The following is a 57,671-nucleotide window of genomic DNA, read 5'->3' as shown; positions in this document are numbered from 1 at the left end:
CGCTGGTCGGCGGCCAGATCCACAAGTTCCAGCAACAACGCGAGGAAATCGCCGCCGCCCTGCCGGTTCCGACGGCCACCGAGCAGGAGGCCACCGAGCAGGAGGCCACCGAGCAGGAGGCCACCGCCGAAAATCCGGCCGCCACCAACAAGCCCTTCGACGAGAAGGTCGTCGATATCCTGATCGACACCCGCAACAAGAACGAGTGGTCGAAGCCCTTCATCGACCCCTTGCTCGGCCCGCCGGGCGATCCGGATTCCGACATCCCGAAAGCTAGCCTCACCGCCGCGCTCGACGAAGCCTATGCGGCCGACCCGAACCGGCCCCAACTCGACCCGCCCATCGTGCTCGCCAACACCGAGCTGTGGGCCACCGGCAAGAGCTACCTCGACGAGATCGGCGGCTGGATCAAGGGCGGTGCGGGGAAGATCCTCGGCTTCCTCGGCCTCGCCCTCGGCTTCCTGATGGTGCCGATCTACCTCTACTACTTCCTCAACGAGAGCGCCGCGATCAAGGAGCACTGGCATGAGTACGTCCCGCTCAAGGCCTCCCGCTTCAAAACCGAGCTGGTGGAAACGCTCACCGAGGTCAACGGCTACCTGATCTCCTTCTTCCGCGGCCAGGTGCTGGTGGCGTTCATCGATGGCATCCTGGTCGGCATCGCGCTCACGGCGTTCCGGTTGCCGCTCGGCCTGCTGATCGGCATCCTCATGGCCTTCCTGGGAATCATCCCCTACATCGGCAACATCATCACGCTGGTCCCGGCCTGCGTCCTCGCCTACTTCCACTTCAGCGTTCCGGAAAACCAGCACCTGCTCGGCACCAACCCGTGGTCGTACGTCGTCGGCGTGGTCGCAATCTTCGTGATCGTCCAGCAGATCAACTCGCTGCTCACCGCGCCGAAAATCGTCGGCGACTCGGTCGGACTGCACCCGATGACCGTCATTTTCTCGATGTTGTTCTGGTCGCTGATCCTCGGCGGCTTCGTCGGCGCCCTGCTCGCCGTCCCCCTCACCGCCGCGGTGAAGGTGCTCTTCCGCCGCTACATCTGGGACCGCCGGATGAAGGAAGGTGCCGGCCCCGAGGATGACGACGACGGCCCGGAGGAATGGCAGCCGTCCGAGCTGGAGGCGTGACACCGGGCTTGCCGAAGGCCCGCGGACATGGCGGCATGCATCGCGTGCCCCGATTTCCGGCCCTCCTGCTTGCCCTCGCCGCCCCGCTCGGCGCCCAGATCCACGCCGACTTCACCGTGTCGCACGGCGAGGATCCGCCCAAGGTCTTCCGGGTGTTGCTGGCGCATGAAAAGGCTCCGCGCACTTGCGCCAACTTCATCGGGCTCGCCACCGGGCGCCGGCCTTGGATCGATGTGACCCGTGGCCGGATCGTCGAGAACACCCCGTTCTACGACGGGCTGACCTTCCACCGCCTGATCCACGATTTCGTCGCCCAGGCCGGATCGCCGAACGGCCAGGGAACCGACGGGCCCGGCTACGTGATCCAGGACGAGTATCATCCCGACCTCCGCCATACGGGTCGCTACGTCCTTTCGATGGCCAAGTCGGGCCTGCCGAACACCGGGGGCTCGCAGTTCTTCATCACCCTGGCCGCGACGCCCCACCTCGACGACAAGCACTCCGTCTTCGGTGAAGTCATTTCGGGCAAGGATGTCATCGACGGCTTCGCCGACCCCATGGCCTATCCCACCGACCGCTCGGCAGCGGGAGCAGCGCCCGGCGCCCCCGGCTACTTCGACCGGCCGGTCACGCCGATCGTCATTGAAAGCGTGACACTCTCCGGCCCGGACCTCGAGGGATTCGAACCGGATGACCCGGCGCTGGAGCTCCCCCGCATTTCGGCTCCGCGGGTGACTCCTTCGCGCAACAGTTCCGCCAAAACCTTCACTCTCACCTTCGACCGTGCCTCCCAATGCGCGTACCTCACCAGATACTCCTTCGACCTGAGGAATTGGTATTCGCTCCAAAACAGTATCAGCCTCGACTCGGAACCAGCCACCGAGCTCACCATTACCGGCGTCAATTTCCCAAGGTTCTTCACCCGCCTCGTGGAGGTCGATTATTCACCTCTCACCAATGCCCCGGCCTCAATCGCGGCCGCCGGAACCCAGCTCAGGATCACCAACCGCTCGGGTCAGTGGGTTGAATTGGTTTTCGACGGCGGCAGCACGGGGACCTGGACCTCATCCGACGCCTCCTCCGGCACACTTGGCGGCGTGGTCTGGAAGGACGCGGCCGGAAGCACCGGCTTCAACTTCCTCAAGAGTAGCGTGGACATCCCGCTTGGATACCTTTCCGCCACCTTCGACGCGCCAGCCGGCGTGGACGGCTGGCTTTCGTTCACCGATATCCCCCTTTCCTTCCACACACCCACTTCAGGCTGGGTCGAAGGGAACGCCAAGACGAGCCTGCAACCGGCCCCGTACAACCTGATCCCCGTCAACCAGGCCTTCGAGATCAGCCCGTAAGCGGCTGACACGTCCGCGCCACTCCGCTCTTGGCTCCCGCGAAATCCACTCCTAGCGTCCCGCCCATGTCCCGCACCTACCGCATCGCAGTCCTCGCCGGCGACGGCATCGGCCCTGAAGTCATGACCGAATCGCTCCGCGTGCTCGACGCCGTGGAGGCGAAGTTCGGCTTCACCACCACCCGCGACACCTGCCTCGTCGGCGGCGCGGCCCTCGATGCCACGGACAATACCACGCCTCTTCCCGCGGAAACGATCGCCTCCTGCGAGCAGGCCGACGGCATCCTCTTCGGCTCGGTCGGCGGCCCGAAGTGGGAAAGCCTGCCGCCGGACATCCAGCCGGAGCGCGGCGCGCTGCTGCCGCTGCGCAAGCACTTCGGCCTCTTCGCCAACCTCCGCCCCGGCGTCTGCCTGCCATCGCTGACCCACGCCTCGCCGGTCAAGAACGAGCTCATCCCGAACGGCTTCGACGTGCTCTGCGTCCGCGAGCTCACCGGCGGCGTCTATTTCGGCCAGCCGAAAGGCCGCGAGGAGCGCGACGGCGAACCGGTCGCCTTCGACACCATGGTCTACAAGAAGAGCGAGATCGACCGCATCCTGCGCGTCGCCTTCACCGCCGCCATGGGCCGCGGCAAAAAGCTGGTCTCGGTCGACAAGGCCAACGTGCTCGCCTCCTCCGTCCTCTGGCGTGAAACCGCCGTCGAGGTCGCCAAGGACTTCCCGGAAGTCGAACTCAGCCACCTCTACGTCGACAACGCCGCGATGCAGCTCGTCCGCCGGCCGGACTCCTTCGACGTGCTGGTCACCGAAAACCTCTTCGGCGACATCCTTTCCGACGAGATGGCGATGATCTCCGGCTCCCTCGGCATGCTGCCCAGCGCCTCGCTCGGTTCGAAGAAGGAAGGCACCGACCTCTACTTCGGCATGTATGAACCCTCCGGCGGCTCCGCCCCGGACATCGCCGGCCAGGGCATTGCCAACCCGATCGCCCAGATCCTCTCCGCCGCCATGCTGCTGCGCTTCTCGCTCGGCGAAAGCGAGGCCGCCGCGGCGATCGAGGCCGCCGTGGCCAAGGCCATCGACGACGGCTTCCGCACCGGCGACATCGCCACCGGCGCCGCCGGCGAGACCAAGGTCGGCACCGCCGGCATGGCCGATGCGATCCTCGCCCGGCTCTGATCATCACGGCGCGGGGAGGCTTCTCACTTGCCACCCCCGCGCCCGCTTCCCAAAGTCCGCCTGCCCATGAGCGACGCCACTTCCTCGCAGCACCAGGTCTGCATCGCCGGCACCGGCAGCTACCTCCCCGAGAAAGTCCTGACCAACGCCGATCTCGAGAAGTTCGTCGAGACCTCCGACGAGTGGATCTTCACCCGCACCGGCATCCGCGAACGGCGGGTCGCGGCGGAGGGGGAATTCACCTCCCACATGGCGGCCAAGGCCGGGCAAAAGGCGCTCGAGCAGGCCGGACTTTCTCCCGACGAGGTCGAGCTGATCATCGTCGCCACCATCACGCCGGACACCCTGACCCCCGCCACCGCCTGCTACGTCCAGCAGCAGCTCGGCGCGATGGGGGCCGTGGCCTTCGACATCTCGGCCGCCTGCTCGGGATTCCTCTACGCGATGAAGATCGCCAAGCGGCTGATTTCCGACGGCGCCTTCACCAACGCCCTGATCATCGGCGCGGAAAAGCTTTCATCGTTCATCAACTGGAAGGACCGCACCACCTGCGTCCTTTTCGGCGACGGTGCCGGCGCCGCCGTCCTCCGCCGCGCCGCACCGGAGGAAGGCTCGATCCTCGCCACCGAGATGGGCACCGACGGGCGCCTCACCCATTTGCTCAACATCCCCGGCGGCGGCTCGGCCTGCCCGATCACCCCGGAAAATGCCGGCCAGCACCTCGCCAGCCTGGCGATGATGGGCAAGGAAGTCTTCAAGCACGCGGTCAACCGCATGAAGGAGTCCGCCGAGCTGGTGATCGAGCGTTCCGGCCTCCAGCCCGAGGACATCGCGCTGGTGGTCCCCCATCAGGCGAACCTGCGGATCATCGACGCCATCGCCGACCGCCTTGCCGTGCCGACCGAACGCGTGTTCGTGAACCTCCAGAAATACGGCAACACTTCCGCCGCAGCAGTGGCGATTGCCCTCGACGAGGCGCACCGCGCCGGCGCCATCAAGCGCGGCGACCACATCGTGATGGTCGTCTTCGGCGCCGGCCTCACCTGGGCCGCCGCCGCCGTGAGGTGGTAATCGCGGAGCTTGGCACGCCGCGTGTTGCCGGGTTTGCTCCCGTTAGACCACGGCAACTGATACCTCCATGTCCCACCGCACCGCTCCCGTCGATACCGAACGGATGCCACCCGGCATCCCCTACATCATCTCCAACGAGGCGGCGGAGCGGTTTTCGTTCTACGGCATGCGGACCATCCTGGTGGTCTTCATGGCGAAGTATCTCTGGCTGATGGACGGCAAGGGCGGCTCGGCCATGAGCAGCACCCAGGCCACCGAGCATTACCACGATTTCGTCGCCTGGGTTTATTTCACCCCCTTGCTCGGTGCCTTCCTCAGCGATGTCTTCCTTGGCAAGTACCGCACGATCATCCTGCTCTCGATCGTTTACTGCCTCGGCCACGCCGCGCTCGCCTGCATGGGCCTCTTCGGCGACTCGAGCCACTGGCTCTTCGCCGGCCTGCTGCTGATCTGTCTCGGCTCCGGCGGCATCAAACCCTGCGTCTCCGCCCATGTCGGCGACCAGTTCGGATCGAAGAACTCGCACCTCCTGACCCGGATCTACAACTGGTTCTACTTCTCGATCAACCTCGGCTCCTTCGTCTCGACCCTGCTCACCCCCTGGCTGCTGGAATGGTATGGCCCGCACTGGGCCTTCGGTGTGCCCGGCGTGCTGATGGCGATCGCCACCGTGCTCTTCTGGATGGGACGAAACAAATTCGTCCACGTCCCGGCCGGCGGCATGAAGTTCTTCAACGAACTGTTCTCCCGTGAAGGTCTCTTCGCCCTCGCCAAGCTGGTGCCTTTGTTCCTCTTCATCGCCGCCTTCTGGGCACTCTACGACCAGACCGGGTCGTCGTGGGTTTTCCAGGCCGACCAGATGAACCGCGATTTCCTCGGCATCACCTGGCTCCCCTCGCAGATCCAGGCGATCAACCCGATCCTGATCCTCACCTTCATCCCGCTGTTCACCTTCATCGCCTACCCGATGATGAACCGCATCTTCACCCTGAGCCCCCTGCGCAAGATCGGCATCGGCTTCTTCCTCATGGTGGCCACCTTCGCGCTTTCCGCGAAGATCCAGACATGGATCGACACCGGCAACACGCCCTCGATCGGCTGGCAGTTCATCGCCTACGGGCTGATCACCGCCTCGGAGGTGATGGTTTCCATCGTCGGCCTCGAGTTCGCCTACACCCAGGCTCCGAAGAACATGAAGTCGATGATCATGTCGCTCTACCTGCTCTCGGTGTTCGTCGGCAACATGTTCACCGCCCGCATCAACAACTACATCCAGATCCCCAGCGCCGCATCCGAACAGCTCGAGGCGGCGATCGCGACGACCCTCCCTCCGGATTGGCAGAAGGACCCGCGAACGGTTCTCCTGGGCGGCCACGACGGGATCACCGGCAACGACGACGACTTCAAGCAGAGCCTGGAGGACGGCGCGCCGACCACCCTCGAGATTCCCGGCCAGGCGCTCTACCGCAGCGCCGCCGCGGTCATCGAAAAGGAAGCCCGCGCGAACGACCACCGGCTGCCGCCCGAGGAAAGCGAAGGGCGGACGCTCGGCAACGACCCGTGGGGAAATCCGATCCGCTACGAGATCGTCGACGCCAGTTCCTTCAAGTTGATCAGCGACGGGCCCGACAAGACCGCCGGCACCAAGTGGGACCAGGGCCTCATCGTCGGCATTTCCAAACCCGGGGAAGCACCGGCACCGTCCTGGACCGACCGCTTTCATCCGCAGGAAACCTGGATCTCGCGCCGCAAGGCCGAACTGGGAATCCCCAACCCGGAGACCGTCGTCGAGACCACCTACACCGCGGAGGCTTTCTCCGGCGGGCAGACCAAACTCGAGGGTGCCTCGTACTTCCGCTTCTTCACCTGGCTGATGCTCGGCACCGCGGTCCTCTTCGTCCCGTTCGCCATCGCCTACCGGCCGAAAACCTACTTGCAGGACTAGCGCGACGCCGTTCCCTTGGTGGCAGTGCTCACCGATTCCCACTGCCACCTCGCCAGCCATCGATTCGAGACCGCGGAGATCCCCACATTGGTCGAACGCGCCCGGTCCGCCGGGGTGACCCGCATGGTCAGCCTGGTCACCGACCTCGACGACCTGCAGCCCAACCTCGACATCGCCGCGGCCCACCCCGAGGTCTCGGTGTGCATCGGCATCCACCCCTGCCACGTCCACGAGGCACCGGACGACGCGATCGACCGGCTGCGCACCCACGTCACCGACCCGCGGGTGTGCGGGATCGGCGAGACCGGACTCGACTACTATCATCCCGCGCCCGACGGCTGGGATGAGGAAAGCTTCCGTCAACGCCAGCGCGACTTCCTCGACGCCCACTTCCGGCTCGCGGCAGCCGCAGGCTTGAACGTGGTCATCCATACCCGCGACAAGTCGGGCGACGCATCGTTCCGGGACGCCCTCGAAATCTACCGGCGCCACGCCAACGGCACGCGTGCGGTCTTCCACTGCTTCATCGGCCCGGCGGAGAACGCGATGGAGGTGATTGGACTCGGCGGGCTGGTCTCCTTCGGCGGAGTCGCCACTTTCAAAAATGCCAGCGACGTGCTCGCGACCGCGGTGTCATTGCCGTCGGGCAGCTTCATGCTGGAAACCGATTCGCCCTACCTCGCGCCCGTGCCCCATCGCGGCAAGCGCAACGAGCCGGCCTTCGTCCGGCATGTCGCCGAGCATCTCGCCGCCGCCCGCGGTGAATCGATCGAAACCCTGGCCGCATCGACCCATGCCGCCTGCGACTTCTTCCGCTTCGCACCGTGAACGCCGGATCCGGATGAACAATCCCGATTCCCGGTGTCGTTGTTCATCCCATGCGTCGGCGCTTCCCAAGCCGCCCCGCGCTTGCTAATCCAAGTCACCACAAATCCATGAGCTACTTCCGTCACGTTGCCCTGGCCACCGCCGCCTTTTCCTTTACCGCCTGCTCCGCCTTCAAGAAGGGCGGCGAGGATTACGACACCATCGACGGGAACGCCTACGATACCTCGAACCCCTATGGTGTTCCGGGCGACGCGTCCGGGGACGCCGTGCCCTACCAGTCGATCAACCCGCCCGCCGACGATCCGACCTATTCGCAGGCAGCCTACGAGGAATCCCAGCCCGCGCCCTACGTGCCGTCGGCCCCGAGCGCACCGGCTGCATCCAGCACTTCCCACACCGTCGTCAAGGGCGACACCCTCAGCGGAATCTCGCGGCGCTACGGCGTCAGCGCTACGGCAATCAAACAGGCCAACGGCATGAACAGCGACACCGTCGTCCTCGGCAAGACCCTGGTCATCCCCGGAGCATCGGGTCCCGTCGCCTCGGCGAAGCCCGCCGCCGGCGGCAAGTCGCACACCGTGGTCCGCGGCGACACACTCGCCGGCATCAGCCGCAAGTATGGCGTCAGCATGGACGCCATCAAGAAGGCCAACGGCATGAAGTCCGACGTCGTGGTGCTCGGCACCAAACTCCGCATCCCCTGAACCACGATGTTCGCGACCGGCCCCGCATCGACCATCGCGGCCCTGCTCCTGGCGGCCGCGACCTGCTTCGCGCAGGATCCCAAGGCCGGCAACGACGACGACGATCCCTACGCCTCGCTGCCACCGAAGCGGGCCGCGCTCGAGCGGATGCTCTCCGAGCGCGGCACGCCCGCGGCCTTCGAGGAAACGGTCGCCAAGGCACGCGAACTCGGCGCCAGCGACCAGGCCATCCTCGAGGCGCGCTTCCTCTACCACGTCGACCGGCGAGAGGATGACAAGATCGCCGCGATGCTCCCCCGCTTCATGGAGCGCAAGGACCGCTTCAAGCTGGCCGAGTCGGAGATCTTCGCCGTCCGCGAGGACTGGCTGGCGGTCGTCGAGTACGTCCAGGCGATCGCCGCCCTGGAGAAGAACGACCGCGACGGCTTCAAGGAACACATCAAGGAAGCCTTCTGGCTGAGCCCACGCCAGGGCAGCGCGTTCGCCCCCCACATCGACCGCCTGCGCCTCGAGGAAGCGATGCGCAACGTGAAGATCGATCCGGAGACCGAACTCGTGTCGCTTCTATCCGGTGAACCGGTCCGCTTGTCCTCGCTGATGAAAGATCGCAAGGCGCTGCTGTTTCACTTCTGGTCGCCGTGGAGCCGCGAATGCGAGTCCAGTATGCCCGACTTCAAGGTGACCGCCGCCACCCTCGAAAAAAACGGGATCGCGGTCGCGTCGCTGTTAGCCGAGGCAACACCGGAAACCATCGCCGACGCGAAGGAGATGATCGGCGGAGCCGACGGGGCACTGCCCGGCACGTGGTTGATCGACCGGGAGAAGAACTCGATGCAACGGATGCTCCGGGTGCAGAACGTGCCGGTGATGGTGCTGGTGTCGCCGGACGGGAAGGTGATGTTCAACGGGCACCCATCCGAAGACCGGCTTTGGGAAGCGCTCTCGGGGATGGCCCCGGGCGTCAAGCGGCCCGCGCTCGAGGGCCACTGAGCGCCCCCACATCTACGATACTTACAGTAGTCGAAAAATGGGTTGGCCAAAGGCCCTGCAATTTATTTAAGTGATCCTAAAAATACGATAGTTTGAACTTGACGAAATTGTGAACTACTAGCTTCATGGTGCCACCACTCCGGTGATCCACTGATCATGGCAAAAGCAACTCATCCCTCCAACCTCGAGCTCCAGGCCCTTTCGGTGTTGTGGCACGAGGGCCCCTCAACGGTAAGCGTCGTACTTGAAGGCCTTCCCGACGGCAAGGACCGGGCATACACCACCGTGCTATCCGTGCTCCAGAGCCTCGAGCGCAAGAAGCTCGTCAAGCGGACCCGTGTGGGCAGGGCTCACGTTTACGATGCCGCGTTTCCCCAGGAAGTCATCGTCCGTCGTGCGTCGCACGACTTTCTCATCAACGCTTTCGGGGGCCGTCTCGGTGAGGCGATCCTCGCACTCCTCTCAGCTGGCACGTTAACGCCCGAAGAGAAAACCAACATCGAACGCGAACTCAAACGACACAAAGCCATGGCTGCAAAGAAAACAGCGAAAAAGGCCGCGAAGAAAGCCGCCAAGAAGGCACCTGCCAAGAAGGTCGCCAAGAAGGCCGCCAAGAAGGCTGCCAAGAAAGCGCCTGCCAAGAAGGCCGCTCCCAAGCCCGCCAAGAAGGCGGCTAAGAAAGTAGCGAAGAAAGTCGCCAAGAAAGCACCCGCCAAGAAGGTGGCGAAGAAGAAGGCCGCCAAGTCTGCCAAGAAGACAGCCAAGAAGGCCGCCAAGAAAACCGTGGCCAAGAAGGCTGCCAAAAAGGCACCCGCGAAAAAGGCCGCCAAGAAGGTAGCGAAGAAAGCCGCCAAGAAGGCGCCCGCGAAGAAAGTCGCCAAGAAGGCCGCCAAGAAGGCTCCTGCGAAGAAAGCAGCGAAGTCTGCCAAGAAAGCCGCCAAGCCGGCGAAGAAGGCTGCCAAGAAAGGCAAGAAGTAAGGCTGCCCTGCCATTCCGCAACAGCCCCCCGCCGCAGGCGATCCGGACTGTTCGCGTTGAGTCCATTGCCTCAGACGGCGGGGAGCTCCGGCTCCCCGCCCTTTTTGTCCACCGCCGGCCCGGGACCGTCCCGAAATTCGGCGGGACTTCCCGAAAAAAGGGATTGCATCCCCACGGGTCGAACCCCATCCTCCCGCCCCCGCCCGGGGGCAGACACAAGCGCGGTTAGCTCAGCGGTAGAGCACCTCCCTGACACGGAGGGGGTCACTGGTTCGATCCCAGTATCGCGCACCATCCGCCCCATTTGAACGTGATCCCCGAGCCCGACACTTCTCCGGAGCGACTTTCCGTTCTGTTGCGGCTGCTCGACGACGACTCCCCGCCTGTGCGGCAATCGGTGGAATCGGCCTTGTCCGCATTCGGCGGCGACGTGAGCGAGATACTGGGGGAAATCGGCGCGCACCCCGCCGAATCCGACCTTGAACTGCTTTCCACCCTGCTCCTGCCGTCCCGCCGCGACCGGCTGCGCCGCGAGTGGGTGGTACCGGCCGGCGGGGCCGAGGCGGTCCTCGACGACTGGGATCTCTTCGAAGCATTGCTCCGCTCGGTTTCCGACTATCTCCACGACGGGGTCACCTTGCGCCAGCCGCTCGGCGATGCGCTCGACCTGCTGGCCGAGGAACTCGAGGTCGTCGCCGCGGTAGAGGGTGCCGCCGGGATCAACCGGGCCCTCTTCGAAAGCGGCCGCTTCACCGCCAATCATCGCGAAGAAGATCATCCCGCCAACTACGACCTCGCCGCGGTGCTGGCGGGCGGACCGTCGAACGCCCTCGGGCTCGGCCTGATTTTCCTCTTGTTGGCGAGGCGGCTCGATCTCGACGTCGAGGGAATCAGCCTGCCGCAATCCTTCCTCTGTCGCTACCACGACGACGGTCACATGATCCTGACCGAACCTCACATGAAGGGTCGGCAGCTTTCCGCGGAAGACCTCGCCCACCGGATGCGCCGCTACCCGCGCGAAGTTCGGGTCGTCGCGACACGACCTGCCGCTCCGGGGGAGATGCTCGTCCGCGTGCTCGAAGAGCTCGCCACCGCGTGGTCGGTGCGTGGCGTCGTGGAGGACGCGGAATTGATGGAGGAGCTGCTTGCCACCCTCGTGAAGATGCCCTTCTAGCGTCCCGCGCGACGCGCCACGGACCTAGCGGCCGAGCTTGCGCCGGCCGCTTTCTTCCAGCCGTCGCGCTCTCTCTTCCTGTTGCTGACGCGCCCGCTCCTCCTGTTGCTGACGCGCCCGCTCCTCCTGTTGCTGACGCGCTCTCTCTTCCTGTTGCTGACGTGCTCTCTCCTCCTGCTGGCGTCGCGCCTCTTCCTGCCGTTGCGCCCGCTCGGCCTGCTCCCTCGCCTGCTGCTCCTGCTGGCGGGCGCGTTCTTCGGCCTGGCGTTGACGGCGCTCTTCCTGCTCGCGGGCACGCTGCTCCTGTTGCTCGCGCATCTGCTGTTGCAGGCGCGCCTTCGCCTCCTCCTGGCGACGCGCGATCTCCTGCTGCTGGCGGGCCATCTCGCGGGCCCGGCGCCCTTCCTCCTCCTGTTGCTGTCGCCGGGCGTTTTCTTCCCGCTGGAGCCTTGCGCTCTCTTCCTGCTGCCGGCGGGTTGCTTCCTCCCGGGCCGCCATGGCGGATCGGCGCGCTTCATCAGCCTGCTGCCGCTGGAGCCTGAGATTCTCGGCGTTCTGACGGGCGATCTCTTGTTGTCGACGGCCCGACTCTTCCGCCTGCCGATTCCGGACCACCGCCGGTTCCGGCGTGACCTCCGGACGAACGTCCCGAGGTTTGGCCCGCGTCGGTTCGGCCGGCATCGTGGTCCGGGTGTCGCGTTCACGCGGGACCGAAGCAACACGTCCCGGAGTGGCAGGGACTTGAGCCCTCCGTTCAGGCCGGCCCGCTTGAATGGAGCCGGCGTTGCGAGAACCGGGATGCGCGGCTGCGTTCGCACGCAACCCGGTGAACTCCTGAGACGATCTGCCACCCGCATCGGTCTCTTCCCGAGGAATCGCGGCGGCAGCCCCGGCCGTCGCCTCGCGGCGGGCAGGTAGATGTGGTTCTTCGTGTGCCGATGAAGACGTTGTCGCCCGCGGCAATGCCACCACCGGATCTGCCTGCGGCCGGCTCGCCCGGGGACTTGCCGCACCTTGCCGCCGGGTGGATCGCTCCTCGCGAATCCGCGCGAGCTCATGCCAACGGGCTTGCGAGTGCCGCTGGGCAACCGCGACGCGCTCGCGGTTCGATTCCAACTGCTTCCGGGCAACGTCGAGATCACCGACCTGCCGGCTCCACAGGACACCTTGCTCGTTGCGCTCGCGACGTTCCTCCTGGAAGCGCCCGGACCACTGCGTGCCTCTCTCCGGTTCACCCTGCCCGGCATCCAGGACGCCCTGCACCCGCGACGGCTTCAGGACGCCGTTCCAGCGGGCTGCGGGATTCGGGGCGAAGACCTCTAACAAAGCACCCTGAACGGTCGCATTGCGGAGAGTCGGGTGTCGCAGGGCGTGCACCCGGTCCATCTGGATCTGGTAGACCGGCCACGGCTTGCCCACCGCACGGCGCAGCGATTCGTAGCGCGGTCCTCCGGCGATCACCTGGTCCCTGAGAAAACGGAGCTTCGTCACGTTGCGGGTTCCGCGCAGGAGATCCCGGTTGCGCTCCACCGGCAGGCAATGACTTCCCAATGGGTCCGCCATCTTCCGCCGCTCCGCGAAATTGAACCACGACGGATCGATCCCCAGCTCTTCCTCGACGCGGTTACCCCAACCTTCCCGTCGATGGCACAAGGATTCCGGAGGCAAGGGTGCCCAGCCGACATGGTCCCCGCCTTCGCGCCAACAAACCCACGAGGGCGCCCACTGGTCCCCGGGCACCCACACCCAGCCGTGCCGGCCGAGCCGCGTCCAACGACCGTAGTGGAAGCATGCCCATCCGAAGGGCTCCTCCGAAACCCACGTCCACCCCAGATTCGAGCAAGCCCAACGACCATGCGTGTAGGGCCGCCACGAGTTGTCCTGCACCACCACGGTCGGCTGGTAGACGTAGCCGTAGTCGGGAGTGTCGAACCACGACCCGTAGGGCTGCAAGTCCTCGTAGAAAACCCCGTAGTCCGCCACCGGCTCCGCGAAATCCTCCACTGGGGCGGGCGTCCAGTCGTCGAGCGGCCCTGTGCCGGCCAAGGCCAGTTCCTGCTCGCTCAGGCCCTCGGACCACACCGCGAGATCGTCCTCGCGTGCATCCAGGGTCGCCTCGCGCTCTTCCAGTTCACGCTGACGCTCCTCCAGCGATTGGTCGCGGAAGCCGATCTCCTCCTCACGCGCCGCGAGCCTGGCTTCCCGCTCCGCCTCCAAGGCCAGCTTTTCCTCTTTGAGGGCAGCCCGCGCTTCGTCCAGCCGCCGGCGCTCCACCGCCATCCGCTCGTACTCGATCGCGGCACGCTCCGCCTCGAGATCTGCTGCCGGTGGCCGGACGGCCCCGCCCGGGGACGACGGCGGCTTGTTGCAGGCGGCGAGGGCCAGACAAAGGACGGGGAGAATGCGGAGCTTGCGGAAAAGGATCATCGGAGGTCGCGGGGTAGACGATCCTTTGACCCGGCCTCACCCCTGCCTATTCACCCGCATCCCGGCGAAACTCAGATTTCCGTCACCTCCCGCACGCCCAGCGTGGCCACCTCGTAGTCCACCCGCGCCGGCCCGCCACGCCCGCCGGGCACCTCCTTGCGGACGATCCGGGTCCCCAGCAACTCCTCCATCATCCTCAACTCCAGGGCGATCGCCCCGGGATAGACCGCGAACACGGGCTGCAGCGGATGATGGTACTCCTCGATCCGGAACCCGCGCTGCGCATCGTAGCGGCAGCGTCCGAAGCAGCCCTCCTTCTCGCGCAATCCCGACAACATGGTGGCGCGCTCCACCAGGGACTTGCCCTTGGCCAGCTTCGGCTGCCAGCGCTCCCGCAACTGGCCGAAGTACTGCAACAGCAGTCGCTCCGGGGCCGTATCGCCGAACAAGGATCGGGCGGCATCCAGCAACTCCAGGGTCAGGCCGACACCGGCATGGACGAAGAGCGCGTCCGCTTTCGGGGTCAGGCGGTACATGATCTCGGGCCGTCCCACTTCCGTCCTCGGCAGGCGCCATTTTTCGACGTAGCCCAGCTTCACCAGACGGTCGCATTGGTCCTTCATGCCCATGTAGCTCCCACCCAGACGACGGCACAGCTCTGGCACCGGCAGGCCGCCCGACACCTTCAGTTCGTCGATCACTTTCACCCAGCCCTCTTTGACCAGATCGCGGAATCCCGGTAGGAACATGGCCAAGGCTCCCCGCTCCCGACCCTGCCGATCAAATCAATTCGCCGATCAGCGATCGCACCCCACCCTAAGCCAGCCACCTGCATCACTTTTTTAATCCGAAAAAGATTTTTCATGCATTTTTCCGTGCATAATCGCGGAATCCGTAGGACCGTCGCCCCGGTCAGCTAAACTTCTCTCACCGTGAAAATCCTCATCACCGGCGGCTCCGGCTTCATTGGCTCTCACATTGTCGAACACTACCAGGGCAAGGCGGAGGAAATCCGCGTCCTCGACAACCTGCGCACCGGCTACCGCAAGAATCTCGACGGCCTGAAGCACGTCTTCATCGAGGGTTCCATCACCGACCGCGAGCTCGTTGCCAAGGCCGTCGAAGGCGTCGACTACATCTTCCACCTCGCCGCGATGGTCAGCGTGCCGGAGTCGATGTCGAAGCCCGGCGAGTGCGTCGACATCAACGTCCACGGCTTGCTCAACGTCCTCGAACTCGCGGCCGCCGCCGGGGTGAAGAAGCTCGTGTTCGCCTCTTCCGCGGCCATCTATGGCGACAATCCGTCGGTGCCCAAGGTCGAGGAGATGCTGCCCGAACCGAAGAGCCCCTACGCCATCACCAAGCTCGATGGCGAGTACTACCTCGACCTCTTCCACCGCGAACGCGGCCTCGAAACCACCGCCATCCGCTTCTTCAACGTCTTCGGTCCGCGCCAGGATCCCAAGGGGGCCTATGCCGCCGCGGTGCCGATCTTCATCGAAAAGGCGCTCCTCGGCGAAGACATCACGGTCCACGGAGACGGCGAGCAGACCCGCGACTTCATCTACGTGAAGGACATTGTCGGCGCCCTCGCGTTCGCCGCCGAAACCCCCGGGGTGACCGGTGTCTTCAACGCCGGCTACGGCGGCCAGATGACCATCAACGACCTCGCGGGCCGGATCCTCGACGCAGCCGGCTCAGGCTCGAAGGTCCTGCACGGTCCCGAACGCGCCGGTGATGTGAAGCATTCCCGCTCCAGCGCCGCCAAGTTGATGGCGGCCGGCTGGCAGCCCTGCCACCAGCTGGGCGAGGCACTCGCCGCGACGCTCGATTTCTTCAAAGGCGAGCTGGAAAGCCGGGCGGCGCGCTAACCGCCCCGGCAATCGGCGGAAGCGGCCGGGATGATCCGCAGCCGGGCGGCCTGTCATCACGGTTCCCCCCTCCCAGAAAGAACCGCGGCCAAGCCGCTCCTGCCACTGCGGATCATCGCGACCGCCTCGCACCGCGGGTCACCATCCGCCGCCCAAGGCCTTGTAGAGGTTCACCGAGTTCACCTCGCGCGCCAGCCGCAGCTGGATCAGCGCCTGCTGCGCGTTGTAGAGGTCCTGCTGGGCGGAAAGCACCTCGAAGTAGCTGTCCAGACCCTCCTTGTAGCGGGCGTCGGCGAGCTCGAAACGCGTCTGCTGGGCCTTCACCAATGCCGCGTTCGCCTCGATCCGCTCCGCCAGTCCCCGGCGCGCGGCAAGGCCGTCGGCCACCTCGCGGAAGCCGGTCTGGATCGCCTTCTCGTAGCGGGCGATCTCCATCCGCTTGCCGATTTCGGCCGACTCGAGGTTGGCCTTGTTCCGGCCACCGTCGAAGATCGGCACGCTCACCTGCGGGGCGAAGCTCCAGATGCCGGTGCCATCGGAGAACAACTTCGAAAGGCTGCCGCTCGCGACGCCGCCGCCGGCGGTCAGGGTGACGCGCGGGAAGAATGCCGCCCGGGCCGCCCCGATGTTCGCGTTCGCCGCCCGCAGCTGGTGCTCCGCTTCGCGGATGTCTGGACGACGCTGCAGGAGATCCGACGAGACCCCGGCCCGGACGTCGGCGACCAGCGCGCGGTCGAGCGACCTGCCGGCGGGCAGCCCCGATGGCAAGCTGCCTCCGGCGAGAAAGGCGAGCGCGTTGTTCACCTGGGCGACCTGCTGCCGGTAGCTGGCAAGGTTCGACTTCGCGGTCTGCACTTGGACTTCCACCGAGCGCAGGTCGAGTTCCGACACGTCGCCGGCGTCGTAGCGCCCCTTCATCAGCGTGTAGGTCTCGCTGAAGGTGTCGAGCGTCTGCCGGGAGAGTTCGATCTGCTCCTGCAGCGCCCGCTCGGTGAGGTACTGGTTGGCTACCTCCGCCACCAGCGAGATCTGGACCCCGGTGCGCGCGGCATCGGTCGCGAAATAACCCTCCAGGGCCGAGGTGTTCATGCTGCGGACCCGCCCGAACAGGTCGAGCTCGTAGGAGACCAGGCCCACCGAAACGTCGTAGGCGCGGGTTTCCAGCGCCTTGCCGCCGGTGGCGGACGAGCCTCCTGTCCGCTGGCGGACACCGCTGCCGCCCAGCTCGACCGCGGGGAAGAGCTGGCTACGGGAGATCCCGTACTGGGCCCTGGCCTGTTCGACGTTCAGCGCGGCGACGCGAAGGTCGCGGTTGTTCGCCAGCGCGGTGGCGACGATCTTTTCGAGCCGGGGATCGGTGAAAAACTTCTGCCAGGCGATGTCGGCGGGCACCTCGCCGCCGCTGTTGCCGGGGAAGTTGGCGGAAACGGGCGACGAAACCGTGCCGAGTTCCGGATCGAGGGAGCAGGAGCCGAGGACGAAGGCCACACCGGTCAGCGCGAAGCCGAGGGACAGCGGATGAAAGCCGGGGATGCGGGAAGATTTCATGGGATTGGTCGGATTCGGGTTTCAAGCGGGGTGGGTCTGCCCGTCGTCGAGGAAGGGAGCTTCCGGGGTTGCGGCGCGGCGACGGCCGAGGCGGTCGCTCAGGCGGCGGATGACGACATAGAAAACCGGCACCAGAAACACCGCGAGCACCGTGCCCGTGATCATTCCCCCGGCCACGCCGGTGCCGATCGCGTTCTGGCTGGCGGAGCCGGCGCCGGTGCTGATGACCAGCGGGACGACGCCGAGGACGAAGGCCATGGAGGTCATCAGGATCGGGCGGAGCCGGAGCTTCACCGCCTCCAGCACGGCGGCGACGAGGCCCCTGCCCTCCTTCTGCAGGTCGAGCGCGAACTCGATGATGAGGATGGCGTTCTTGGTCGAGAGGCCGACGGTGGTGAGCAGGCCGACCTTGAAATAGACGTCGTTCGGCAAGTCGCGGAAGGACACCGCGGCGAGCGCGCCGAGGATGCCGAGCGGCACCACCAGGATCACCGCCACGGGGATCGACCAGCTCTCGTAGAGCGCGGCGAGGCAGAGGAAGACGATGAGGATGGAGACGCCGTAGAGCATCGGCGCCTGGTTGCCGGAGATGCGTTCCTCCAGCGACTGGCCGCTCCACTCGAAGCCGAGGCCGGGCGGCAATTGCGCCGCCATCTTTTCCATCTCGTCCATCGCCTCGCCTGAGCTCATGCCCGGGGCGGCGCTGCCGACGATGTTCACCGCCGGGATGCCGTTGTAGCGCTGGAGCTGGGGCGAGCCGTAGGACCACTCGATGCGGGTGACCTCCGACAGCGGCACCATGCCGCCGTCGCGGTTGCGGACGTAGACCTTGCCGATGTCCTCGGGGCTCATGCGGAATGCCGCGTCGAGCTGCACGATCACCCGCTGGACCCGCGGGCCGTTGACGAAGTTGTTCACGTAGGCCGACCCGAAGGCGGTCTGCATGGTGGTGTTGATGTCGGCGAGCGAGACGCCGAGCGCGCTGGCCTTGTCCTGGTCGAGCTCGATCTTCATCTGCGCGGCATCGGCCAGGCCCTGCGGACGCACCTGCATCAGCTTCGGATTCTGCGCGGCCATGCCGAGCAGTTGGTTCTTCGCGGCCTCCAGCTTTTCATGGCCGACGCCGCCGACATCCTGCAGCCAGAAGTCGAAGCCGGACGAGGTGCCGAGTTCGGGAATGGCCGGCGGATTGAGCGGGAAGACGATGGCGTCCTTGATCCCGCCGAGGCCCATGAGCGCGCGCTGGATCACGGCCTGGACCTTGTGGGCCTTGCCCTCGCGTTCTTCCCAGGGCTTGAGGCGGATGAAGGCCAGCGCGGAGTTCTGCGCCTTCCCCGCGAAGCTGAAGCCGGCGACGGTGAAGTAGTGCTCGATCTCCGGCTGCTCCGCGAAATACGCCTCCGCCTTTTTCAGGACCTCGCCGGTGCGCTCGTCGGTCGCGCCTTCCGGCAGGGACATCAGCGTGAGGAAGTAGCCCTGGTCTTCCTCCGGCAGGAATGCGGACGGCATCCGCTGGTAGAGCGTGACCACGCCGCCGACGACAACCAGCAGGGCGAGCATGCCCACGGCGGTGCGCCGCAGCAGCACGCCGACCCAGCCCTGGTAGCGGTCGGTCATGCGGTCGAAGGTGCGGTTGAACCAGCCGAAGAAGCCGCGCTTGGCGTGGTGGTGCCCGGCGTCGACCTTTTTGAGCAAGGTCGCGCACAGGGCCGGCGTCAGCGTCAGCGCGAGGAAGATGGAGAACAGCATGCAGGACACCATCGACATGGTGAACTGGCGGTAGATGGTGCCGACCGAGCCGCCGAAGAAGGCCATCGGCAGGAACACCGCGGTGAGCACGACCGTGATGCCGATCAGCGCACCAGTGATCTGGCCCATCGCCTTGCGTGTGGCCTCCTTGGCGGGCAGGCCTTCCTCGCTCATGATGCGCTCGACGTTTTCAACCACCACGATGGCGTCGTCCACCAGGATGCCGATGGCCAGCACCATGCCGAACATGGTCAGCACGTTGATCGAGAAACCGAAGGCCAGCATCAGGCCGCAGGTCCCCAGCAGCGCGACGGGCACCACCAGCGTGGGGATCAGCGTGGCGCGGAAGTTCTGTAGGAAGAGATACATCACCAGGAAGACCAGCACGATCGCCTCCACCAGGGTCTTGAGCACCTCCTCCACCGAGATCTTCACGAAGGTCGAGGTGTCGAGCGGGTAGATCACCTTCACGCCCGGCGGGAAGTACTCCTGCAGGCGGTCGACTTCGGCGCGGACGCCCTCGGCGGTGTCGAGCGCGTTGGCGGTCGGCGAAAGCTTCACCGCGGCGGCGGCGGTCGGCTTGCCGTCGATGCGCGCCTTGATCGAGTAATCCTGGCCGCCCATTTCCACCCGCGCGACATCGCGCAGGTAGATGCGGGAGCCGTCTTGATTGACGCGCAGGACGATGTCCTTGAACTCGTCGACCTCGCGCAGCGTCGCGCGGCCCTGCAGGATGATATTGAGCTGCTGGCCTTCCACCGCGGGGAGCTGGCCGATCTGACCTACCGGCACCTGGGTGTTCTGGGCCCGGATCGCCTCGGAAATGTCGCCGGGTGTCAGCTTGAAGCTCACCAGCTTGTCGGGATCCAGCCAGATCCTCATCGCGTACTGGGTGCCGAACTGGATCACCTCTCCCACGCCTTCGACCCGGCGGATCGGGTCGAGCATGTTCGCGGCGAGGTAGTTGCCGAGGGCGATGTCGTCCATGCTGCCGTCATCGGTCGAGAGCGCGATGAACATCATGTAGTTCCGCGTGGCCTTCGCGACCACCACGCCCTGCTGCTGGACGGTCTGCGGCAGGCTCGGGGTGGCGAGCTGGACCTTGTTCTGGACCTGCACCTGCGCGGTGTCGGGGTTGGTGCCCGGCTTGAAATACAGCGTGATGATGGCGGTGCCGTTGGCGTCGCTGGCGGACGACATGTAGAGCAGGTTGTCGATGCCGTTGAGCTGCTGCTCGATCACCGAGGTCACGGTGTCGCTGAGCGTTTCCGCGGAAGCGCCGGCGTAGTTCGCGGTGATCGAAATCGATGGCGGCGCGACCGACGGGTACTGCGCGACCGGCAGCTTGGTGATCGAGATGATGCCGAGCAGGGCGATCAGGATGGAAACCACCCAGGCGAAGACCGGGCGGTCGATGAAGAAGCGGGCCATGGTGAATGGAGGTTAGGGAGAGGTGCAGACGGGACCACGGACGCGCCCGGAACGGGAGCGGCGGGCCACGGCAGGCGGGAGGCTTGGAAAGGGCTCAGCCTTTGTTCGAGAGCTGGGCGGTCTCTTTCCGGGCGGTGTCGGCGGGGGAGAATGGTTCCGGCACGACCGGAGCGCCGGGGCGGGCCTTGAGGTGACCTTCCATGATCACGCGGTCGCCGGCTTTCAGGCCGGAGGTCACGACCCAGCGGTCGCCGACGGCGTCGTCGGTCTCGATCATCCGCAGCTGGGCGTGGTCGGACTCGTCGACCACCATCACGCTGCCCTTGCCCCCCTGGACGCGGGTCACGGCGCGCTGGGGAACGGTGACCACGTTTTCCTTCACCGCCTGGATGACCCGCGCACGGGCGAACATGCCGGGCAGCAGCAAGCGGTCGGGATTGGGAAACTCGGCGCGCAGGCTGGTCATACCGGTCGACTCGTCGACGGTCGCTTCCGAAAAGAGGATCTTGCCCGGGAAGGAATACTCGGAGCCATCCTCCAGCAGCAGCGTCGCGGCGGCCTTGCCGGGTTCGATTTCCGAAAGTTCACCGCTTTTCATCGCCCGCTTCAGCGCGATCAAGTCGGTGCTGGACTGGGTGAAGTCGAAGTAGATCGGGTCGAGCTGCTGGATCACCGCGAGCCGGGTCGCCTCGTTCTGGCCGACCAGTGCGCCCTCGGTGACCTGGGCCTTGCCGACGCGACCGGAAATTGGCGCGGTGACCGTGGCGTAGCCGAGATTGAGTTCGGCGGTCTTGAGCGCGGCCGCGGCGGCCTTTTCCTCGGCCGCGGCGACTTTCACCGCCGACTCGGCATTGTCGTAGTCCTTCTTGCTGACCGCGTTGCTGTCGACCAGCGACTGGTAGCGCGAGAACAGGCTCTGCGCCTGCTGGTGGCTGGCTTCCGCCCGGGCCAGGGCGGGCGCCGCGTTTTCCCGGGCGGCTTGCAGCGGGGCCGGATCGATCTTGAACAGCAGGTCACCGGCGGCGACATCGCTGCCCTCGCGGTAGCTCTTCTCCAGGAGAATCCCGGAAACCCGCGCGCGGACCTCGGAAGTCCGGAACGCGTCGATCCGGCCCGGGAGCTCGCGGGTGATTTTCACCGTCTCGGCGACCGCCGGTTGGTAGGTCACCGCGGCCGGCGGCATCTGCGGGGCGGCGGCGACCTCCTCCTTGCTACACGAAGGAAGCAGCATGAGGGTCGTCAGGGGCAGGAAATGGATGGGTCGCATGGTGGAAGGGGTTGGAAACCGGATGAAACAGTTGTTTCGAATGAGTGTTAGTAAACACCAGATCCGGCCCGGCGGAATGACTTTGAAGTTTCCAAGCTGGTAACCTGAGGTTACCAGTCCCCGCGATGGAGCTGAGGCACCTGAGGTATTTCGTGGCGGTGGCGGAGGAGCTGAATTTCCGCAAGGCGGCCGAGCGGCTGAACGTCACCCGGCCCGCGCTCAGCAAGCAGATCAAGGACTTGGAAGAGGACACCGGGGTGAAGCTGCTGAACCGCGACACGGTGAGCGTGTCCTTGACCGATGCGGGATCGGTCTTCCTGCGGGGCGCGCGGCAAATCCTGGACCAGGTCCAGCAGACCATCCGACTCGCACGCGAGGCCCAGGACGGGCGCCAGGGGGAGTTGCGGATCGGCAGCGTCGGCCAGATTGCCGCCGGCTTCCTGCCCGAGGCCCTCAAGGCTTTCGGCGCGGAGTTCCCCGGCGTCGAGGTACTGTTCGTCGAGATGACCCCCGCCGAGCAGTTGAAAGCATTGGCCGAGGGCCGGATCCACCTCGGCTTCGCTTACGGCCGCGAGGTCGACCAGTCCCCCGGCCTCGCCAGCCTGCGCCTGGTCACGTCGATCTTCGGCGTTTCCGTTTCGAAGGAACACCCGTTCGCCTCCCGCTCCTCGCTGTCCCTGCGCGACCTCGGCAGCCAGTCGCTCCTGTGCCTCGGCGAGGAGAACTCATCCGCTCACCGGCGCAGCATCGAACGGATCTTCGAGGAAGAGGGCGTGAAGCAGGCCGCAATGCGCAAGATCAGCGGCTTCGAAGCCTTACTGACCATGATCGCCGCCGACCAAGGGGTCTCGCTGCTGCCCGAGGTGCTGGATCTCCGCAAAAGCCACGGCATCACCACGATCCCGCTGGACCTGGAGAAAGCGCAGCCGGACTTCACGATGTGGGCCGTCTGGAAGAACAACGACCCCTCGCCGCTGGTGCGGAACTTCGCCCGCATTCTCAGGACCAACCGCGGGCACCCGGGCTCCGCTCCGGACTAAGGGCTTACTTGGAAAGTGCCTTCAGCTCCGCATCACCGGGATGACGACCTTCCGGGCCGGGGATCTGGAGGGCATCGTAGGCCTTGGTCACCGCGCCCGGGGTGTCGTCCTCGACGAATCCTCCGTTCGCCAGATAGAAGCGCTTGCCGTGGACGCCGGCACTGCGGTCGAGACGCATCTCCTTGCCGTGGCCGTCGTGGGTGAAGCGGGCCCCGGTCAGCGGGAACCATTCCCCGCCCTTGCTGCGGATCCAGCCGTTGCTGAATTCGCAGACCCGGCGCTCGTCGCCGTTCTGGCCGCCGAAGTTCTCGTTGAAGGAGTACAGGCCGTGGAGGTACTTGCCATCCTTGGGCGCGCGGAACGAGGCCACCAGGTTCCAGTCCTTGGCCTTCGAGTCACGGAACCAGCCGGTGTAGGTTGTGATGTCACCTTCGGCCTCTGCCCGCATCAGGAAGTGCACGGTGTCGCCGAGTTTCCACGGATAGACGAGGTGGCTGTGGCCGCCCGTGCCCTCGTTGCCGAAGTCGCCGGCGTTCACCTTGTCGCCCTTGGCGAGAAGTTTCACCCGGTTGTCGTCGCCGACCTTGCCGCGGTCGACCGCCTCGTTGCCGGCGTCCCACACCGAAAAGATGATCCGCCTCTCGGTCGGGCTGTTGACCTGCATGCCGAAGTAGCCGCGGTGCCAGCCGGTCGCCATGTAGTAGCTCCACAACGGCTCGGTCTTCGGGGTGACTTCGAGGTAGAACCACTCGACCTCATCCTTCACCGGGTCCGGGACCGGGTAGCCGAGATGAACGGACGCGGAATTCCGCCGCTCGACGTTCGAGAAATGAGCCGACGCCGATGCCGGGCCGTCGACGACCAGCGCTTCCAGCTCCGGCAGCTCCCGGCCGTCGCCCTCAAGACTAAACTTGTAGTAGCCCGGCTTCGGAAGACTCAACTTTCCGAACGAAACGGTGTCTCCCCCGGTCGTGCCCTTCCTCTTCCAGGAAGCGGCCTTCTCTCCCTGCAAGGAAACGGTGATTCCCAGCTTCGCCTGCTTTGACACCTTCCCTTTGGTCTTCAGCGAAAGCTCGATGTCCCCCTTTTCGGAAAAGTGTCCGTACCACGCCAGGCGCGTCCCCTCATCCCAGTGGGTGAGCACGCCGTCCCCCCCCCGGCGCACCCCGCGATTCGGATCAGGCGAGCTGTAAGCCGTGAACGCCGGAACCTCGACCGCGCCCAGCGCTTGCGCCAGAAGCAGGCCAAAAACATATCGTAAAGCGCATTTTTTCATGTAGGAGATTTGCTTTACTGCCATTTACGTCAATCCCTTTCACGCCTCATGGATTCCACCAGGCGTCCAGGGCCGCCCGCATCCCGGCCATCGATGGCGGGGCTTCCGGAGCGAGGTTGGACGTCTCATGGGGATCGGCGACGACATCGTAGAACTCCACTTTCCCGCCCGCGACGTTCGCGGCATGCGGCACGATCAGCTTGTGGCGGCCATCGGTGATCCAGCGGTAGCGGAGACTCGATGCCGGCACGTCGAGGTCGACCGCGTCGTGGGTGAAACACGCGCCGGGGATGAACTCGCGCCCGTCCACCGCGGCGGCGTCGGTGAGATCGATCCCCGGCAAGCCCGCCGGCACCGGTACGCCGACGGCCTTGAGCAAGGTGGGCATCAGGTCGACCGAGGTGACCGGCTTGTCCCGGCGGACCGGCTCGATCTTGCCCGGCCAGCGGATCATGATCGGCGTGCGCAGGCCGGCGTCGTACTGGGTCATCTTCGACCGCAGCGGCGGATGCGGCGAACCGGGATTCTGGATCCAGCCGTTGTCGCAGAGATAGACCACGATCGTGTTCTCCGCCACGCCCTGCTCGTCGAGATCGTCGAGCAGCTCGCCGCAGGTCCGGTCGAACCACTCGACCATCGCGCGGTAGCGGGCGACGTGGATCGATGCAGTGGTCTCCCGGTATTTCGCCAGCAGGTCGGCCGGCGGGGTGTGCGGGTCGTGCGGCATCAAGGGCGCGTACCAGACGAGGAAGGGCTTCTCCTCGCGCTTCGCGGTGGCGATGAAGTCATGGATCGGCCGCATCGTCTTGCGGCCGATTTCCAGGCCGGCGTCACCGTGGCGCTGGCCGGTGGTCATGCCGTGGGTGAAGCCGCCGCGGGAGAAATGGCCCTGCCACCACTTGCCGCTCTGGAAGCTCAGGTAGCCGTGCCCGGCGAGCAGCTTCGGCAGGGTCGCGACCTGCTCGAGCTGGCTCGCCATCTTCTCGCGCCCCTGCTTGAAGGCGGCCGTCTGGTAGCGCGCCGGCCCCTTCGCGCCGCCCAGCGGCGGGTCGTTGCTGGTGATCTTGTGCTGGTGCGGGTAGAGCCCGGTGACCAGCGACGCGAGGCTCGGGCAGCAGACGCTCGACGGGACGTAGCCGCGCGGGAAGACCAGGCTTTCACCCGCCAGCTTGTCCAGCCGCGGCGTCTCGATCTCCGCGTGCCCCATGAACCCATAGTCAGTCCATGCCTGGTCGTCGGAGATGATCAGGACGATGTTCGGCGGGGCAGCGTGGAGGGAGGCGGCCAGCATCCAGATGACGGCCATCGCCCCGGAGAGCAGGAATCGTTTGGCGGAATGGATCATGACCCATCCTAACGGCACCTCGCCGCGGAAGATTGCAAACCATCCAACCATCCAACCATCCAACCGTCCAACCGTCCAAGCCGACTAAAGTCGGCGCTCCCTGCCTACGGCAAATCTCACACCCTCACTCCCACTCGATGCTCGCCGGCGGCTTGGTCGAGATGTCGTAGAGGACGCGGTTGATGCCTTTCACCTCGTTGAGGATCTTGTGGCTGGTCTCGCGCAGGATGTGATACGGCAGCTCCACCCAGTCGGCGGTCATGGCGTCTTCGGAAATCACCGCGCGCAGGCTGGTCGCCCACTCGTAGGAGCGCTCGTCGCCCTTCACGCCGACGGTCTTGACCGGAACCAGGGCGGCGTAGGACTGCCAGACCTTCTCGTACCAGCCGTGCTCCTTGAGCTTGCCGATGAAGATGGCGTCGCACTCGCGGATGATCTCGAGTTTCTCCTCGGTGATGTCGCCCGGGCAGCGCACCGCGAGGCCGGGACCCGGGAACGGGTGACGCCAGAGGATGTCGTGAGCGATCCCGAGCAGGGCCCCGAGGGCACGAACCTCGTCCTTGAAGAGTTCGGCCAGCGGCTCGAGCACCTTGCCCTCGGCCTGCAGCTCGAGGATGCGGTCGACCCGGTTGTGGTGGGTCTTGATCTTGGAGGCCTTCGACTTCGCATTGGACGCGCTCTCGATGACATCCGGATAGAGCGTTCCCTGGGCGAGCATCTCGGCATCCCCGACCGCGTCCCAGAAGGTGTCGATGAAGAGTTCGCCGATGATCTTGCGCTTCGCTTCCGGGTCGGCGACGCCCTTGAGGGCCGTGAGGAAGCGTTCCGAGGCGTCGATGGTCTCGATCGCCACACCCATGCGGTGGAAGTTGTTCTGGACCTCCTGGGTCTCGTTTTTCCGCATCAGCCCGTGGTCGACGTAGATGGCGCGGACGTTGACGCCCGCCTCATGGAGCAGGACCGCGAGGACCGTGCTGTCGACCCCGCCGGAAACGCCGCAGACGACCTGCTTGTTGCCGACCTTCTCGCGGATGCCCTCGATGATCTCCCGCTTGAAATCGTCGATCCGGAACGGCGCGAGTTCGCCGCAGGTCAGCAGGAAATTGTGGAGGATGCGGTTGCCCTCGTGGCTGTGGGTGACCTCCGGGTGGAACTGGATGCCGTAAAAGCGCTCGCCCCACTTCAGCGACACCGGCGTGCCGTCCTGGTTGGCGGCGAGGACGCAGGCGTTCTCCGGCAGGTCCTCGACGGTGTCCGAGTGGCTCATCCAGACCTGCGACGAAGCGGAGATCCCTTCGTAGAGGCCCTCGCACTCGACCGGCTTGAGCATGGCGGGCCCGTACTCGCGGCGGTTGCTCGCCTTGACGCTGCCGCCGAACTTGATGTTGAGCAGCTGCATCCCGTAGCACACGCCGAGCACCGGCACACCGAAGGCTTCCAGCGCGGCGAAGTCGAGATCCGGGGCATCCGCTTCCGAGGTGCTCTTCGGCCCGCCGGACAAGATGATCGCACCGGGTTTGCCGATGTCCGGGAAGTCCTCGAGCGCGTAGAGCTTGGCGAAGTAACCGAGGTCGCGGACGCGACGGACGATGAGCTGGGTGTACTGCGACCCGAAGTCGAGGATCGCGACGTGATTGATTTCCTGCATGGCCGAAAAGGGAGTCGAGGGGAATGCCGGGCTCAGGCGAGCGGCTGGTAGTTGGTCGGTTCTTCCGTGATCACGATGTCGTGGACGTGGCTTTCACGCAGGCCGCCGGGGGTGATGCGGGTGAAGGTGGCCCGCTCGCGCAACTGCTCCAAGCTCGAAGCACCGACGTAGCCCATGCCGGAGCGGAGCCCGCCCATCAGCTGGAAGATCACGTCGGAAAGCGGGCCCTTGTAAGGGACGCGGCCTTCCACGCCTTCCGCAACGAGCTTGCCCGAGCTGTTCTGGCCGTAGCGGTCGCCGGACCCCTTGCGCATCGCGCCGAGCGATCCCATGCCGCGGTAGGTTTTGAAGCGACGGCCCTGATAGTAGACGCTTTGCCCCGGGCTCTCGCGGGTGCCGGCGAGGATCGATCCCAGCATCACCAGGTCGGCCCCGGCGGCGAGCGCCTTCACCACGTCGCCGGAGTAACGGATCCCGCCGTCGGCGATCACCTTGACCCCGCGCTCGCGGCAGTAACCGGCGACGTTCTGGATCGCGGTGAATTGCGGCATGCCGACCCCGGCGATGACCCGGGTGGTGCAGATCGATCCCGGGCCGACGCCGACCTTGAGCGCGCTCGCGCCCGCCGACACCAGATCCTTGGCACCCTGCTCGGTGACCACGTTGCCGGCGACAACCGGGACATCGGAAAGCGATCGCAGTTTCGAAATCACCTCCATCACCCGCGAGGTGTGGCCGGTGGCGGCGTCGATGAACAGCGCGTCGGCCCCGGCATCGATCATCGCCTGGCCGCGCTCGACGCAATCCGGTCCCACGCCGACCGCGGCACCGCAACGGAGCTGCCCGGCCGGGTCCTTCGCGGCGTTGGTGAAAGTGATCCGCTTCTCGATGTCGGAACCGGTGATCAGGCCGACCAACTTGCCGTCGCCGTCGACCAGAGGCAGCTTCTCGATCCTGTTCTGGTAAAGGATCCGGCGGGCTTCCTCGAGCACCGTGGAGGCAGGAGCCGTGACGAGCTTGTCGCGGCAGGTCATCACGTCCTCCACCTTTGCGTCGGCGCGGTCGAGGTAGCGGACATCGCGTCCGGTCACCATGCCCTCGAGCCGGCCCTCCGCATCCACCACCGGGAAGCCGGAGAACCCGTGTTCGGCCATGATCGCGAGGACCTCGCGGACGGTCTGCTCCTTGCGGACGGTGAGCGGCTTGCGGATCACCGCGCTTTCCGAGCGCTTCACCCGCGAAACCATCGACGCCTGCTCTTCGATCGAGCAAGCCCGGTGGATCACCCCCATGCCGCCCTCGCGGGCCAAGGCGATCGCCAGCTCCGTTTCGGAAACGGTGTCCATGGCCGCCGAAACGACCGGAAGATTCAGCCGGATTCCGGCCGTCACGTGGGTCGAAATGTCCGATTCCGTGGGCAAGATCTCGCTCAACGCGGGAACGAGAAGCACGTCGTCGAACGACAATCCGAGAGAAATATCCGCCATGGCGGAGTCAAAAGAGGCGCCCACCCGCTGGCAAGAGCGAATCCCGAAAAGAGATCGCCTGGCCGATTATTTGTCGGCGAAGTCGAGCGGTGCCGGGATTGAAATCACCGTCATCCCCGCCAACTGCGCCGCCATCACGCCAGCCGGCGCGTCTTCCAGAACCAGGCAGCGCTCCGGAGCGACCCCGAGCAATTCCGCCGCCTTGAGGAAGATCTCCGGCGCCGGCTTGCCCACCGTCACGTCGTCGGCCGTGACCACTTCATCGAAGACGTCCGAAACATTCACCGCCTGCAGCGTCTTCTCGATCACCAGCCGGCTGCCGCCGGTCGCGATCGCCATCGGCAGCTTGCCGCGCAGGCTCTGGGCGAAAGCGGCGACTTCATCGATGACCTCGATCCGGTCGAGCTTGGTGAGGAAGGCCTCGCGCTTGGCGAAGGCGACGGACTCCGGATCAAGTTTCAACCCGTACTCATCATTGAGTTCTACCACGATATCCTTGGTCGGCCGCCCGCCCATCGCATAGAACACATCTTCCTTGAAGATATTACCCGCCCCATAAAGGGCAAGAGCTTCACACCATGCCTCGAAATGATAAGGCATGGAGTTCACCAAGGTCCCGTCGCAGTCAAAAATAACCGCGTCGAAACCCTCCGCCGACAGTGTGATTTCGCCAATGGTCGCCATGTGCGTAGTCCGGGTAACAGCCCCCCCTCGAATAACAAGGCTGCAAATCAAAAATGTCCGTCAGATAGGAAATTCCCCATCCTCGTAAATACCAGCCAACACCGTTTTCGGATCGGATCCGGAGGCCGAAAACGCCACTTTTCCTTTCAACACCACCCCGTCGGCAAAGCGCAGCGGGCCTTCGATTTTCAACTCCTCGCAAGCCTCGAGGGACGGAGCCCCGAGCACCCCGATGGCATCGACGAGCTTGTAGGAGTCGTCCAATTTCACCACCGGAGGGACCCCGTGGCGCGATGCCGCCAGCTCGACCCGGCCATCCGCGCCGATCTCATAGGCATCCGAGCGCAGCGCGAACAGGTCGGCGGTCGACTTCACCGGCGCGAAGCGCGAGCGCGGCACCTCGATCGCCCGCGCCCCCTCGAAGCACTCGATCGCCGCCCCCATCGCCACTTCCAGCTGGATCACCGGGGTCGACGCCTTGTCGCGGGGGTCAACGGTCTTGCGGTTGCGGATCATCGGCAGCGGCAGCACGCCGCCGCCTTGCTCCAGGCGCTCCTTGAGGAGATCCAGCCGCAACCAGATCGAGTTGGTGTTGAAGTACCGGTGCCTGTCGATGTCCTGGAAAGCGTCGAGATCACCGTCCGGACACTGCGCCACCTCGCGCAGCAGGAGCCGGCCATTGTCGCGGCGCACCGCCAGATGCCCGCCCTTGCGGTCGGCCGGCGTGCGGCGGGTTACCTCCATCAGGAACGGCGCCCCGGACTCGGCGAAGTGTTTCAGCAGTCCCGGCTCCAACACCGCGCCGAGATTGTCGGAATTCGAAACGAAGGCGTATTTCACCCCGTCCGCCAGCAGCCGGTCGAGCCAACCGCTGCCCACCAGCGCCGGGTAGAGGTCACCGTGCCCCGGCGGGCACCACTCGAGGGACGGATTCGCCGGCCATTCGACCGGAGCAAGCGTCGCCTCGTCGATCTTCGGCACCTGGTTCTGCATCAACTCGACTTCCGAGGCCTCGGCAAAACCGCCGTCGGCGTGACGCCCGAGATACTCCAGCGTGTCCTCGCTGGTGCTGAAGCTGTTCATCAGCAACAGCCGCACTTTCGAGCCGCTCTTCTCGCGCAGCGACACCAGCTGGCGCACAATCAGATCCAGGAAATTCACTCCCGGCCGCACCTCAAGGACGCTCTTCACCTTCTGCAGGCCCATGCTGGTACCCAGCCCCCCGTTCAGCTTGATCACCACCGATTGCGAAAGCAGCTCCGGATCGAACTCCGCGGCACCGGGCTCAAAGGCAGGAAGTCCGTCGGCAGGCTGGATCGTCTCTTCAGGGATCAAGCCGCTCTCCTCGCGGCAAAGCGCGTCATAATTGTAGCGGAACGCTTCAATCGCCGACTCCATCACGCCGGCGGCGCGCATTTTCTGCTCGAAAGGTCCGAAATCTCCTTGTTTCATCGCTGGTGCTTGAGGGACATGCCCGCCGGAAACTGACCGGCGTGTCGGGCTTCACGCCTCGCCTCCCACACTTCGGGCAGAGCGGCAAGAAAAATATTTTTGGCCCATGGCACAAAAATTGCTGCAATCCTGAACCTCCTCGGCTTTATTCCCGGCGTCCGCGAGATCCGCGGAATTTTTTGCCATGGCCGATGCCTCGCTCCATCAATCGCTCGGACAGCAACAGTCGCTGGCCCCGCAGATGCGACGCAGCTTGGAGATCCTCCAAGCCAACTCGATGGAGTTGCAGCAGCTGGTCCAACAGGCGCTCGACATCAACCCGGTCCTCGAGGACATCACCGAGTCGATCTCGCTCGACGAGAACTCCCCGGATCCCGAGGAAGCGGATTCGCTCGACCACCTCAACGAGACCGACGACGACTGGCGCGACCTCGAGATCATGGAGCGCCGCGCCAACCCGCGCAGCACCGACGACGAGGAGCGCCGCGAGCATCTCTACAACTCGATCGTCGCGCCGGAAACCCTCCAGCAGCACCTGTCCCACCAGCTGGACTTTTCGCTGGTCGATCCTGACGTGAAGGAGGCGACACGGCAATTGCTGGGCAACCTCGACCCCCGCGGTTTCCTCGACCTGCCCGCCCTCGAGCTGGCCTCGCGGCTGGGCATTCCGAAGAAGTCGATGGAGGCCGCGGTCAAGCTCCTCCAGTCCTTCGATCCCCCGGGCATCGGCGCCACCGGCATCCAGGAGTCGCTGCTGTTGCAGCTCGAGCGTGCCGGCGAGGGCAACAGCCTGGAATACCGGATCGTCCGTGACCACCTCGAGGAACTTGCCCGCAAGCGCTACCCGCAGATCGCCCGGACGCTCGGCACCAGCGTCGAACGCATCTCGGAGGCCGCCTCGCGGATCGGCAGACTGACCCCGAACCCCGGCGGCGACTTCGACCCCACGGGCAATCCCTACATCCAGCCCGATGTGGTCATCGAGAAGGTCGACGACGGCTTCCGCGCGCGGCTGACCAACGAGTATCTGCCCAAGCTGAAGATCAATGATTTCTACAAGGACATGCTGGGCAAGACGACCAATGACCGTAAGGCCCGCCATTTCCTCCGCGAGAACATCCGCGAAGGCCGCACCCTGATCCGTTCGCTGTCGCTGCGCCAGGAGACGATCCTGTCGATCGCCGAAAAGCTGATCGAGCACCAGCCGGCCTTCCTCGCCAAGGGCCCGCGTTTCCTGCGGCCGCTGACGATGAACGAGATCGCCGACCAGATCGACCTCCACGCCACGACCATCTCGCGCGCGGTCGCCGGGAAGTACGTCCTCACGCCGCACGGACTGATGGAGATGCGCGCCTTCTTCGCCGCCGGCTACCAGACGGCCGACGGCACCGAGGTTTCCAATGCCGGCGTGCGCGAGGCGATCCAGGACCTGGTCCACAAGGAGGATCCGGCCAAGCCGCTGTCGGACGACGCCCTGGCCAAGCAACTCAAGGAGCAGGGCATCCCGGTCGCCCGCCGCACCGTTGCCAAGTACCGCGAGCAGCTTGGCATCCTGCCTTCGCACCTGCGGAAGACCTTCTCGAGCTAGGCGGGCACCCGGGAGTAGACCCGGGTATCACGCGGCATCCCCGCCAGGTTCAGACGCTCATTGCGGAGGATTCCCTCAAGTTCGAATCCCGCGTTCTCGGCCAGCCGCCAGCTCCGCCGGTTTTCCTGGTCCGTCGTCAGGAACACCCGCCGCGCGCCAAGAGAGGAAAGGGCAAACTCCGCCAGCGCCCGGACGCCTTCCGTGACCAGCCCACGCCCGCCGTGGCCGGATCGCCCCCAGTAACCGACCTCGAAACAGCGCAGCTCCCAGTCAGGATCGTGAAGCCCCGAGCCTCCGACCATGGCGCCGCCTTCCTTGAGGAAAAAGAAAGCCATCAGGTCTTCGCCCGACAGGAACTTCTCATGAGCCCTCCGGCACGAATCTTCCGACTCCTCCGGAGTCGGCGGTGGACTCACCCACCCCAGCCACGGACGCAACTGATCCAGCGATTCGTGGATCGCCCGGTTGAACACGGCGCCGTCGCCCGGCCGCGCCGGCCGGACGATCAGCCGCTCAGTTTCGATCAGGTCCGGAAATGCCACTTTCATCCGACGCTTCCTCCTTCGTCGGGAAACCGCACCTCGCGCTTGCGCTTCTTGCGCAGGGTCACCCGCCCTCCCACCGCCTGGCGGATCGGGTCGAACAGGCTGTCCATGCCCACCGCCTTGACCTCCAGAACGACCGCCATCAACTCGCCGAGCCGCCCCTTCGGAAACCCGCGGTCATGGAACCAGCTGAGGTACTCGATCGGCAGGTCGTAGATCGGCATCCCGGCGGGCGGGCATGCCTCGCGGCCGAACTTGCCGAAGGGCATCCGCGTCCGCGAAATCTCGTCCAACAGGTTCCGGAAGTCCTCTCGATCGATCTCGGTCACCCCGCGAGACTACACGGTTTCCACTCCCGGCCCACCTTCGAAATCCTGCCGCCGCGGCTACGAAATGCATCGCGGACTGGAATCGCAGGACAAGCGCGGTGCAGCTAGGGTCCGCCCGATGAAAGACCGCATTTACCTCGGGATCCACAAGCACGTCGTCTGCATCGACCAGCGTTCCGGCGAAGAAATTTGGCGCACCGAACTGAAACGCTCGCATCTCGTCACCGTCGTGCTCTGCGACGACATGGTCATCGCCCACGCCGGCGGACATCTCTTCGGTCTCCGTGCCTCCGATGGCCACCTGCTCTGGAAGAACGAACTGGCTGGCCTCGGCTACGGCTACTGCATCATTGCCAGCGACGCGGCGACTTCCGCCGAGACCGCCGCGGCCCTCCAGATCCAGCAAGCTCAGGTCGCCGCAGCCGCGGCAGCAGCTGCAGCCGCGGCATCATCGTCCTCCTAACCGATCGCTCCAAGCAGGAGACCAAGGATCCGGAACTTGGTGATACCCTTCTTGCTGGATCGGCGTCCGGCCCGGCAGGCCCTACGACGGTTCCCTGGACGCCTCCAACAAACCCATCGCAGCCAGGATCTCCCGTCCCAGCGCCTCCCTCTTCGCCGCGTCGCCGGCGCCATTCATGTCCATGTTCAGGGCGAAGGCGTGGACCTTGCCCCGGTTTTCCACCCAGCCGACCCACCATCCGATGCCAGGGTCCGGGGCATTCTCCCAGCCCGACTTGCCGAAGAGGGCCCAACCTTCGCCGGACTCCAGCTTCACAATGTCGCGCGTCGCCTGCTGCAACCCGGGCGGGAAAGGCAGCTCTCCGGCCGCCAGTCGCGCGAGGAAGCGGACTTGCTCCACCGCGCTGATCTTCAGCGGACCATCCAACCAGAACCGGTCGACCTTGGTGCCGATGTCGCCGTTCCCGTAGCCCAGCTTCGTCACCCCGGCTTGCATCACCTCCAGCCCGGTCCGCCGCGCCAGTTCCTGATAGATCGGGACGCAGGAGATCTTGATGGCATCCCTCAGGCTCATGTCGTGCTCCCAGGCTTCGAACGACTGCGGCTTGCCACCGTAGGGCAGCACCTCGTCCACCGACTTCACCGATCCCGCCTGCAGTCCGATCAGGGTGTTGGGGATCTTGTAAGTGGATGCCGGAACGTAGCGAGTCTTCGCACGCTTCTCATCGTGGCCCGAAAGTTGACCCGATCCCACATCGAGAACCACGAACGTGCCCGAGACCTCCTCGCGCTCGAAAGCCTTGGCCGCCGCCGCACTCTCCACCCATTCCGCGGCAGAAAGCCGCATTCCCAAAACAGCAGTAGCTCCAATGACAAGCCAAGCGGATCGCATGAAGGAACCCAAGCACCGGGGTGTGCCGGATGCAAACGGAACGCCACTGAAGCCCGCACCTGCATCGACGTCCCACAGGCCGCCTTCGTCGAGCCCTTCACTTACCGAGCGGACCGCCACACTTCCAACATTCCGCGAAGGTCCCCGGGCTGGTTTCCCCGCAGCTTGGACAAGTGAGTTCTTCCTCCACCTCCGCGGGGCGGCTGGCCAGGTAACCGCGGATGATCTCCACCGCCCGCTCGACGTCGCTCTCGTCGACAACGCACAAGGCGGGCGCGAATTCGGTGATCGCGATGGCCGTCGCCGAGAGGTCCTCGTTTCGGACGAACGTGGCGATGCCCGCGGACTCCAACAGGCCCTGGAGATGGCCCACCGTCGCCTTGTCCTGATTCCGGAATAGTTCAATCATGATGTTATGGGACCTAACCCATAGCCGATTTTCCCGAGCGATCAAAGCGGCATTCGATGGTGCAGCGCCGGGCCTTGCCGCATCACGGCCCGAACCTTAGCCTGCCACCATGAAGCGCCTGATCTTGCTCCTCGGAATCATCGTCGTGGTCCTCGCGGTCGCCAATCCGAACGAAGCCGCCTTCCGCGAGCACATCCGGGAAAAGCAGGGCATCGCCGGCTCCCTCGGCATCGCCGTGACCGATCTTCTGGCCGGCGGCAAGGGCGGCATCCGGCGCGACAATTACCTCGTCGCCAGCCGTTTCTACATCGGCGGCGACGGCATCCTCCCCCGCCAGGACCTCGCGTGGGGTGTCGGTGGCATGTTCTTCGAAAACAGCAACTGAGCGACGCCAGTTGTCCGCCCCGATCCTCCATCTCGTGGCTTTCCTTCCGTCCGCTGCACCCGGTAGCATGACCCCGTGAATCCACCCACCACACGCCTCCAGCCGACGACCCGCCTGCACCCCGCCGGCGGCTTCGATCCCTCGCTCCGTCACGCCGGCCAATGCCTGCTGTGGGGATGGATCCTCATCGGCGGGGCCTGCGTCATGGCGCTGGTACCCATCGTCGGGTTCCTGGCGTGGATCATCGGCCCGCCCCTCATCGTGGCGGGATTTGTCCTGGCCGTCATCGCCATGACCAAGGGCCGTACCGGCGGCGGCATCGGGCTTTTGCTGTTCTCGCTGGTCGTCGCCCCGGCCACCCTCTTGTTCGCCCCGATCGTTGTCACGATGATCGGCGGCGCCGCTGCCAGCGCGGCAGGTGCCGGCAAGCTGCCCAAGGCGAGCCCGCCGCCGGGCTTCGTCCCCGCCGACTTCGACCCGCAAACCGACGACTACCCGGTGGAAGTCGAGGACAACGGGACGGGCGAATGATCCGGTCATTCCCCGGGACCTAAACCCGGAACAAGCCGCCGCGTTTTCCGGCCAACACGGCCGCTCCGGTGATCGCGATCGCCAGGAAGACCATCGCCCACACGCCGAGAGCGGCGGCGAGCTCGTGGCCGTCGCCGAGCGAGGAAAGCAGCATGTAGATCGTCTTCGTGATCGGATAGTGCTCGGTCTGCTGGGCAAGGATCAGGCTGTCGCTGACCTCCAGCATGGCGAAGGCAAAGGCGAGGATGCCCCCCGCCGCAAGGTTGGCGCCGATCAAGGGCAGCGAAACCTTCCGCAAGGTCCGGAACCATCCGGCACCCAGCGAACGGGCGGCTTCTTCGAGGGCGGGGTTGCTTTGCTGCAGGCCGGCCACCGCCGAGCGCACGACATACGGCAAGCGCCTGACGGCGTAAGCCACGATCAACAGCATTGCCGGGCTGCCGTCCTTGCCGATCAGGAAGTAGAGCGGCCGGCCTTCCTGGGAAAGCGCGAGGTAGCCGAAGGCCAGCACCAGCCCGGGCACGGCAAGCGGCAGCATCACCAGCGCATCGAGCAGGGCCCGGCCCTTGATGGTGCTCCGGACGATCACCCAGGCGATGACAATCCCCAGCACCAGGTCGATCAAGGTGGCTCCGGAAGCGTAGATCAGGCTGTTCTTGATCGACGGAACCACGAAGGGGTCGCCCAGCGCGTCGACGTAATGCTCGAAGGTCAAGGCGAGCGGCAGCACCGTCTGATACCAGTCGTCGGAGAGGGAAAGCAGGACCACGCCGAGGTGCGGCAGAGCGGCCACCAGGAACACGAAGCTGAACACCATGGTGCAACCGAGAGAGCGCAATCCGGTCAGTTTGACCTCGCCGCCACGGCCCTTCGGGCGCGGCTGGCTGCCCGATGTCTGACGGCCGAATAGCGCCTTGGTGACGCCGAACACCAGCGCCGAGATGACCAGGATGATCGCCACCAGCGCATAGGGGGCCGGATTGCCGGACAAGTCCTTGATGCCATCGAACACCTGCACCGGTGCCACCCGGGTGTAGTCGAAGACCAGCGGCACCCCCAGTTCGGTGAATGCCCAGACAAACACGATCGCCGATCCCGCGAAGATCCCCGGCATCGCCAGCGGCAGGGTGACCCGCCACAAGCGCCGCGCCGGCGGGCAGCCGAGGTTTTCCGCCGCCTGCTCCATCGCCGGGTCGAGGTTCGACAGCGCCGCGGTGATGTTCATGTAGAGAATCGGATAGAGGTGCAGCGCGTTCATCGCGACGATCCCCCAGAACCTGCCCTTCGCCAGCCAGTCGACCGGGCTCAGGGGATTCATGATGCCGGCGTCGATCAACAGCGCGTTCAGCGATCCCTCTACCCCGAGCATGTGCTTGATCCCGATGGCCCCGACGAAAGGCGGCAGCACCAGCGGGATCAGGATCATCACCCCGAGCGCACCGCGGCCGGCGAAGTCGTAGCGGTGCGAAAGCAATGACAGCGGGAAGGCGATCAGGAAGGTCGCGAGCGTGCTTGCCAAACCCAGCGCGAGGGCATTCCAAAGACCCTCCCGATAGACCGGATTGCGGAAAACGTCGCCGACGAAGGCGAAGGTCAGGGTTCCGTCCGGAAGCCGGAACGCTTCCCCGATCACCGAGACCGCGGGATACAGGAAAAACACCGCGAACAGGACGCTGACGATCGCGGTGACGGTGATGGCAGCCTTCCGGTTCACAGGCGTCCTCCTTTCGCGGCGAGCGCGGCCGCTTCCTGGTAGTTGGCGCGGAAGGTCGCGGAAATGCCCGACATCAAGCGCATGGTCGCCAGCGGGTCCTTCTTGGCCATCAAGGGAACGATCTCATTCATCAGGCGATCGTAGGTGACGTGGGAGACGTCGAAGAACACCCGCCCGCCCGCACTTTCCTCGAGCGGCACCGCCATGCTCTGGTGCAATCGCATCGTCTGCCAGGCACCGGTCATCTCCTGGTGCGGATCGATGCACATCGCCCGGAAAATCTGAGCCAGGGCCTTGAAGGCCGGTCCGGTCAACTCCTTGCGATACTCGAAGCCACCGCCGCGCTCGTAGGGCAAGGCATCGGGATCGGAGAAGTTCGCCAGCAATTCCGTCGTGTAGAGGTCGCGGCGGATCGGCAGGCGACGCGGCGAGGTCTCCCGCGGGCCACCCGGCGTGCCGACCTTCAGGTTCCACAGCAACTGGCCCTCGCGGCTGAGGCAGAAGGCAACGAACTCCTGGGCGATCTCCGCGTTGGGCGCACCGCGCAGCACCGCGACGGGATCGACGCTAATCGACGTGCCGCCGTGCGGTGCCGTCCACACCAAGCGCGATGGACCGCGCTTGCCGAGTTTCTCGGTGAAGGAGCGGCCGTAGAAGTCGATGCAAGTTCCCGCGGCGGCGTCGCCCTGGGCCACGTCGTGGGGCACCTTGCTGGCGGAGTCGGTGAAGTAGCGGGCGTTCGCGGCCAGCCGCTGCAGCAGGTTGAGGCCGTTCTTCCAACCCTCCTCGCGGCTTTCCGGCGAGTCGCCCTTTTCCTCGATCACCGACTGCATCTGCTCCTGGATCATCAGTTCGAACATCCGCCCGACCGATCCGCTCTTGGTCGGATCCGCCAGCGCGAGGTAGCCGGCATAGGCCGGGTTGCCCAGGTCCGCCCAACGCTGGGGAGGCAGCACCCCGAGACGCTTGATGGCGTCGCGGTTGTAGCAGATGCCCATCTGGGAAAGACAGCACCCGACCCAGCGGTGCTCCGCGTCATAGTAGTTCTCGCCGGTGAACGTTGCCGGGATGACATCCTCCGCGAACAATTCGGGATGCTCGTCGAAGACGGAAAGCTTCACGAAGCGCCCCTTCTCCGCCTGGGCCTTGAAATCCGGCTCGCCGCCGCCGAAGAACACATCGATTCCTACGCCAGTATTACCGATCTCATCCGCCGCTTTGTACGAGCTTTCCAGCACCCGGGCGATGTCCGAGGTGCCGCCCGGGATGCGCCAACCGATGTTGAGCGAACGCCCGGTCTTTTCTTTCCAGTGGCGGGCAAAGGCCTCGCCGAACTCCGAGCGGATCGTCTCGTTGTGAGGCGTGATGATCACCAGCTGATCGTCGCCTTGGCCGACCCGCGCCAGTTCGGAATTCCTCCGCAACACGATCGGCGCGGCGATCACCGACACCAGCAGGGCCAGGATGGGAAGCAGTCGTCGCATGGCAGGTCAGGCTTCAAGCACCACAACGTCCGAATGACGGGCAGAGATCTTCACCACCTCGTCGCCGGGTTCGCGGACCAGCAGCGGATTGAGCTCCACCACCTGCTGCGATCCGATCGCGGTCTGCACCACGTACTGGATGCGCTGCCCGAGGTAGCTGCGCTCGATGATCTTCCCGGTGATTCCATTTTCGCCGGTGGCGGGATCGATCCGCCAGGCTTCCGGACGGACCGACAAACGGACCTCTTCCCCGGGGCCCGGCACCCAGCCCTCGCGGGTCAGGCGGCCGACCAGAGGACCACCCGGGGTGTCGACCATCACGAATCCTCCCCGCACCTCGAGGGTGCGCCCCCGGATCAAGTTGGTCTCGCCGATGAATCCGGCCACGAAGGCCGTGACGGGGTTCCGGTAAACATCCTCCGCGGTGCCGAGTTGCTCAATCCGGCCGCGGTTGAGGACGGCCATCCGGTCCGCCATCGAAAGCGCCTCCTCCTGGTCGTGCGTCACGTAAACCGCGGTCAGCCCGCCCTCCTTGACGATGCGGCGGATTTCCCGGCGCATCTCGATCCGCAACTTGGCGTCGAGGTTCGACAGCGGCTCGTCCAGCAACAGGCATTTCGGCCGCACCACCAGGGCGCGGGCCAGGGCGACCCGCTGCTGCTGGCCGCCGGAGAGCTGGTCGATCCCGCGCTCGCCCATCCCCGCCAGGTGCACCAGTTCCAGCGCCTCGCCCACCCGCTTGCGGATCTCGGCACGGTCGACTTTCCGCTCCTCGAGGCCGAAGGAAACATTCCGCTCGACGCTCAGGTGCGGCCACAGGGCGTAGCTCTGGAACACCATCGCCGCCTCGCGCTTGTGCGGCGGCAACTTGGTCACGTCCTTGTCGCCGAAGGAAATCGTCCCCGAAGTCGGCGTCTCGAGACCCGCGATGCAGCGGAGCAGCGTGGTCTTGCCGCAGCCGGAGGCCCCGAGCAGGAAGAACAGCTCGCCCCCGGCCACTTCAACGGACACGCCATCCAGCGCCGTGACGCTGCCGAACTTCTTGACGATGGAGGTGGCTTGAATCGAATCCATGAGGCGTGCGGCCATGCTTTCCGGGAGGCGGGAGCATGCAAGCGGGAAGCATGCCTGAAAAGAAATCCCGATTTGAGCAAAGATTCTCTTGCCAACCCGTCCCCTCCCCCATAAATCCGCGGCCCACCAATGACCAACGTGCTCGGGTGGCGGAATTGGTAGACGCGCTAGACTAAGGATCTAGTGGAGCAATCCGTGGGGGTTCGAGTCCCCCCTCGAGCACCATCCCTTTCACGATCAACCCCAACGGTTCTCCCCGCTGGGGTTTTTCTTTTCCAAGGAGAACCTGGCGGACGAGAACTCCTGTCGAGCGAAGCGAGACTGCCTCTGGGGGGGGCGAATGCATAGGGAGCGTTCGCGACCGCCCCCCCCTTGGCCGAGGGCCACAAATCTGCATGGACGGAGCGCGGCGAGTTGTTGGGATTGTCGACGCTTAACAGCCGCCCCGTTGGGCGCCGTGCTGGCGGTTTGCCCCGCCTCCATTTCCCCGGCGCGCGGCCTTGTGTTCGCGCGTTATCGCTGAGACGTTGATATGGCTGATGGGTTGTCAAGTGGTTCACTGCCTCCAATAGGACTCGGTAGCGCCGCCTCAAGTCACTGGCGCCGCCCGCCCTCAAACGTTATGCAGAGATTAGAATGATAGTCACCTCCATCGTCTACGAACCATGGGAGAGCATCTACATGTGGTTCATGGCTCCAGGCTTTCTCACATGGATTGCTGCTACGATCTGGTGGTCGAAGAGGAAGTCACTATGGAGTCCAGTGATTATCCAAGGCATTGGAACTTTCGAGGTCGCCTTTGGGGGAGTCGCCGCATATTTGGCTGGAATCGCATCAAGTGGGGCTGCGGTTGCCTTCAGCGGATCATGGGACCCATCATTAGAAGCAGCTGATCGCGCCTTTTTTAGTGAAGTCGCGCTAATTGCATGGGCGGTTCACTGGATCTTACTGTTGGGCACTTTGATCACTATGGTCGCGACTATTAGAAGTAGAATGAAGAGTGCACAAGGCGCTGCTGGCGACGGTCACGAGCCACCCCATTGATTTCGTGCCCGCTTCCGCCGCGGATGCGCCCTAGCGCTCGCTCAAGAAGTACCTTCAGACCTGCAATGATCGCGAAACTACAGCCAGCACTCTTCTCGGCACTCTACGGCGTCGCTGGAGTGATCAATGCCGCACTAGTAGCAGGTGGCCTTCAGGCTTTGGTAGCCGCTGCTGGGATTTCCTGGCTTGGTAGGAATGGATGCTTCCTAGTTGCTATGATCGAGACGGTCGGCTTCGCGATTGTGAGCTCTGATTACCTCCTCAGGCGAACGCGTGCTGATCAGATGGATCGGAAGAACCCGGGCTAATCGGAACACCAGATCTGGCGCACTTGAATCCTGAATCGAAGCCGAATCGGCTTCCGTGGATTGGTTGCCCCCCAGCCCATCATTCCTTCTAGACCTTCCCCCGTACCGTCAGACCGACCTTCCGGTAGCCCTTGAGGATCCCGTCGCTTCCGGGTCGCCACCGCTCCATCGGCCGTCTTCAGGGCCACGGTGGTCTGATTGCGCACCAGCTTCCTCCACTTGTCGAGAGTCACGCGAAGCCTCCAGTACCGCTCGCTCTTGTCCCGGCCCAGGTGGTGAAAGTCGCTCCATCTCACGGCAACTGCGCTCGGAGTGCCCGGCGGTTGCCAGAGCACCAAGCGCCACCGACGGCGTTTCATGATCCGGAACGCGCACACCACGCAGCCAGTTCTCCACCGTTTTCGGTGGCCGGTGAGAGCACGGCGAAGGCCCCGCGCGCCACTCCCGGCGGCGTCCGGGAGACGCCACCCGGAAGGGATTCGCACTCCCCCAAATGTGCTAGATCGTCCGTTTTCCCGGGGAAATCCCGTCTAGTGGGCTATAGTCGCGGACCGCAGTCCCGAAACCCAACCCACGAAGCCTGCGACACGGGCATGCCCCGCATGCGGGATTCGTTCAGCTTCATGAGCCGCATTCCCACCCTGAATCGACCAGAGCCCATTTCCCGGCCCGCGGTTCTGGCAGGCATCCTTGCTTGCCTGACGGCTCCTCCTCTTTGCCACGCCCAGCTCCCCGCGGGAAACTGGCAGTATTCCTGGGGAGACGACTTCTCGGGCACCACGGTCAACACCAGCAAGTGGGACATTGCTTCACCCGCCTGGACCATGCCCAACAGCCTTTCGACCGCTTCGGCAAGCAAGGTGCGGCTGGAGAACGGTGCCCTGGTCCTCGATGCCACGCGCACCGCCACGAGCGGAAACCCTCAATTCTCGTCGGGTTCGGTTTCCACCTACTCCAAACCGAAATTCACCGGATCCTACATCGAAGCCCGCATCTGGCTCCCCAACACGCCCGGCTCCTGGCCGGCCTTCTGGGGCCTTTACGACGGTTGGCCGCCGGAAATGGATATCATGGAGTATCCCGTCGATACCGCGGCGGGCAGCGGCTACGCGCTGGACCAGTACCACACCGCCTTCCACTACACGAACCCCAGCGGCAGCGCCGCCGCCGGCGCCGGCCAGGTGAATCCCGGCGGCATCGGTGACCTCAGCGGCGCGTGGCACACGTTCGGTGCCAACTGGGTCCAGAACAACTCGGTGACCTTCTACTTCGACGGCCAGCAGGTCAGCTCGTTCAACAACCCGACCGAAGTCGCGGAAATGGCGAACATGTACCTGATCCTCGACTACGCGGTCGGCGGTTGGCCGGGCACTCCCAATACGACCGAATGGCCGCTCGGCTTCACCGCCCAGACCAAGGTCGACTGGGTCCGCGTGTGGAAATCCGCGACCGCCAGCTCCACCACCTGGACCGATGCCAGCGGCGTCAGCACCGACTGGAAGGCTTGGGAAAACGGCGGTTCATGGAACAACGGAGCGCCCAACCTCGGCGGTGTGACCGCCAACTTCGGCACCCTCAGCGGCATTTCGGAGCGGTTGATCGACATCATTGCAGGCGGCAATGGCCCGCGCACCGCGAGCATCATCCATCTCGACGGCAGCACCCGCTACAAGATCGGTTGGCCGACCGACCGGCTGGTGCTGGGCTGCGGCAACGGCGGCGCCATCCAGCCCGCCATCAACGTGGCCGCCACCACGACCACCGATCACGAATTCTGGACCGGGCTCGAGTGGGCGGGAACGCTCAACATCAACAATAGCTCCGCCCATCCCCTGCTCCTGACCGGCCCGGTCGCGGGTGGCGACAGCATCACCATTGACGGTCCCGGTGCCGTTGTTTTCGAGAACAACGGCAATTCCTACAACGGCACGATCATCGACTCCGGAGCGGCGGGCCCCGGCATCGCGCGCGCCCGCAGTCAGAACGCGCTCGGGTTCGGGCCGGTCGTGATTGGCGAGCAGGGCAACGCCACCACCGCACGGCTTGAACTCGAAAACGGAGCCACTCTCCCCAACGCGATCTTCCTGAACGGCCGCAACAACGACTCCGCCGGCATCGTCAACAACAGCGGCACCAACACGCTCACGGGCATTGTCAGTTCCCAGGTCGGCGGTGACCGCTATTGGCTCCAATCCGACGCCGGCATGCTCACGCTGACCGGCGGAACGGGCTTCGGCAGCGGCGGGCCCGCCATTCGTAGCAACGCAGGGGGGACACGCACCTTCACCCTCAGGGGCAACGGCGATGGCAAGGTGAACGGCACTATTGAAAACGGCAGCGCCGCCACCGTGAACCTCGTGAAGGCCGGCAATGGAACGTGGACACTGGGAGCCCCGAACACCTACTCCGGCACGACCACCCTCTCCGCCGGCACGCTGGTGGTGGATGGGACCACCGGCAGCGGGGCCATGACCCTGTCGAGCAACACCACCCTTGGCGGCGGCGGAACCATCAATGGCAACCTGACCGCGCCGTCCAACTCCACGGTCCGTGTCGGCGACAGCGGCTTCCCGCTCGTCTCGGCCACGACGTTTTTCCCGATCGATGATTTCAACAACTACCCGGCCGGCTCCACGACCGCGGCCACCGGTGGCGTGTGGAACGGCGAGTTCGTCGGCACCGGCAACTCGAACATCGTGGCCAGCGACTCGGGTCTGGCGCTCGAAACCAAGGGCGGGGCCGCCTGGCGCGGGGGTGAAGCGGATCTCACCCGGTGGAATGCGGGAATCGACGTGGACAAGACCGCGACCGTCTTCTTCCGGATGAAAGCCGTCGGCACCGGGTTTTACGACATCATGACGGGCCTCAGCCCGGACGTGAGCAACATCGACACGGTCAACGCATGGCAGGATTTCGCGGTGATGCCCTTTGTCAATGGCGCCGCCGGCAGCAGCCTCGCCTACAAAATGGGCGATGCCGGGCTCCCCGGCGACGTCATCTTCAACATGAGCACGAACGTTTGGTACAACGTCTGGCTGGTGGTGAACAACGACGCCGAAACCTACAGCGTGTATTGGTCGACCGGCACCAACCACGGGACCTTCGGAGGCACGGCCACGATCTACCGCAATGGCTTCACCCATACCGCCCTCGACGCGCTCGCCTTCATGGCCGCCGGTGATTCCTCCACTTCGCTCCAGGTCGACGACATCTACATCGCCGCCGGATCGGCCACTCACAATCCCTTGAACTCGCCGAGCGCGCCGCCGGTGCCGCTGGCGAAAACCTTGAATGTCGGAGGCAGCTTCACCCTTGCCTCCGGGTCCACCCTCGAACTCGACGTGTCCACCGGCGCATTCCACGACAAGCTCGTGGTTGGGGGCGCATTCAACGCCAGTGGAACGCTCAAGGTCACGCTCGATCCCGCGCAACCCGCTCCCGTCTTGGGTGACAGCTTCGATCTCTTCGATTCCGCGGGCGGCACGATCGCTTTCGCCAGCTACAACCTGCCGGCACTTGCCCCGGGGCTGAAGTGGGACACCAGCGCGATTTCCACCGGCGTTCTCAGCGTGGTGACCGATCACACCCAGTACGCCGGGTGGGCCCTCGACCAAGGGTTTGAACCCGGCGAGAACGGTCCGGACTTCGACATTGAACCGGACGGAGTGAGCAACGCACTTGAATGGCTGCTGAATGGCAACCCGACTGCCGCGGATCCCGGAAAGCTACCCCAAGGCCAGCGCCAGACGGTCACTGGCACCGAGTGGTTGGGCGCGAACCCGGCGAAACAGTACCTCAGCCTGACCGCCACCGTACGGAAGAATATCACCGGTTGGACGCTCGCCGCCCAAGCCGCCAGCTCGCCCGACCTGCTCGATGCGCCCGGATCGTCCGACAGCATCTACACGAGACAGCTCAACAACCTGGGCGATTTCGAAGAGCGCGAGTGGATCTACAAGCTGCCCATGGAGGACTTGGATACCGGATTCATGCGCTTGAAATTGACCGAGGATTGAACGTCCAACCGGCACACTCCGACGCAAGCGAGAGGGAGACTTCCGATGCTGCCGCCTGCAAGCCGCTCCGGTCGGGAACGGCGCACAACCCGAATCTGGATTGGCACTCAGAATCGAGGCACGATTCCCTTCCTACTGTCTCAGGCATATCCGGAATGGAGGCTTTGCGTGCGGGACAAAGCTGGGAGCAGAAGTGGCATCGCGGCGTTGTTAGAGCGCGCCATTCTCCTTCTCCCGCATACACCATCGCCGCCATGACGGGACCGACGGACGCGAGCTCGATGTTTTGCCGCATCGACGCCGGCATCCGAGGTGCTAGCGTGCTCGACTGTGGACCACGGAATCGTCCAGGACATCGCCTGGTGCATCATCGCGGCTTGGATCGCCGGGGTGTTCTGCCGCGTGGTCCGGCAGCCCCTGCTGATCGCCTACCTGGTGGCCGGATTCGCGATCGGGCCGCACGGCCTGAAGTTCATCACCAATCCGGAGTCGATCCGCACGATGTCGGAAATCGGCCTGGCCCTGCTGCTGTTCATGATCGGGCTGGAGATGGACCTGAAGAGAATGCTCGGCTCGGGCCGGGCGATCACGATCACCGCCGCGGTCCAGATTTCCGGGGGCATCGCGCTGTGCTGGCTGCTCTCCGCCGCCTTCGCCCCGGTGATGGACCGGCTGGAGGCCTTCTACCTGGCGGTGGCGGCCGCGATGAGCAGCACGGTGATCATCATCAAGCTGCTCCACGACAAGCGCGAGCTGGAGACCCTCGCCGGCCGCATCACGGTCGGGATCCTGGTGATGCAGGACATCTTCGTCATCCTCTTCCTCGCCATCCAGCCCAGCTTGCGCGACCCGGCGCTGGCCCCGCTTGCCATCGCCCTCGGCAAGGTGCTGCTGCTGGTCGGGGCGGCGTATGTTGTCAGCCGCTTCGTCCTGCCTCCGGTTTTCAAGCTGGTGGCCAGCCAACCGGAACTGGTGCTGGTCGGCGCGCTGTCGTGGTGCTTCGCCATGGCAGGCTTCGCCGGATCCCTGGGACTCTCGCGGGAAATGGGCGCCCTGATCGCCGGGGTCCTGCTCTCGACCTTCCCCTACACCCTCGACGTGGTGGCGAAGGTTACCAACATCCGCGACTTTTTCGTCACGCTGTTCTTCGTCTCGCTCGGCATGATCATCCCGGCGCCGACCTGGGACTACCTGATCTGGTCGCTGGCCTTCAGTGCGGTGCTGGTGGTCACCCGCTTCGCCACCGTGTTTCCGACGCTTTTCCGGATGGGAATGGGCCACCGGATGAGCTTGGTGCCGGCGATCAACCTGAGCCAGCTGAGCGAACTGTCGCTGGTGCTGCTCGCGATCGGCAAGGCCGCCGGCGATGTTTCCGACGAGACCATCAGCATCACCGCCTTCGCCTTCGCCTTCCTCGCGGTGGGCTCCACCTATGCGATCCTAAGAAACGACACGCTGGTCCGCCGCTTCTCGCCCTGGTTGCGGAAGCTCGGCTTCCCCGACCAACCCCGGGGAGACCAGGACGCGGGAATGGGTGAAAAGTCCCCGACGGTGTTCCTGCTGGGCTTTTCCTGGACCGCGAGCTCGCTGCTGGAAGAGCTCTCCCGCCGCAAGCCCGCGCTGCTGCCTCGCCTCAAGGTCATCGACTTCAACCCCGAGACCCACCACAAGCTCCGCGAGCGCGGCGTGCCGGTCGTCTACGGCGACATCAGCCAGCGCGACGTCCTCGAACACGCGGGGATCGGCGACGCCGAGGTGATCATTTGTTCGTTGCCGGACAGCATCCTGCGCGGCGCCAGCAACCAGCGGATGCTGCGGCAACTGCGCGCCCTCAACCAGGACGCGGAAATCATCGTGCATGCTGAACGGATCACCGACGTTCACGAGCTCTACGCCGCCGGGGCGAGCTTCGTGGTGATCCCGCGTTTGCTCGAGTCCGGCGACCTGATGGGATTGCTCGACGCGGTGGAGAACCAGCTGGTCGCGGAGTTCCGCAGCAAACAGCAGGCGCGACTGGCGGGCCGGGACGAAATCGTTCCATGACCGCCACGCCGCGACGACCCATCGCGGGGACATGAAGAGAGATGGACCTGCAGCGCGATCTGCCGTTGGATGTTCTTCCCATGAAGCTGCTGTTCGCCGCCGACTTGCACTACGCGCTCAAGCAATTCGACTGGCTCGCCGCCCGGGCCGGCGAGTGCGACGCGCTGGTCATCGGCGGTGACCTGCTGGATCTCGCCGGCCGGCTGGAGATCGACGTCCAGGCCGTGGTGGTGGAGAAATACCTGCATCGCCTCAGCAAGCAGACGCGGGTGATCGTCAGCTCCGGCAATCACGACGGCGACCATCGCGACGCGACGGGCGAATCCCGCGCCCGCTGGCTCCGCGAGATGAAGGGCGAGCGACTCCACGTCGACGGCGAGTCGCTCGACGTCGAGGGCATGCGCATCACGGTGTGCCCGTGGTGGGATGGTCCCGTCTCCCGCGCCGAGGTCGAACAGCAACTCATCGCCGCCCAACCACCTCCCGGCGTCCCGTGGATCTGGGTTTACCACGCGGCGCCGGAGGGCCCGCTGAGCTGGACCGGCCGCGAGTTCGCCGGCGACTCGACGTTGTCCGGCTGGATCGAACGCTTCTCACCCCACATCGTCCTGTCGGGCCACATCCACAACGCCCCTTTCTACGCCCAGGGCTCCTGGATCGACCGCCTCGGACAAACCTGGGCCTTCAATCCCGGCCGGCAAATCGGCGGCTGCCCGTCGGTGTTGCTGTTCGACCTCGAACGGCAGGAAGTCAGCTGGCATTCCGACGATGGCGTCGAAGCCCGCACCCTGACCGGCTAGGATTTTCCGGTGGGTTTCTTCTGCCGGTGCATCAGGGTGCTCAGGACATCGTCGACCATGCCCAGGTGATCGTGTCCCTCGTACTGGTGTTTCACATCCACCAGGTAGCGGTTGAGGGTGTCGATGCGGTGAGCCAGCAGCTCGGCGACATGCAGGCTCGCGGCCGGGGATGAAGCCAGGAATTCCCGGGGCTCGGGAATGGAAGCGAAGCGCGACGGCACCAAGGTGCGGACGCTGGCGGTGCATGGTCCGCCCAGCAGCAATGACATTTCCCCGAAAACAGACCCTACTTCAGCGGTCCGCGCCACCCGGACATCGTCCCGCATCACCTCGACCTCCCCGCCGAGCAGGACGTAGAGGATTTCGCAGGGCTGGTCCTGTTCCAGGATCACCTCTCCTGCCGCGAGGTCGAGGGTCGGATGATGGGACACGGCGTCGAGAAATGGATTCATGGCATGAAACGCTTTAACGGTTCCCGGACCCGCTCAATGGAGCAGATACGGGGCCAGCCGGGGCTCGTCACGGTCGGATGATTCCCGCCGCAAGGATCGCCACGTAGGCCGCCTTGCATCCGAGGTGGAGCAACTGGTCGGCCGCGTAGCCGTACTTCCCCTCGCCCTTGCCGAGGTCGATGAGCCAGTGCAAGACCAGCTCGACCGCGCCGAGGACCACGCTGCCGGAAACCAGCCACACCCCGCCGGCATGAATCAGCGAGTGGGCGGTCAGGGCGATGAACCACTGCAGCGAACTGCCGGCGTGCTTCCGCTGCTTCTCCCGCGCCAGATAGTCACCCTGCAGCGGGAAGTCCGCCATGGCATGCGCGATGGCGAAGGCAAAGAACAGGGCGAGCGGACCACTCTGGAGGAGAATGGTCACGCGCGGGGTTTCCAGAAACTGTGGAGGGCCGACTTCTCTTCGGATTCCGCGAGCTTGGCGTTCATCGCGCGGATCCGGTGACCGGTGGAACGCAGCAAGCCTTTCATCAGGGAAACCCCCGCAACGGGATCCCCGTCGAAGAGCCCTTCGAGTTCCTCGGCCGAGATTTTCCAAATGAGGCACTCGCTGCGCGCGATCACCGAGGCGCTGGCCTTGTCCGGATCGAAGATATTGATCTCGCCGAGGGAATCCCCTGATCCCAACGCGGCGATCAAGAGGTTGCGTCCGCCGGCGCCCGCGACCACGTGCAGCAATCCGGACAGCACCAGGTAGAGATTTTTTTGCGAATCCCCCTCATCGATCAGCACGTCACCCGCGCGGGGTCGCACGAAGGACCCGAACGAGGCGAGGAAGGCCCGGTGCGAAACATCCATGTCGGCAAGAAAGCCGATGGCCGGCAACTCAGGTAGGGGAGAGGAGTTCATAATGGAGTCACCGTTAACATGGCGACCCGAACCGCCGCCTGCTAGCAGGAAATCACTCGTGGCGCGGTTCGGTCGCTTCAGCTCCGCAGCGCCGAGATCTCAACGTTCGCCTGGCGGAGGCGATCGCAGACCTGGAGCGCGATTTCATTCAGGATTTTCACTTTCAAATTCGGATGCTGCCGGCCGACCTCGTCGAACAGGGCGCGCCCGATGACCCGGCAGGTCACCGGGGAAATGGCAACGACGTCGGCGGACCGGGGTGAGCCGTCCAGGAACGCCAGCTCGCCGAAACTCATGCCGGAGGAAAAGACGTCGAGCCGCTGGTAGCGGTTGTTGCCCAGGAGCAGTCGGACCTCCGCGCAGCCGTCGGTGAGGAGGAAAAGTTCGTCCGCCCGCCCGCCGGTCTGGATGATCGTCTCCCCGGCGCCGAAGCTCCGGGTCTCCATCTGGTCCTCGAGAAGCTGGAGCTCATCCTCATCGCAGCCGGAAAGCAACGCGCAGCCCGATAGCGGCACCGGCGGCGCTTGCGGGATATGGTCCGGCATCACCCGCGCCAGGAGAGCGTCCTCGCAGGCCTCGAGCGCCGCATCCTCGTTGGCGAACAGGGCATCGTCGCCGAGTCCCGCCTCCGACAGCGCCTGGCCGTGGCGACCGGCGTGGCAACAGGTGAGGCGCACCCCCACGGCGTGCAACTGCTCCCACACCTGATGCAGCATGCGCAGGGAGACGGCATCGACCGAGAAGACGTTGCTGAAGTTCAGGATGATGTGCTGGCAATAGGCGGCCTGCTTCACCAGCTCGCGGATCACCGGTTCGAAGGTTGAGAACAACAAGGGACCCTGAAGTTCCAGCACCCGGATGCGGTCGCCGTAACGCCGCAGCTCGCGGAAGATCGCGGGCGGCAGGCGGCGCCGCGAGTTGACCTGCGACGCATTGTAACTGCGGCGAAGCGCCGGTTGCGGGACCGCGCTGGGGTTGAACATGTGCAGCGACAACTCGCGGGCGAGGTCCATGCACACCTTGATGCCGCGCGCACTGTTGCCCTGTTCATCGAGCGGCGGGGAAAACACGCCGATCCCGAGCTGCCCGGGCAACACGGCAAGAATCCCCCCGCCCACGCCGCTCTTCGCCGGCAGGCCGACCCGATAGATCCACTCACCGGACCAATCATACATCCCGCAGCTCGCCATCACCCCGAGCACGTTGTCGACATACTCGTGGGCAATCGCCCGTTCCCCGGAGATCGGGTTGAATCCCTGGTTCGCGAGGGTCGCCCCCATCACCGCAAGGTCGGTGCAGGTGACCTTGAGCGCGCATTGCTGGAAGTAGGTCTCGAGGATGTCGCGCGGTTCCTCCTGTATGATGTCGAAGTTCCGCAGCATCCAGCCGATCGCCCGGTTGCGGTGGCCGGTCTGGCTCTCCGACCGGTAGACTTCCTGGTCGATGTCGAGCTGGCCGACCGCGCATTGAGACAGGTAGTCGCGGATCCGCTCGATGCGGCTCTTCCCGTCCTTCGCCAGGATCTGCCCGCAGGTCGCGATCGCCCCGGCATTGATCATCGGATTGAACGGGGCACCGCTTTGGGGCTTCAGGCTGATCGCATTGAATGCTTCACCCGACGGCTCGACGCCGATCTTCGACAGCACGTGCTCCTCGCCCCGGTCTTCCAACGCCAGGCCATACGCAAGGGCCTTCGAAATCGACTGGATGGTGAACTTGTGGCGGGTGTCACCAACCTCATAGAGGTTGCCGTCGCGGGTCGCGATGCAGATTCCGAAGAGGTTGGGATCCGCCTTCGCGAGCTCCGGAATGTAGTCCGCTACCTTTCCATCCTTGAGTGATGCATATCGTTCGTAAAGGGTGTGGAGAACTTGGGTTACGGGAGATTTCATGCTGCAAGCGCCTGACAGAGAGCAGCTCGGATACCCAATGCCCACCACTCCGGAAAATTGTCTGGCATCGCCCGTGGAAATCCCGTCATGGCGAATCCACCGTCACCGTCACCCGATAAAATCCCTCCGTCGCCACGGCGGCGGGGTCCGTCAAAACAAGGGCCTCATCCGCGGCCAGAGGTCCCGCGGTCGCGACATCCACCCAATCCCCGGAACCAAGATCCGCCCGGAACTGGAGCGCGTAGAGCCGGCCGGTCCTGCCCGGCACCACCGCCGAAAACTCCGTCTCGCTCCGCCCCGTCGATAGCACCCGGAAGAAGTCGCGCGGGTCCATGGGATCGGTTCCCGCCGAATACTCGTCGACGTTCAGCTGGCCGTCGCCATCGGGATCCTCGCCGTCGGCAGCCGAGCCGGTGTTGGCGGTCGTCGCGAAGTTGGCGTCACGCCACGCGGCCAGCCCCGACAACTCGGGCAGATAGGTGACGGTGACCGTGGTCAGATTGCCGGACAATACCGCCGTGATCTGGTCGGCCGGCACCTGGAAACCAGCCACCGGCCTGAATTGAACGACGTAGTCCCCCGGACTCAGGTTGTTCTTACGAGCCCCGGAGAGGACGTAGCTCGCCTCTGATCCCAGCTTCCAGAGCGCCCCGGCGGCGATCGCCTCCGCCGGCTCGATGAGCACGGTGAGCGAACCCTTGGTCGAGGTGGTGGAAATCGCGGTGTAACTGGTCTGCGAGATCCCTCCCGAGGTATTGTTGTCGCCCGTGTTGGCGGTGATCTCGGCGCGGTTGAAGAGATCGATCACTCCTCCGTCGATCGCCCGGTAGAGGTTCTCCGAGCTCGATCCGCCCAGATAGATCGCGGCCGGATAGTAACTGCCGCCGTCCCGTTGGATCGCCAGCGGACCGCCCTGCATCCCGTTCAAGCCTTTGACCGCCGGGGTGCCGAACACCGTCGACGAAACCGGCGTGAAGGTCCCGGTCGCCGGCCGCGACGCCTGCATCCGGCCGAAGTTCGAGGTCGAGTTGCCCCCTTCCACGGGAAAGCCGGTCAGGATCTTCAGCGCATCCTCATCGAGCAGCGGCGAACCGCCGGAATCCGATGCCAGGAACCCGGAATAGCCGCCGCGGCCGGCATCGCCGAGGAAGTAGATGGCGGCGGCGTTTCTTCCTTGGGCGGCAATCGACGGTTCACCCGGCGTGTCCTCCGACTGGCGGAAGGCCGCATAGTCGTCGAAGGCATAGAAACCGCGCGGGACCTTCGGCTTGTCCTCGTGGACTTCCCGGTCGCGCTGGAACACCCACTGCATCCCGGGAATCTGCGCCAGCGTCACCTCGTCGAACACCGCCTGCGCGGTGGTGGCGACGACCCGCGGTTTGACGACGAAGCCGCTTTGGGCTCCCGCGTCGGAGCGGAGCTGGCCGACGTAGGCGTAGGGCAGGTTGCGCGGGGTCGAGATCGTCTCGTAGGACAGGATGCGGATCGAGCTCGACGGCGCGGCCAGTTCGGGACGGTAGGCAAAGCTGGCGGTCCGGACCTCCCCCCGCGCGACCACGAGGGTCGCCGGCCCCGGGGCAGCCAAGCCCTGGACCGGCTTGAACTCGACCAGATAGCTGCCCGGCATCAATCCGGTGGCGGCGTCGCCCGAGTCATACCACTGGGAGTTCGCCGCGGCGGCCACGCGCCACTGCACCTTGTAGGAAGTCGGCTTGGCCACCACCCGGCTCTCCGGTTCCAGGAAAATCCGCAACGAGGCATCCGCGACCGACGCCGACTGGAAGTACTCGCGCTCCAGCACCAGTCTCGGCGCACCGCTGATCACGCCGACCAGCTCCCTTGCCGGCTGGTGGTAGCCGGCGACCGGCTGGAACTCGATCTCACGGTCGCCGGTGGTCATGCCGGTGGCCGCCGTCCCGGAATTGCGCCAGACGTTGTCGCCGACAAAGCGCCACTTGCCGACGCCGGGCGGCAACAGGTCGACCTGCACTTCTCCCAGGTATTCTTCCGCGTCGAGCTCGCGCGGGAACTTCTGGAACAAGCCGACGAGGGCATCGCTCTCGAAGGTCCTCACCTCACCGGTCCCGGTCGATGCTGGATCGTCGGTCCGCGCGGCGAAGGCGCGGTAATAATAGGTCACGCCACCCTGCAGCCCGCTGATGTCCGCCTTCACCGGAACCTCGGCGTCACCTCCGACCGAGCCGCCGGCAGCGGCGATCCGGTGAGGGAAGTTCACCCCGTCCGTCCCGTATTCGAAGAACACGTCGACCGTCGCGCCCCGCGCCCGCACCGCACCGGTGACCCGGACGCTGTCGACCGTCAGCGGGCTCGCCGGACCGGTGATCGCCTGCGGGGCAAGGAAACCGGTCTCGAAGGTACGATCTTCCCCGTAGGCGCTTCCAAGGCTGTTGGTCGCCACCAGCCGGCAATGGTAGACGGTCCCCGGCAGCAGCGCGTCCACGGCCTGGATCACGGTGGCAGGATCGGTCCCGTTGCCGATGCCCCGGCCCGGCGTGGACCGCCCGTATGCCGTCGTCGGCCCGTATTCGAAGTGGACGAAGGTCGTGCCACCCTGCGGGTTGGCACTGCCCTGGAAAACGGCCGAGGTGGATGCAACGTCGAGCGCATCGAGGGTGCTCGCCTCCGGCAGCGCGAGCGGCCCTCCGGCGCCGCCGTTGGCCTCGCCCGGGACGAACAACACGTCCTCGCCAAAAGTCATCCCGGCGGAACTCTCACCCACCAGCCGGTAGTGATACGCCTGTCCGGGCACGAGGCCCTCGAGCACGTACTCGATGTCGATCACGTTGGTCACCCCGGGCACCAGCTGCACCGGGGTGGTCGTCCCGTAGGCCGTGGTTTCGCCGTATTCAAAGTGGACCGCGGTCGCGGTGCCGTTCGGATCGACCGCGCCAATCAGCTTCACATGGCTCGCGTCGATGTCGCTCGCCTGGCCGGTCGCAACCAGCGGAGGCGCGGACGAGGTCGAGAACGTCATGTCGCTGCCGAAGATCGTGCCCGCGCCGGTGGTCAGACCAACCCGGTAGTGATACGTCTGGTCGGGGGCCAGTCCCGCGAGCGCGGCCGTGACCGGAATACCGGATCCCCCCGACAATTCCTGACCTTGGGTTGCACTCCCGTAGGTGGTGGTCGCGCCGTATTGGAAGAACACCGTGCCCGCGCCGTTCGGCGAAGCCGTTCCCTGCAGGTTGGCGGAGGCATCGGTCACCTCGGTGGCCGCGCCCGTGGTCACCGACGGCGGCAAGGCCCGGGTCACCGAGAGCGAGTAGTTTTTCACCGTGGTGCCATCACCCGCGGTCACCTCGATGTTGATCAGGTTCGACCCGACCGCCAACTCGACCGGCTCACTGGCGCCGTCGACCGGCACCAGCAGGCCGGCAACCCGGACCGTGGACTGGGTGACCTCCACGACAGGCGTCACCTGGATCGCCGAGACATCGTTCGGCACGGTCGTGAAGTACGCGGTGACGCCGAGGTTAAAGGCGGGCGTCACCTGCCCGTCGCTGGTGTAGAGGCCGATCAGGTTGGCATTGGAGGAGGGCAGGATGGTGATCACCGTGGCGATGCTGTCCGCGCTGCCGCTGATGCTGGAAGCCCGCGCCCAGTAGCTGGTGGGAGCCGTCAGGATCGGGGTTGTGAAGACCGCAGCCGTGGCTCCCGGAACAGGTGCGTCGGTGTTTCCGGCCGGGCCCTCATACCACTGGAAATCGGGCTGAGGCAGGCCGCTGGCGGCAACCGCCAGGGTGGTGGTGGTTCCATACTGGATGCTGCGCGCCACCACCGGTTGAAGCGTGATCACCGGCGGGATTCCGGTGACGGTGAGCACCAGGGTTGCCGGCGAGGTGGCCCCGCGGGTGGTCACCGTTACCGGGATCTCGTAAACGCCGGGGATCTGCGGAATCCCGGAAATCACCCCGGTGGACGGATTGAGGGACAGCCCCGTCGGCAGACCGCTTGCCGTCCAGCTGAGGCCACCACCGCTTTCGCTGGAAGCGATCGCATAACTCATCGCCACAAGATAGGGGACGGTCAGCGCTTGGTTCGAGATCACCGGCAGCACGGTGATGACCAGCTGCCGGCTGGCCGCACCGCCGGAGTTGCTGGCACCGACGTCGACCGGGAACACACCGGCCTCATTCGGGGTGCCCGAGATCAAACCGGTCACCGGATTGAAGGTCATGCCAAGCGGCAGCAGCCCCCGCAGCGTGAAGAGTTCCGGGGCGTTGTCGGCGGTGATCTGGTAGGACAGCGGTTCGCCGCGGTTCCCGCCCACCGCGCCGGCCGAGGTGATCACCGGGGCCGCGACCACCGCCTCGTAGACGAAAGTCATCGTCGTCAACAACCCGGCTTCCAGCGTTACCGGCTGTGCCGTCGGCGGAACGAAGCCGACAAGGGTCGGGAAGCTGACCTGGTAGGCGTCCGGATCGAGGTCATCCAGTTGGCCGCCCGACGGCAAATAGGGCGATTGGTTGCTGATCCGCCAGCCCGCCCCGGCGGCGCGCGCCGCGGCGGGTTCGATGACCACCTTGAGGCCGCCAAGTTCCGCTGTCGGATAGGGTTCGGCCACCGTGCCGGCCTGCGAGCCACCGTTGACCCCGACGCCATCGCCCGAGCTGGCATCCGCAAGACCGATCAACTGCACCACCTCGCTGTCGATCGCCCGCACCACCGTCTGCCCGGTGCCGCCGAGGTAGATCGCCGCGGGGTAGTAGGCGCCGTTTTCCGCCAGCACGCAGAGCGGACCGCCGGATGCGCCGCCGCTCGCGCGGATGTCGGGTGTCGTGTAGGTCCGGCCGAAGGCCTTGGCGAAAGAGACGTTCATCGGCGGCGTCGCGTGCATCCGGTCGAGATCGGCCTCCGGGATCCCGTCGACCGGGTAGCCCGCCAGGGTCTTCATCGCATCCGACGCCAGGAACTCGTTGGTCGAGCTGTCGCTGGCGAGATAGCCGCTGAAGCCTCCGCGGCCGACGTCCTGGAGGAAAAACATCGTCGCCGCATCGAGGTTCTGCGACTCCGGGGTCGACACCCCCGGCGAATTGTCGGCCGCCCGTTGCGCCGCGTATCCGGTCATCAGGTAGTGGCCGCGCGGGACCATTGGCACCGGGTCATGCACGTTGCGGTCGCGCTCGAACAACCACTGCTGTCCGGTCGCGATGGCCAGCGTGCCGTCGTCGAACACCGCGTGTCCGACCGTCGCGACCACCCGCGGCCGCACCGCGAAGCCGCTGCCCGAGCCCGCGTCGCTGCGGAGCTGGCCGACGAAGGCATTCGGCAGCGAGGTATCGCCTGAGACCGCCTCGAAGGCGATCATCGACGGCGGCACGCCCACCGGTTCCTCGGCGATGTAGTAGGTGATGGTGACGCTGGTGGTCTGGCCGCCGGTCACCGCGGCCGTCACCGGCGCAGGGGTGCTGCGTCCATCGACCGGCTTGCTGAGGATCACGTGGTTGCCCGCGACCAGCCCGTCGACGGTCGTCCCGCTTTCCTTCCAGTCCTCGTCTCCCTCGCCGTAGAATTTCCAGCGGGCCGGGGCGATGTCCTCCGTGAGGTCCTGGGGCTTGAGGATGACGGTCAGGCTGCCGTCACCGCCGGTGGCGGACGGCGTGTAGCTCCGCGATAGGTCGAGTGGCACCGCGGAGCTGGTGACCGCCACCGCTTCATTCGCCGGCTGCAGGTAACCGGGCACCGGTCGGAACTCGACCACCCGGTCGCCGGCGGTCAAGCCGGTGGCCGGGACCCCGGACCCGCGCCAGAACTGTTCGCCCGCGAAGCGCCACCCCGTGCCCATGTCGGGGGGACTCAGGGTGATGTTGACGCTGCCTTGGCGGCTCGCCTCCGGAACCCCCGGAGGAAACTGTTGGATCAAGCCCGAGAGCGATTCGACATCGAAGGTCTTGATCTCCCCGCTTCCGACCCCGTTCGGCCCGATCGCACGGACCCGGTAGAAATAGGTCACGCCCTGCGCGAGGTCCGTGAGCTCGCCGCTGACCTCGGTGACCAGGTCGCCGTCCACGCTTGCCGGCGCCGCCTGGACGCTGTCGAAGGTAATGCCGTCGGTGCCGTAGTCGATCCACACGTCGACGGTCGCGCCGCGGGCCCGCACCGAACCACCGACGCGCACGCTGGTGGTCGTCAATACCGTCGAATTCCCGGTCACCACGGTGGGCGGCGGCGAGGCGGTGGTGAAGGTGCCATCCT

General features: G+C 65.4%; 42 protein-coding genes and 2 tRNA genes (1 of these 44 running past the window's edge). 21 read left to right on the top strand and 23 right to left on the bottom strand.

The genetic code is table 11. The annotated features are described in order from the left end of the window. The 11 genes from IG178_RS14815 to IG178_RS26225 form a co-directional block, all read left to right on the top strand. Window positions 1-1,136 carry the 3' portion of an AI-2E family transporter gene (locus tag IG178_RS14815; protein ID WP_193213340.1) on the top strand. 292 nt of this gene lie to the left of the window's left edge, so the window shows 1,136 of its 1,428 coding nt (coding positions 293-1,428); its start codon lies off the left edge, out of view; its stop codon occupies window positions 1,134-1,136. Between the two features lie 44 nt (window positions 1,137-1,180). Continuing rightward, on the top strand, window positions 1,181-2,485 hold the full coding sequence (locus IG178_RS14810; protein WP_343225982.1) for a peptidylprolyl isomerase: 1,305 nt from the start codon (window positions 1,181-1,183) through the stop codon (window positions 2,483-2,485). A gap of 65 nt (window positions 2,486-2,550) precedes the next feature. Beyond that, window positions 2,551-3,663, top strand: coding sequence for a 3-isopropylmalate dehydrogenase (gene leuB, locus IG178_RS14805; RefSeq protein ID WP_193213339.1), 1,113 nt, complete (start codon window positions 2,551-2,553; stop codon window positions 3,661-3,663). A 66-nt stretch (window positions 3,664-3,729) separates the two neighbouring features. Continuing rightward, window positions 3,730-4,734, top strand: coding sequence for a beta-ketoacyl-ACP synthase III (locus IG178_RS14800; RefSeq protein ID WP_193213338.1), 1,005 nt, complete (start codon window positions 3,730-3,732; stop codon window positions 4,732-4,734). A gap of 67 nt (window positions 4,735-4,801) precedes the next feature. Further along, window positions 4,802-6,679, top strand: a complete 1,878-nt coding sequence (locus IG178_RS14795; protein WP_193213337.1) for a POT family MFS transporter — start codon at window positions 4,802-4,804, stop codon at window positions 6,677-6,679. Window positions 6,680-6,697: 18 nt separating this feature from the next. Then, on the top strand, window positions 6,698-7,507 hold the full coding sequence (locus IG178_RS14790; protein ID WP_193213336.1) for a TatD family hydrolase: 810 nt from the start codon (window positions 6,698-6,700) through the stop codon (window positions 7,505-7,507). Window positions 7,508-7,614: 107 nt separating this feature from the next. Further along, complete coding sequence (locus IG178_RS14785; RefSeq protein WP_193213335.1) at window positions 7,615-8,211, top strand: LysM peptidoglycan-binding domain-containing protein; 597 nt, start codon at window positions 7,615-7,617, stop codon at window positions 8,209-8,211. Window positions 8,212-8,217: 6 nt separating this feature from the next. After that, window positions 8,218-9,201 carry a TlpA family protein disulfide reductase gene (locus IG178_RS14780; protein WP_193213334.1) on the top strand — a complete coding sequence of 328 codons (984 nt, stop codon included), beginning with the start codon at window positions 8,218-8,220 and terminating at the stop codon, window positions 9,199-9,201. Between the two features lie 156 nt (window positions 9,202-9,357). Further along, window positions 9,358-10,179 (top strand): BlaI/MecI/CopY family transcriptional regulator, encoded by an 822-nt coding sequence (locus IG178_RS25575; RefSeq protein WP_226895459.1) that lies wholly within the window; start codon window positions 9,358-9,360, stop codon window positions 10,177-10,179. Between the two features lie 219 nt (window positions 10,180-10,398). Next, window positions 10,399-10,473, top strand: a tRNA-Val gene (locus IG178_RS14770). 16 nt (window positions 10,474-10,489) lie between these two features. Continuing rightward, a complete protein-coding gene (locus IG178_RS26225; RefSeq protein WP_193213333.1) occupies window positions 10,490-11,353 on the top strand; it encodes a transglutaminase family protein in 864 nt (287 codons plus the stop codon). Between the two features lie 24 nt (window positions 11,354-11,377). On the opposite strand, the gene IG178_RS14760 is transcribed toward IG178_RS26225, so the two are convergent. Then, the gene (locus IG178_RS14760) at window positions 11,378-13,780 is read right to left on the bottom strand and encodes a DUF6600 domain-containing protein (protein ID WP_193213332.1); all 2,403 of its coding nucleotides are present in this window, start codon (window positions 13,778-13,780) and stop codon (window positions 11,378-11,380) included. Between the two features lie 71 nt (window positions 13,781-13,851). Then, a complete protein-coding gene (locus tag IG178_RS14755) occupies window positions 13,852-14,529 on the bottom strand; it encodes a helix-turn-helix transcriptional regulator (RefSeq protein WP_193213331.1) in 678 nt (225 codons plus the stop codon). A gap of 183 nt (window positions 14,530-14,712) precedes the next feature. Between IG178_RS14755 and IG178_RS14750 the strand changes: the two genes are divergently transcribed. Continuing rightward, window positions 14,713-15,651 carry an NAD-dependent epimerase/dehydratase family protein gene (locus tag IG178_RS14750; RefSeq protein ID WP_193213330.1) on the top strand — a complete coding sequence of 313 codons (939 nt, stop codon included), beginning with the start codon at window positions 14,713-14,715 and terminating at the stop codon, window positions 15,649-15,651. Window positions 15,652-15,789: 138 nt separating this feature from the next. Here the strand turns inward: IG178_RS14750 and IG178_RS14745 are convergent, their stop codons facing one another. From IG178_RS14745 to IG178_RS14735, 3 genes are all read right to left on the bottom strand, one after another. After that, window positions 15,790-17,199: an efflux transporter outer membrane subunit gene (locus tag IG178_RS14745; protein ID WP_193213329.1), complete on the bottom strand. Its 1,410-nt coding sequence runs from the start codon at window positions 17,197-17,199 to the stop codon at window positions 15,790-15,792. A 21-nt stretch (window positions 17,200-17,220) separates the two neighbouring features. Further along, window positions 17,221-20,379, bottom strand: a complete 3,159-nt coding sequence (locus IG178_RS14740) for an efflux RND transporter permease subunit (RefSeq protein ID WP_193213328.1) — start codon at window positions 20,377-20,379, stop codon at window positions 17,221-17,223. A gap of 94 nt (window positions 20,380-20,473) precedes the next feature. Then, window positions 20,474-21,646 carry an efflux RND transporter periplasmic adaptor subunit gene (locus IG178_RS14735; RefSeq protein ID WP_193213327.1) on the bottom strand — a complete coding sequence of 391 codons (1,173 nt, stop codon included), beginning with the start codon at window positions 21,644-21,646 and terminating at the stop codon, window positions 20,474-20,476. Between the two features lie 125 nt (window positions 21,647-21,771). On the opposite strand from IG178_RS14735, the gene IG178_RS14730 reads away from it, so the two are divergent. Further along, the gene (locus tag IG178_RS14730) at window positions 21,772-22,686 is read left to right on the top strand and encodes a LysR family transcriptional regulator (protein WP_193213326.1); all 915 of its coding nucleotides are present in this window, start codon (window positions 21,772-21,774) and stop codon (window positions 22,684-22,686) included. A 4-nt stretch (window positions 22,687-22,690) separates the two neighbouring features. Here the strand turns inward: IG178_RS14730 and IG178_RS14725 are convergent, their stop codons facing one another. The 6 genes from IG178_RS14725 to IG178_RS14700 form a co-directional block, all read right to left on the bottom strand. Next, complete coding sequence (locus IG178_RS14725) at window positions 22,691-23,962, bottom strand: DUF3472 domain-containing protein (protein ID WP_193213325.1); 1,272 nt, start codon at window positions 23,960-23,962, stop codon at window positions 22,691-22,693. Between the two features lie 46 nt (window positions 23,963-24,008). After that, complete coding sequence (locus IG178_RS14720) at window positions 24,009-25,307, bottom strand: sulfatase family protein (protein WP_193213324.1); 1,299 nt, start codon at window positions 25,305-25,307, stop codon at window positions 24,009-24,011. Window positions 25,308-25,431: 124 nt separating this feature from the next. Continuing rightward, window positions 25,432-26,955 (bottom strand): glutamine-hydrolyzing GMP synthase, encoded by a 1,524-nt coding sequence (gene guaA, locus IG178_RS14715; protein ID WP_193213323.1) that lies wholly within the window; start codon window positions 26,953-26,955, stop codon window positions 25,432-25,434. A gap of 32 nt (window positions 26,956-26,987) precedes the next feature. Next, a complete protein-coding gene (gene guaB / locus IG178_RS14710) occupies window positions 26,988-28,442 on the bottom strand; it encodes an IMP dehydrogenase (protein ID WP_193213322.1) in 1,455 nt (484 codons plus the stop codon). 66 nt (window positions 28,443-28,508) lie between these two features. After that, on the bottom strand, window positions 28,509-29,177 hold the full coding sequence (locus IG178_RS14705) for an HAD family hydrolase (protein ID WP_226895458.1): 669 nt from the start codon (window positions 29,175-29,177) through the stop codon (window positions 28,509-28,511). 9 nt (window positions 29,178-29,186) lie between these two features. Next, the gene (locus IG178_RS14700; RefSeq protein ID WP_193213321.1) at window positions 29,187-30,578 is read right to left on the bottom strand and encodes a UTP--glucose-1-phosphate uridylyltransferase; all 1,392 of its coding nucleotides are present in this window, start codon (window positions 30,576-30,578) and stop codon (window positions 29,187-29,189) included. Window positions 30,579-30,762: 184 nt separating this feature from the next. On the opposite strand from IG178_RS14700, the gene rpoN reads away from it, so the two are divergent. Next, the gene (gene rpoN, locus IG178_RS14695) at window positions 30,763-32,166 is read left to right on the top strand and encodes an RNA polymerase factor sigma-54 (RefSeq protein WP_193213320.1); all 1,404 of its coding nucleotides are present in this window, start codon (window positions 30,763-30,765) and stop codon (window positions 32,164-32,166) included. Here the strand turns inward: rpoN and IG178_RS14690 are convergent. Together IG178_RS14690 and IG178_RS14685 are read right to left on the bottom strand one after the other, a co-directional pair. Then, window positions 32,163-32,714: a GNAT family N-acetyltransferase gene (locus IG178_RS14690; protein WP_193213319.1), complete on the bottom strand. Its 552-nt coding sequence runs from the start codon at window positions 32,712-32,714 to the stop codon at window positions 32,163-32,165. The genes rpoN and IG178_RS14690 overlap by 4 nt on opposite strands. Then, window positions 32,711-33,040, bottom strand: coding sequence for a DUF3820 family protein (locus IG178_RS14685; protein ID WP_343225981.1), 330 nt, complete (start codon window positions 33,038-33,040; stop codon window positions 32,711-32,713). The genes IG178_RS14690 and IG178_RS14685 overlap by 4 nt, the downstream gene beginning before the upstream one ends. A gap of 118 nt (window positions 33,041-33,158) precedes the next feature. Here IG178_RS14685 and IG178_RS14680 point away from each other — a divergent pair, with 118 nt between their 5' ends. Next, window positions 33,159-33,503: an outer membrane protein assembly factor BamB family protein gene (locus IG178_RS14680; protein WP_193213318.1), complete on the top strand. Its 345-nt coding sequence runs from the start codon at window positions 33,159-33,161 to the stop codon at window positions 33,501-33,503. 81 nt (window positions 33,504-33,584) lie between these two features. On the opposite strand, the gene blaOXA is transcribed toward IG178_RS14680, so the two are convergent. Together blaOXA and IG178_RS14670 are read right to left on the bottom strand one after the other, a co-directional pair. Further along, window positions 33,585-34,394, bottom strand: a complete 810-nt coding sequence (gene blaOXA / locus IG178_RS14675; protein ID WP_425499867.1) for a class D beta-lactamase — start codon at window positions 34,392-34,394, stop codon at window positions 33,585-33,587. 97 nt (window positions 34,395-34,491) lie between these two features. After that, entirely contained in the window at window positions 34,492-34,803 is a 312-nt protein-coding gene (locus IG178_RS14670) for a putative signal transducing protein (RefSeq protein WP_193213316.1), read from the bottom strand. 109 nt (window positions 34,804-34,912) lie between these two features. On the opposite strand from IG178_RS14670, the gene IG178_RS14665 reads away from it, so the two are divergent. Together IG178_RS14665 and IG178_RS14660 are read left to right on the top strand one after the other, a co-directional pair. Further along, window positions 34,913-35,188: a hypothetical protein gene (locus IG178_RS14665; RefSeq protein WP_193213315.1), complete on the top strand. Its 276-nt coding sequence runs from the start codon at window positions 34,913-34,915 to the stop codon at window positions 35,186-35,188. A gap of 75 nt (window positions 35,189-35,263) precedes the next feature. Further along, window positions 35,264-35,719, top strand: coding sequence for a hypothetical protein (locus IG178_RS14660; RefSeq protein ID WP_193213314.1), 456 nt, complete (start codon window positions 35,264-35,266; stop codon window positions 35,717-35,719). Between the two features lie 19 nt (window positions 35,720-35,738). On the opposite strand, the gene IG178_RS14655 is transcribed toward IG178_RS14660, so the two are convergent. The 3 genes from IG178_RS14655 to IG178_RS14645 are packed head-to-tail and all read right to left on the bottom strand — an operon-like array spanning window position 35,739 to window position 39,991. Beyond that, window positions 35,739-37,433: an ABC transporter permease gene (locus IG178_RS14655; RefSeq protein WP_343225980.1), complete on the bottom strand. Its 1,695-nt coding sequence runs from the start codon at window positions 37,431-37,433 to the stop codon at window positions 35,739-35,741. Next, a complete protein-coding gene (locus IG178_RS14650; protein ID WP_193213313.1) occupies window positions 37,430-38,917 on the bottom strand; it encodes an ABC transporter substrate-binding protein in 1,488 nt (495 codons plus the stop codon). Before IG178_RS14650 ends, IG178_RS14655 begins: the two co-directional genes overlap by 4 nt. Window positions 38,918-38,923: 6 nt before the next feature. Then, complete coding sequence (locus tag IG178_RS14645) at window positions 38,924-39,991, bottom strand: ABC transporter ATP-binding protein (protein WP_193213312.1); 1,068 nt, start codon at window positions 39,989-39,991, stop codon at window positions 38,924-38,926. A gap of 140 nt (window positions 39,992-40,131) precedes the next feature. Here IG178_RS14645 and IG178_RS14640 point away from each other — a divergent pair. The 4 genes from IG178_RS14640 (at window position 40,132) to IG178_RS14625 (ending at window position 48,202) form a co-directional block, all read left to right on the top strand. Further along, window positions 40,132-40,216: transfer RNA gene (locus IG178_RS14640), tRNA-Leu, on the top strand. 1,750 nt (window positions 40,217-41,966) lie between these two features. Further along, window positions 41,967-45,359 carry an autotransporter-associated beta strand repeat-containing protein gene (locus IG178_RS14635; protein ID WP_193213311.1) on the top strand — a complete coding sequence of 1,131 codons (3,393 nt, stop codon included), beginning with the start codon at window positions 41,967-41,969 and terminating at the stop codon, window positions 45,357-45,359. A 330-nt stretch (window positions 45,360-45,689) separates the two neighbouring features. Then, window positions 45,690-47,402, top strand: a complete 1,713-nt coding sequence (locus IG178_RS26220; protein WP_193213310.1) for a cation:proton antiporter domain-containing protein — start codon at window positions 45,690-45,692, stop codon at window positions 47,400-47,402. 80 nt (window positions 47,403-47,482) lie between these two features. Next, window positions 47,483-48,202: a metallophosphoesterase family protein gene (locus tag IG178_RS14625; protein ID WP_193213309.1), complete on the top strand. Its 720-nt coding sequence runs from the start codon at window positions 47,483-47,485 to the stop codon at window positions 48,200-48,202. On the opposite strand, the gene IG178_RS14620 is transcribed toward IG178_RS14625, so the two are convergent. The 5 genes from IG178_RS14620 to IG178_RS14600 all read right to left on the bottom strand — a co-directional run bounded on the left by IG178_RS14620 (window position 48,199) and on the right by IG178_RS14600 (window position 57,609). Next, on the bottom strand, window positions 48,199-48,654 hold the full coding sequence (locus tag IG178_RS14620) for a Crp/Fnr family transcriptional regulator (protein WP_193213308.1): 456 nt from the start codon (window positions 48,652-48,654) through the stop codon (window positions 48,199-48,201). The genes IG178_RS14625 and IG178_RS14620 overlap by 4 nt on opposite strands. A gap of 67 nt (window positions 48,655-48,721) precedes the next feature. Beyond that, window positions 48,722-49,078, bottom strand: coding sequence for a DUF3307 domain-containing protein (locus IG178_RS14615; RefSeq protein WP_193213307.1), 357 nt, complete (start codon window positions 49,076-49,078; stop codon window positions 48,722-48,724). Next, window positions 49,075-49,563: a Crp/Fnr family transcriptional regulator gene (locus IG178_RS14610; protein ID WP_193213306.1), complete on the bottom strand. Its 489-nt coding sequence runs from the start codon at window positions 49,561-49,563 to the stop codon at window positions 49,075-49,077. Before IG178_RS14610 ends, IG178_RS14615 begins: the two co-directional genes overlap by 4 nt. A 77-nt stretch (window positions 49,564-49,640) precedes the next feature. Continuing rightward, window positions 49,641-51,455: a glutaminase A gene (glsA, locus tag IG178_RS14605; RefSeq protein WP_193213305.1), complete on the bottom strand. Its 1,815-nt coding sequence runs from the start codon at window positions 51,453-51,455 to the stop codon at window positions 49,641-49,643. Window positions 51,456-51,540: 85 nt separating this feature from the next. Continuing rightward, window positions 51,541-57,609: a putative Ig domain-containing protein gene (locus tag IG178_RS14600; protein WP_226895457.1), complete on the bottom strand. Its 6,069-nt coding sequence runs from the start codon at window positions 57,607-57,609 to the stop codon at window positions 51,541-51,543. Window positions 57,610-57,671: the final 62 nt, after the last annotated feature.

Origin of the sequence: Neoluteolibacter marinus, from assembly GCF_014904755.1 — a bacterium.
GTDB lineage: Bacteria > Verrucomicrobiota > Verrucomicrobiia > Verrucomicrobiales > Akkermansiaceae > Haloferula > Haloferula marina.
Note: the sequence above shows the minus strand (reverse complement) of the source record. Positions and strands in the feature narration are given on the sequence as shown.

Excerpts from the sequence above, each read along its gene's own strand:
- leuB (WP_193213339.1), top strand. The coding sequence starts at position 2,551 with ATGTCCCGCACCTACCGCATCGCAGTCCTCGCCGGCGACGGCATCGGC.
- IG178_RS14800 (WP_193213338.1), top strand. The coding sequence starts at position 3,730 with ATGAGCGACGCCACTTCCTCGCAGCACCAGGTCTGCATCGCCGGCACC.
- IG178_RS14795 (WP_193213337.1), top strand. The coding sequence starts at position 4,802 with ATGTCCCACCGCACCGCTCCCGTCGATACCGAACGGATGCCACCCGGC.
- IG178_RS14785 (WP_193213335.1), top strand. The coding sequence starts at position 7,615 with ATGAGCTACTTCCGTCACGTTGCCCTGGCCACCGCCGCCTTTTCCTTT.
- IG178_RS14780 (WP_193213334.1), top strand. The coding sequence starts at position 8,218 with ATGTTCGCGACCGGCCCCGCATCGACCATCGCGGCCCTGCTCCTGGCG.
- IG178_RS25575 (WP_226895459.1), top strand. The coding sequence starts at position 9,358 with ATGGCAAAAGCAACTCATCCCTCCAACCTCGAGCTCCAGGCCCTTTCG.
- IG178_RS14760 (WP_193213332.1), bottom strand. The coding sequence starts at position 13,780 with ATGATCCTTTTCCGCAAGCTCCGCATTCTCCCCGTCCTTTGTCTGGCC.
- IG178_RS14755 (WP_193213331.1), bottom strand. The coding sequence starts at position 14,529 with ATGTTCCTACCGGGATTCCGCGATCTGGTCAAAGAGGGCTGGGTGAAA.
- IG178_RS14745 (WP_193213329.1), bottom strand. The coding sequence starts at position 17,199 with ATGAAATCTTCCCGCATCCCCGGCTTTCATCCGCTGTCCCTCGGCTTC.
- IG178_RS14740 (WP_193213328.1), bottom strand. The coding sequence starts at position 20,379 with ATGGCCCGCTTCTTCATCGACCGCCCGGTCTTCGCCTGGGTGGTTTCC.
- IG178_RS14735 (WP_193213327.1), bottom strand. The coding sequence starts at position 21,646 with ATGCGACCCATCCATTTCCTGCCCCTGACGACCCTCATGCTGCTTCCT.
- IG178_RS14730 (WP_193213326.1), top strand. The coding sequence starts at position 21,772 with ATGGAGCTGAGGCACCTGAGGTATTTCGTGGCGGTGGCGGAGGAGCTG.
- IG178_RS14725 (WP_193213325.1), bottom strand. The coding sequence starts at position 23,962 with ATGAAAAAATGCGCTTTACGATATGTTTTTGGCCTGCTTCTGGCGCAA.
- IG178_RS14720 (WP_193213324.1), bottom strand. The coding sequence starts at position 25,307 with ATGATCCATTCCGCCAAACGATTCCTGCTCTCCGGGGCGATGGCCGTC.
- guaA (WP_193213323.1), bottom strand. The coding sequence starts at position 26,955 with ATGCAGGAAATCAATCACGTCGCGATCCTCGACTTCGGGTCGCAGTAC.
- guaB (WP_193213322.1), bottom strand. The coding sequence starts at position 28,442 with ATGGCGGATATTTCTCTCGGATTGTCGTTCGACGACGTGCTTCTCGTT.
- IG178_RS14700 (WP_193213321.1), bottom strand. The coding sequence starts at position 30,578 with ATGAAACAAGGAGATTTCGGACCTTTCGAGCAGAAAATGCGCGCCGCC.
- rpoN (WP_193213320.1), top strand. The coding sequence starts at position 30,763 with ATGGCCGATGCCTCGCTCCATCAATCGCTCGGACAGCAACAGTCGCTG.
- IG178_RS14690 (WP_193213319.1), bottom strand. The coding sequence starts at position 32,714 with ATGAAAGTGGCATTTCCGGACCTGATCGAAACTGAGCGGCTGATCGTC.
- IG178_RS14680 (WP_193213318.1), top strand. The coding sequence starts at position 33,159 with ATGAAAGACCGCATTTACCTCGGGATCCACAAGCACGTCGTCTGCATC.
- blaOXA (WP_425499867.1), bottom strand. The coding sequence starts at position 34,394 with ATGCGATCCGCTTGGCTTGTCATTGGAGCTACTGCTGTTTTGGGAATG.
- IG178_RS14670 (WP_193213316.1), bottom strand. The coding sequence starts at position 34,803 with ATGATTGAACTATTCCGGAATCAGGACAAGGCGACGGTGGGCCATCTC.
- IG178_RS14665 (WP_193213315.1), top strand. The coding sequence starts at position 34,913 with ATGAAGCGCCTGATCTTGCTCCTCGGAATCATCGTCGTGGTCCTCGCG.
- IG178_RS14650 (WP_193213313.1), bottom strand. The coding sequence starts at position 38,917 with ATGCGACGACTGCTTCCCATCCTGGCCCTGCTGGTGTCGGTGATCGCC.
- IG178_RS14645 (WP_193213312.1), bottom strand. The coding sequence starts at position 39,991 with ATGGATTCGATTCAAGCCACCTCCATCGTCAAGAAGTTCGGCAGCGTC.
- IG178_RS14635 (WP_193213311.1), top strand. The coding sequence starts at position 41,967 with ATGAGCCGCATTCCCACCCTGAATCGACCAGAGCCCATTTCCCGGCCC.
- IG178_RS14625 (WP_193213309.1), top strand. The coding sequence starts at position 47,483 with ATGAAGCTGCTGTTCGCCGCCGACTTGCACTACGCGCTCAAGCAATTC.
- IG178_RS14620 (WP_193213308.1), bottom strand. The coding sequence starts at position 48,654 with ATGAATCCATTTCTCGACGCCGTGTCCCATCATCCGACCCTCGACCTC.
- IG178_RS14610 (WP_193213306.1), bottom strand. The coding sequence starts at position 49,563 with ATGAACTCCTCTCCCCTACCTGAGTTGCCGGCCATCGGCTTTCTTGCC.
- glsA (WP_193213305.1), bottom strand. The coding sequence starts at position 51,455 with ATGAAATCTCCCGTAACCCAAGTTCTCCACACCCTTTACGAACGATAT.